Source organism: Flavobacterium glycines (assembly GCF_900100165.1).
GTDB lineage: Bacteria > Bacteroidota > Bacteroidia > Flavobacteriales > Flavobacteriaceae > Flavobacterium > Flavobacterium glycines.
Window position 1 is genome coordinate 807,403 of record NZ_FNEO01000001.1, and the last position, 57,671, is coordinate 865,073.

42 protein-coding genes and 2 tRNA genes (2 of these 44 only partly in view) are annotated in these 57,671 nt (G+C 34.7%); 25 read left to right on the forward strand and 19 right to left on the reverse strand.

Going from position 1 to position 57,671, the window contains the following annotated elements:
• From BLR17_RS03095 to BLR17_RS03105, 3 genes are all read right to left on the reverse strand, one after another.
• Positions 1-197, reverse strand: the beginning of a protein-coding gene (locus BLR17_RS03095; RefSeq protein WP_066327768.1) for a DNA cytosine methyltransferase. The gene continues 1,015 nt to the left of window position 1, outside the view; 197 of the gene's 1,212 nt are visible here — the first part of the coding sequence; its start codon is at positions 195-197; its stop codon lies beyond the left edge, outside the window.
• 41 nt (positions 198-238) lie between these two features.
• Complete coding sequence (locus BLR17_RS03100) at positions 239-1,441, reverse strand: DNA cytosine methyltransferase (protein ID WP_066327761.1); 1,203 nt, start codon at positions 1,439-1,441, stop codon at positions 239-241.
• A 63-nt stretch (positions 1,442-1,504) separates the two neighbouring features.
• Positions 1,505-1,792 carry a helix-turn-helix domain-containing protein gene (locus BLR17_RS03105; RefSeq protein ID WP_066327759.1) on the reverse strand — a complete coding sequence of 96 codons (288 nt, stop codon included), beginning with the start codon at positions 1,790-1,792 and terminating at the stop codon, positions 1,505-1,507.
• 683 nt (positions 1,793-2,475) lie between these two features.
• Between BLR17_RS03105 and BLR17_RS03110 the strand changes: the two genes are divergently transcribed.
• The gene (locus BLR17_RS03110; protein WP_066327757.1) at positions 2,476-4,032 is read left to right on the forward strand and encodes a sodium:solute symporter family protein; all 1,557 of its coding nucleotides are present in this window, start codon (positions 2,476-2,478) and stop codon (positions 4,030-4,032) included.
• A 34-nt stretch (positions 4,033-4,066) separates the two neighbouring features.
• Complete coding sequence (locus BLR17_RS03115) at positions 4,067-4,987, forward strand: dihydrodipicolinate synthase family protein (RefSeq protein WP_066327755.1); 921 nt, start codon at positions 4,067-4,069, stop codon at positions 4,985-4,987.
• A gap of 411 nt (positions 4,988-5,398) precedes the next feature.
• On the opposite strand, the gene BLR17_RS03120 is transcribed toward BLR17_RS03115, so the two are convergent.
• Positions 5,399-6,268, reverse strand: a complete 870-nt coding sequence (locus BLR17_RS03120) for an AraC family transcriptional regulator (RefSeq protein ID WP_066327747.1) — start codon at positions 6,266-6,268, stop codon at positions 5,399-5,401.
• A gap of 276 nt (positions 6,269-6,544) precedes the next feature.
• Here BLR17_RS03120 and BLR17_RS03125 point away from each other — a divergent pair, with 276 nt between their 5' ends.
• From BLR17_RS03125 to fucP, 8 genes are all read left to right on the forward strand, one after another.
• A complete protein-coding gene (locus BLR17_RS03125) occupies positions 6,545-8,143 on the forward strand; it encodes a fucose isomerase (protein WP_066327744.1) in 1,599 nt (532 codons plus the stop codon).
• A 326-nt stretch (positions 8,144-8,469) separates the two neighbouring features.
• A complete protein-coding gene (locus BLR17_RS03130; RefSeq protein WP_066328477.1) occupies positions 8,470-9,618 on the forward strand; it encodes an ABC transporter substrate-binding protein in 1,149 nt (382 codons plus the stop codon).
• A complete protein-coding gene (locus tag BLR17_RS03135; protein ID WP_066327743.1) occupies positions 9,615-10,751 on the forward strand; it encodes a CaiB/BaiF CoA transferase family protein in 1,137 nt (378 codons plus the stop codon). Before BLR17_RS03130 ends, BLR17_RS03135 begins: the two co-directional genes overlap by 4 nt.
• Positions 10,752-10,860: 109 nt before the next feature.
• On the forward strand, positions 10,861-12,000 hold the full coding sequence (locus BLR17_RS03140) for a CaiB/BaiF CoA transferase family protein (protein ID WP_066328476.1): 1,140 nt from the start codon (positions 10,861-10,863) through the stop codon (positions 11,998-12,000).
• Complete coding sequence (locus BLR17_RS03145; protein WP_066327741.1) at positions 12,000-13,229, forward strand: ABC transporter substrate-binding protein; 1,230 nt, start codon at positions 12,000-12,002, stop codon at positions 13,227-13,229. The genes BLR17_RS03140 and BLR17_RS03145 overlap by 1 nt, the downstream gene beginning before the upstream one ends.
• A 2-nt stretch (positions 13,230-13,231) precedes the next feature.
• Positions 13,232-14,299 carry a Gfo/Idh/MocA family protein gene (locus BLR17_RS03150; RefSeq protein WP_066327739.1) on the forward strand — a complete coding sequence of 356 codons (1,068 nt, stop codon included), beginning with the start codon at positions 13,232-13,234 and terminating at the stop codon, positions 14,297-14,299.
• An 84-nt stretch (positions 14,300-14,383) separates the two neighbouring features.
• The gene (locus BLR17_RS03155; RefSeq protein ID WP_066327737.1) at positions 14,384-14,827 is read left to right on the forward strand and encodes a MaoC/PaaZ C-terminal domain-containing protein; all 444 of its coding nucleotides are present in this window, start codon (positions 14,384-14,386) and stop codon (positions 14,825-14,827) included.
• A 20-nt stretch (positions 14,828-14,847) separates the two neighbouring features.
• Complete coding sequence (gene fucP / locus BLR17_RS03160) at positions 14,848-16,149, forward strand: L-fucose:H+ symporter permease (RefSeq protein ID WP_083189367.1); 1,302 nt, start codon at positions 14,848-14,850, stop codon at positions 16,147-16,149.
• Between the two features lie 34 nt (positions 16,150-16,183).
• Here fucP and BLR17_RS03165 read toward each other — a convergent pair whose 3' ends face one another.
• Positions 16,184-17,182 (reverse strand): energy transducer TonB, encoded by a 999-nt coding sequence (locus tag BLR17_RS03165; RefSeq protein ID WP_066327735.1) that lies wholly within the window; start codon positions 17,180-17,182, stop codon positions 16,184-16,186.
• 188 nt (positions 17,183-17,370) lie between these two features.
• Between BLR17_RS03165 and BLR17_RS03170 the strand changes: the two genes are divergently transcribed.
• Positions 17,371-19,056 carry a glycoside hydrolase family 28 protein gene (locus tag BLR17_RS03170; RefSeq protein WP_066327734.1) on the forward strand — a complete coding sequence of 562 codons (1,686 nt, stop codon included), beginning with the start codon at positions 17,371-17,373 and terminating at the stop codon, positions 19,054-19,056.
• Positions 19,057-19,180: 124 nt separating this feature from the next.
• Positions 19,181-20,368 (forward strand): pectate lyase, encoded by a 1,188-nt coding sequence (gene pelA, locus BLR17_RS03175; protein WP_066327733.1) that lies wholly within the window; start codon positions 19,181-19,183, stop codon positions 20,366-20,368.
• A gap of 120 nt (positions 20,369-20,488) precedes the next feature.
• On the opposite strand, the gene BLR17_RS03180 is transcribed toward pelA, so the two are convergent.
• From BLR17_RS03180 to BLR17_RS03205, 6 genes are all read right to left on the reverse strand, one after another.
• A complete protein-coding gene (locus tag BLR17_RS03180) occupies positions 20,489-22,609 on the reverse strand; it encodes a glycoside hydrolase family 97 protein (RefSeq protein ID WP_066327731.1) in 2,121 nt (706 codons plus the stop codon).
• A 26-nt stretch (positions 22,610-22,635) separates the two neighbouring features.
• Positions 22,636-24,390 (reverse strand): endo-dextranase, encoded by a 1,755-nt coding sequence (locus BLR17_RS03185; RefSeq protein ID WP_083189364.1) that lies wholly within the window; start codon positions 24,388-24,390, stop codon positions 22,636-22,638.
• 74 nt (positions 24,391-24,464) lie between these two features.
• Positions 24,465-25,913: a SusE domain-containing protein gene (locus BLR17_RS03190; RefSeq protein ID WP_083189361.1), complete on the reverse strand. Its 1,449-nt coding sequence runs from the start codon at positions 25,911-25,913 to the stop codon at positions 24,465-24,467.
• An 11-nt stretch (positions 25,914-25,924) separates the two neighbouring features.
• A complete protein-coding gene (locus tag BLR17_RS03195; RefSeq protein WP_066327723.1) occupies positions 25,925-27,406 on the reverse strand; it encodes a RagB/SusD family nutrient uptake outer membrane protein in 1,482 nt (493 codons plus the stop codon).
• 12 nt (positions 27,407-27,418) lie between these two features.
• Entirely contained in the window at positions 27,419-30,367 is a 2,949-nt protein-coding gene (locus tag BLR17_RS03200; protein ID WP_245683110.1) for a SusC/RagA family TonB-linked outer membrane protein, read from the reverse strand.
• A gap of 294 nt (positions 30,368-30,661) precedes the next feature.
• Positions 30,662-32,344, reverse strand: a complete 1,683-nt coding sequence (locus BLR17_RS03205; RefSeq protein WP_066327716.1) for a DUF6377 domain-containing protein — start codon at positions 32,342-32,344, stop codon at positions 30,662-30,664.
• Between the two features lie 237 nt (positions 32,345-32,581).
• Between BLR17_RS03205 and BLR17_RS03210 the strand changes: the two genes are divergently transcribed.
• Positions 32,582-34,564 carry a glycoside hydrolase family 97 protein gene (locus tag BLR17_RS03210; protein ID WP_083189358.1) on the forward strand — a complete coding sequence of 661 codons (1,983 nt, stop codon included), beginning with the start codon at positions 32,582-32,584 and terminating at the stop codon, positions 34,562-34,564.
• A 92-nt stretch (positions 34,565-34,656) separates the two neighbouring features.
• Here the strand turns inward: BLR17_RS03210 and BLR17_RS03215 are convergent, their stop codons facing one another.
• The 5 genes from BLR17_RS03215 to BLR17_RS03235 all read right to left on the reverse strand — a co-directional run bounded on the left by BLR17_RS03215 (position 34,657) and on the right by BLR17_RS03235 (position 38,460).
• The gene (locus tag BLR17_RS03215) at positions 34,657-35,529 is read right to left on the reverse strand and encodes a hypothetical protein (RefSeq protein ID WP_066327712.1); all 873 of its coding nucleotides are present in this window, start codon (positions 35,527-35,529) and stop codon (positions 34,657-34,659) included.
• Between the two features lie 76 nt (positions 35,530-35,605).
• Positions 35,606-36,025, reverse strand: a complete 420-nt coding sequence (locus BLR17_RS03220) for a hypothetical protein (RefSeq protein ID WP_066327710.1) — start codon at positions 36,023-36,025, stop codon at positions 35,606-35,608.
• Positions 36,026-36,098: 73 nt separating this feature from the next.
• On the reverse strand, positions 36,099-36,539 hold the full coding sequence (locus BLR17_RS03225) for a hypothetical protein (RefSeq protein ID WP_066327706.1): 441 nt from the start codon (positions 36,537-36,539) through the stop codon (positions 36,099-36,101).
• A 10-nt stretch (positions 36,540-36,549) separates the two neighbouring features.
• Positions 36,550-37,134, reverse strand: coding sequence for an RNA polymerase sigma factor (locus tag BLR17_RS03230; protein ID WP_066327704.1), 585 nt, complete (start codon positions 37,132-37,134; stop codon positions 36,550-36,552).
• 147 nt (positions 37,135-37,281) lie between these two features.
• Positions 37,282-38,460, reverse strand: a complete 1,179-nt coding sequence (locus tag BLR17_RS03235) for a PepSY-like domain-containing protein (protein WP_083189355.1) — start codon at positions 38,458-38,460, stop codon at positions 37,282-37,284.
• A gap of 448 nt (positions 38,461-38,908) precedes the next feature.
• Here BLR17_RS03235 and BLR17_RS03240 point away from each other — a divergent pair, with 448 nt between their 5' ends.
• From BLR17_RS03240 to BLR17_RS03280, 9 genes are all read left to right on the forward strand, one after another.
• Positions 38,909-40,183: a PAS domain-containing sensor histidine kinase gene (locus BLR17_RS03240; RefSeq protein ID WP_169817159.1), complete on the forward strand. Its 1,275-nt coding sequence runs from the start codon at positions 38,909-38,911 to the stop codon at positions 40,181-40,183.
• A gap of 5 nt (positions 40,184-40,188) precedes the next feature.
• Positions 40,189-40,620, forward strand: a complete 432-nt coding sequence (locus BLR17_RS03245) for a response regulator (RefSeq protein ID WP_066327698.1) — start codon at positions 40,189-40,191, stop codon at positions 40,618-40,620.
• Between the two features lie 213 nt (positions 40,621-40,833).
• Entirely contained in the window at positions 40,834-41,448 is a 615-nt protein-coding gene (locus tag BLR17_RS03250; protein ID WP_169817158.1) for an RNA polymerase sigma factor, read from the forward strand.
• Positions 41,449-41,508: 60 nt separating this feature from the next.
• Entirely contained in the window at positions 41,509-42,678 is a 1,170-nt protein-coding gene (locus tag BLR17_RS03255; RefSeq protein WP_066327693.1) for a FecR family protein, read from the forward strand.
• Between the two features lie 183 nt (positions 42,679-42,861).
• Positions 42,862-46,161, forward strand: coding sequence for a TonB-dependent receptor (locus BLR17_RS03260; protein WP_245683111.1), 3,300 nt, complete (start codon positions 42,862-42,864; stop codon positions 46,159-46,161).
• Between the two features lie 19 nt (positions 46,162-46,180).
• Positions 46,181-47,827: a RagB/SusD family nutrient uptake outer membrane protein gene (locus BLR17_RS03265; RefSeq protein WP_066328471.1), complete on the forward strand. Its 1,647-nt coding sequence runs from the start codon at positions 46,181-46,183 to the stop codon at positions 47,825-47,827.
• Between the two features lie 124 nt (positions 47,828-47,951).
• Positions 47,952-49,949, forward strand: a complete 1,998-nt coding sequence (locus tag BLR17_RS03270; RefSeq protein ID WP_083189349.1) for a glycoside hydrolase family 127 protein — start codon at positions 47,952-47,954, stop codon at positions 49,947-49,949.
• Entirely contained in the window at positions 49,928-51,610 is a 1,683-nt protein-coding gene (locus tag BLR17_RS03275) for an MGH1-like glycoside hydrolase domain-containing protein (protein ID WP_217635883.1), read from the forward strand. The genes BLR17_RS03270 and BLR17_RS03275 overlap by 22 nt, the downstream gene beginning before the upstream one ends.
• Positions 51,611-52,138: 528 nt before the next feature.
• Positions 52,139-52,966 (forward strand): SMP-30/gluconolactonase/LRE family protein, encoded by an 828-nt coding sequence (locus BLR17_RS03280; protein ID WP_066327688.1) that lies wholly within the window; start codon positions 52,139-52,141, stop codon positions 52,964-52,966.
• A 138-nt stretch (positions 52,967-53,104) separates the two neighbouring features.
• Here BLR17_RS03280 and BLR17_RS03285 read toward each other — a convergent pair.
• The 3 genes from BLR17_RS03285 to rseP form a co-directional block, all read right to left on the reverse strand.
• Positions 53,105-53,178: transfer RNA gene (locus tag BLR17_RS03285), tRNA-Asn, on the reverse strand.
• 192 nt (positions 53,179-53,370) lie between these two features.
• Positions 53,371-53,444, reverse strand: a tRNA-Asn gene (locus BLR17_RS03290).
• Positions 53,445-53,578: 134 nt separating this feature from the next.
• On the reverse strand, positions 53,579-54,925 hold the full coding sequence (gene rseP, locus BLR17_RS03295) for an RIP metalloprotease RseP (RefSeq protein WP_066327681.1): 1,347 nt from the start codon (positions 54,923-54,925) through the stop codon (positions 53,579-53,581).
• 152 nt (positions 54,926-55,077) lie between these two features.
• Between rseP and BLR17_RS03300 the strand changes: the two genes are divergently transcribed.
• The 3 genes from BLR17_RS03300 to BLR17_RS03310 all read left to right on the forward strand — a co-directional run.
• On the forward strand, positions 55,078-56,145 hold the full coding sequence (locus tag BLR17_RS03300) for an NADH:flavin oxidoreductase/NADH oxidase (RefSeq protein WP_066327679.1): 1,068 nt from the start codon (positions 55,078-55,080) through the stop codon (positions 56,143-56,145).
• A 90-nt stretch (positions 56,146-56,235) separates the two neighbouring features.
• Entirely contained in the window at positions 56,236-57,276 is a 1,041-nt protein-coding gene (locus tag BLR17_RS03305; protein WP_066327677.1) for a Gfo/Idh/MocA family protein, read from the forward strand.
• Between the two features lie 263 nt (positions 57,277-57,539).
• Positions 57,540-57,671: the 5' portion of an MFS transporter gene (locus tag BLR17_RS03310; protein WP_066327675.1), read on the forward strand. Its footprint extends 1,083 nt past the window's final position; the window shows 132 of its 1,215 coding nt (coding positions 1-132); the start codon lies at positions 57,540-57,542; its stop codon lies beyond the right edge, outside the window.

The following is a 57,671-nucleotide window of genomic DNA, read 5'->3' on the forward strand; positions in this document are numbered from 1 at the left end:
AGTAGTTTATTAAATTTTTCCGGTGGAACTTTACGAATATCTTCACAAATTGAAATGGAATCTTTAAAATTGTGTTTATGAGTTTCGATAGCTGATGGTTTATTGTCAATTCCACCAATGCATTTGAATTTACCTGTCATTTCAAATCCTTTAGCAAAACCACCCGCACCACAAAATAAATCTATAAAATTGTACATGTCTATTTTTAACTTTTTAGTAAAAACTATTTTTTAATTATTTATAAAAATTTTTTTATGGCCTTAGCTATTTGTTGCGCCATTAAAGGAGGAACAGCATTACCAACTTGTTTAAATTGATTTGTCCTAGAACCTTTGAAAACAAAATCGTCTGGAAAAGACTGAATTCTAGCAGCTTCACGAACCGTAAATGTTCTCTCTTGATTATAATCAGGGTGTATAAATAAATTACCATCTTTGTATAGATGAGCCACAACCGTTGTCCCAGGCAAATGCTTTTTTTGAACGGTATATCTATTACCAAAATGTTTAGGATCATGATGCACTAAATCTGGTCTAACTTCAGCAAGATGTTTTAACTGCCATTCGTTCTTACTTAATAAATTATATCTTTTTCTATCAGCTTCATTATGATTTCTAGCTTCATGATTATACAATTTGTCAAAATTCATTTCACGAATTTTCTTTAAATATGAATTAAATTTATTTGGCTTAAAGTCTAGTTCATTTTTACCTTCACCAGGATAAAGTTTAGGTAAATCTGAAATAGCATCTTTAACAGTAATATATTTAGACAAATTTCCAATATCGTTTTTAGATTCCATTTCTGGACTATAATGAGTTTTTATAATATTATTATAAATGTCTTTTGCTTTAAAATTTAAATCTTTTCTAACTCCTATAATTATAACTCGTTTTCTTATTTGTGGAACACCATAGTGAACTGAGTTAAGTAAAATTGTGTCTTTATCGTCACATACATCATAAAATTTCGACATTTCCGCAATGATTTCCGGAAAAAGAAGTTTACCATTTGGTTTGGCAGAAAGTAACCCTGAAACATTTTCAAATACAAAAACTTTAGGCATATACTTTTCTAATATATTTAAGTAATTTTGAAACAAATAGTTTCTTGGATCGTCTTTCATTGAATTGGGATCTTGAGCTCTTCCTACAGACGAGAAGCTTTGGCAGGGAGGACCTCCAACCAAAACATCTATTTTTTTATCTTCTAAAATATTATCAATTTTGATATTGGTTTCTTCTTTTGTTAAATCTCCACAAATAACTGATTGTTCAACAATTTCATTTGAATATTTATAAAAACGCATTCTTTCCTTTAATGTAAGGCAAGCTGCTTCATCAAAATCGACATGTACTATAGATTCAAAATTTTCTTTATAAAAGCCTTCACTAAATCCACCACATCCTGCGAATAAATCTATAAAAGTATGTTTACTCATTTTTTAACTTAATATTTTTTTATTTGACATTATTTTAAATAAAAATCTCAAATTTTTATTCTCTTAATTGGAATTTTTTATTTTTAATTCTGCTACTTTTAATATTTCACTTGGGTTATCTTCTTTTTGTACTAATTCACAAACTTGGTCAGCCAACCAAATTGTAAATAATTCTTTTTCATTCGTCTGAAATAACTTGGCTAGTGAGGGAATGTGTTCCCTTTTTGCCTTTCTTTCACCTCGTTCAATCTTACTTAGCATAGCGGTATCCATTTCCAAAATGCTAGCTATTTGTCTTTGTAAGAGCTGGTTTTGCTCTCGCAATTGCTTTATGTGTTCTCCAAAGTTCATACTACATTAATTGACTTGTCAAATTTTGTCTAATATAAAACGTTGCTAACAACAACCCAATAAGGACAAAGAATAGTTATTCACAAATTTTTGGAATGTTGAAAACAAGTATTTTTGGTTTAAGGAAAACCTAGCCCTGACCGCAGTGGTACTCCTGATGCAGGAGGCTTGTGATTTTTTCTTGTGCCAAAAGAGCGACCGCAGGAAGCTCCTTTTTGGCACTTAGAAAAATACAAGACTACAAATCAGAGTGTAGCGAAGGGCAGGAACAGCTTCTTAATACTATTTTAAACAATCAGTTTGTCATTGCGCGGGAGAGGAATCACATCTAGTATATCGATTCCAATTGTTCCGGACTTGTTTTAGTGCGATTGCTTCGTTCCGATAGTTATCGGAACTCGCAATGACGTTTGTGGTTATGTTCTGTTGTAAACCTTTGTGTAATTATAACTCGCTGTTAATGTTTTGTTTAGTTTTTTTAGCTTGAAAAAAAAATTGTTTTGAACAGTGATTTGGCACGTCATAAACGTATATCCAACACTTTATGGTAATATCCTATAATATTCTGAAAAAATCTCATAGGAAATCGTTGTAGTTTTGGGATAAATTTGTAAAATCATCAATAAGTTGTACGATATACTTATTGTTGAGGAGAATTGAATTTAAAATCCCATCTTTAATAAATGAAAAATTTACCATTATTAGATATCGCTATTATTGTACTCTATTTGATTGCAATGGTGGGCGTGGGAATTTATTTCTCCAGAAAAAACGAAAGTTCAGAGCAGTACACTAAAGCCTCCGGTAAGATTCCGGGCTGGGCAATTGGACTGTCTATTTATGCTACATTTTTAAGCAGTAATACTTTTTTAGGGGTTCCCGGAAAGGCGTTTGGAGGGAATTGGAATGCTTTTGTTTTTAGTATTTCGATGCCATTTGCAGCCTGGGTGGCGGCTAAATATTTTGTGCCGTTTTACCGCAGCACGGGAGAAGTTTCGGCTTATACTAATTTAGAAAAGCGTTTTGGTCCCTGGGCAAGAACCTATGCTGTGGTTTGTTTTCTGCTGACACAAATTACCAGAATGGGTTCGGTGTTTTTTGGAATTTCCCTTACACTGCAAGCCTTAACGGGTTTTAGTATGGAAACCATTATGTTGGTTACCGGTATTTGTATTGTGATTTATACGGTATTGGGTGGAATCGAAGCGGTGATTTGGACCGAAGTGGTTCAGGCTGTTTTGAAAACAGCGGGTGCTTTATTGATTTTGTATTTGATTGTTTCAAAAATGCCGGGTGGTGTTTCTAAGATAATTGAGATCGGTCAGCAAAGCGATAAGTTTAGTCTGGGTAGCTTTGCACCTGATTTTACCACTTCTACTTTTTGGGTGGTATTGTTATATGGGTTTTTTATCAACCTGAATAATTTTGGGATGGACCAGAATTATGTACAGCGTTATCATGCTTCGTCTTCGGCTAAAGAGGCTTCAAAGTCAATTTGGTTGTGTGTTTGGATGTTTGTTCCGGTTTCGTTGGTTTTCTTTGTGATTGGTTCTTGTTTGTTTGCTTACTATCAAACGACGCCTTCCTTAATCGAGCCAATTAAACTACAGGCAGCTGTAGAGCATCTTGGAGCAACGGCTTCTCAAATTGATATTGCCAATTATGCAAAAACATTACAACCATCAGATTATGGTGATAAGGTGATGCCTAATTTCATGGTCAACATGATTCCTACGGGTTTATTGGGACTAATAGTTTCGGCAATATTGTCGGCGGCTATGAGTACCATTAGTTCCGGAATGAATGCTTCGGCAACAGTGTTTTCAGAGGATATCTACAAGCGTTATTCGAAGAAAAAAATCAGCGACAAACAAAATATGCGTTTGCTGTATATCGGAACCGTTTTGTTTGGATTGGGCGGAATGGCCTGTGGTATCGCGATGATTGGGGTAAAAAGTATTCTGGATATCTGGTGGCAATTGTCAGGGATTTTTGCAGGAGGAATGCTGGGGCTTTTCCTTTTGGGTATTATCAGTAAAAAATCAGGAAATACCGAGGCTATGGCTGCAACGATTATAGGAATTATGGTGATTCTTTGGTTGTCGCTTTCGAGTCTGATTCCGGATCAATATGATTTTTTAAGAAGTCCGCTTCATGCGAATATGGTGATCGTGATAGGAACATTGTCGATTTATCTGACTGGAGCAACTATAGCAAAATTTAGAAGCGTAAAAGCTTAATTCATTATAATAAAAAAGAGAAAATAGAATAACGATGAACAATTCAAAAAAAGGATTTATTCCGGTAATGTTAACGCCATTTCATAATGATGGAAGCATTGATTACAAAACACTGACTGCTTTAACTGAAATGTACTTAAAGTCCGGTGTTACTGGTTTATTTGCCAATTGTTTGTCGAGTGAGATGTTTGAATTATCAGAAGCAGAACGTCTTCAGGTAACCAAACATGTGGTTGATGTAGTGGCTGGTCAGGTGCCCATTGTAGCTACAGGAACTTTTGAAGGAACAATTCAGCAACAGGCTGATTTTACCAATAAAATTTACGGAACAGGAATCGATGCTGTGATTTTAATTTCGGGTTTATTGGCTAAAGAAAATGATTCTGATGAAGTTTTTGTTAATAATGTACATCAGTTATTGGATTTGACTCCGGGAGTTCCAACAGGATTCTACGAATGTCCGGTGCCTTATAAAAGAGTATTGTCGGCTTCACAATTAGAGGATTTTGTCAATACAGGAAGAGTAATTTATCATAAAGACACCAGCTTAGATATCAATCAGATTAAGGCTAAACTGAGTGTGGTAAAAAATCCTGAATTCGGTTTGTATGATGCGTATATGGTACATGCCATCGAGTCGTTAAAAGCAGGTTCAGCAGGATTGTCGTGTATTCAGGGGAATTTCTTTCCTGAACTGATTGTCTGGATTTGCGATAATTATAATGATGCCTCTAAGGCTGATGAATTAGCGGCGGTGCAACAATTTTTAGTGACAAACATGGGTGTTATGCACGATGTGTATCCTATTGTGGCTAAATATACGTTACAACAAAGAGGTTTGTCTATTTCTAATTTTACACGCAGAGAAGTAGGTGATTTTACTCCAATTGTAAAAAATGCAGTGGATCAACTGCAAAAAGAGTACGATATTCTCCAGAATGAGTTGTCATTCTAGTTTATATATTTTGGTTAGTGTTAGTGATTATTAAGTCGTCTGTTCGATTGTTTTTGTGCAATGTCCTCTCCTCCCATTTTTTGGGCATTGCATAGGGATGTAAGAGTCTTTTTTGACCATAATTTGGGCTCTGAATACAATTTCTGTACAGAAGTTTTTCGGGCAGATGGGTTAATAATTGTTTTTGTTATGAATGCACTAATTGTTTTTTTATAATCTTTGTGTTGAAAATTAACGCAGATGCAGAGATTATTTTTGGAACACAGATTAGAGAAATAAAAGAAATTTAAAAAAATAACTTAGCGTTTCTTTGCAGTTTTCTCTGTGAATCTTTGTGAGAACAATTCCGGTTTCGTCTATTTTCTTTTATCTATTTTCTTGCCTCTTTTCTCTTGCTTCTTGTTTCTCCTTTCAATTCGACAAATACCTTTTCTTGTATTCCATAGGTGTAATTCCGGCTACTTTTTTAAAATGGCGGTAAAAATTGGAAACATTATTAAAACCGCATTCAAAACAAATCATTTCAGTAGGGATTTTGTTTTCAATCAGCAGCCTGCAGGCATGACTGATGCGGATTTCTATTAGAAAATCATAATAAGTTTTCTTGGTCATCAGTTTGAAGTAACGGCAAAAAGAGGTCACACTTAAGTTGCTGAATGCCGCAATTTCCTGCAGCGTGATTTCTTTTTTATAATTCGAAAGTGTATAACTGCATATTTTATTGAGTCTTATAGAGTCCGATTCGTTCGACTGATAAAAAGCGTGTGAAGAAGTAATTTCGGTATATTCTTCGGTTTCCGACAGAATTTTTAAGATATTCAGCAGGATAATTAACTTATCAATCTGATTTACATTAGGCGCTTTTTTCATTAACTCAATCAATTCTTCTTTGGCTTTTCCGTTGAAAATCATTCCTTTTTTCGCCTTATCGAATAGTTTCGGAAGCATAAATGATTCCGGCAGGTTTATAAAATCTTTGCCTAAACAATCGGGTAAAAAGTGAATTACGATGGCTTCCACATCAAGAGCGGAATTGTTTTGATAATACTCTTCATGACAACGCCAGGTATGAGGCAGGTTTTCGCCAAGCAAAATAACTTCTCCGGAGCTGAAATTACTGATGTTGTCACCAATAAAGCGCACTCCTTCACCCTTAGCAACAAAGTGCAATTCGAGTTCAGGGTGGTAATGCCACAGCTTTCCAAAATTAGGTTTCTTATCATGTCTGACTTCAAAGGAACTTTGGATGCTGGTGGGTACTTTATGGAATAACGGCTTCATATACAATAGGTTTGAAATGATTTGGCTAAATTAGTGTAATTTTTACAATTGCGAATGTTTTTATGATAATATCCTATAAATAGTTGCAAATAAATAATAAGATTGAAAAGCTAATTTTCAGCATATTTGAATATAGGCTGCAATCGTTTCAATTTTGAATTGGGGTTGCTGGTTTAAGGGAAATAAATAACTAATAATAATAGCGTATCACAAAACAGTTTGAATGTAAAGTTCAAATTGTCTTTGTGTTTTATTGCTTATAAATAACTTAAAAATATGAACATCTATTTAGTAGCAAGTGGCGATTTGCGTTTATCAGCCAATCAGGTATGTTGGGATGCACAAGCCCAAATGGAGCAATTATTATCAGAAGCTGTGGCTGAGGTTGGTGGAAAAATCATCAGAGCGCATGCTTATGATGAGCAAAAACAACATGGTTTTATTGATAGCCAGAAAATGGGAATGCAGGTTTTTAAAAATATTGACCCAACTGCGCCATTGATTGTTGCTGAAAGTGTTTGGCAATATTCACACCACGTTTTGGCAGGTTTGATTACGCATCAGGGACCAATTTTAACGGTGGCTAACTGGAGCGGAGAATGGCCTGGACTGGTTGGAATGTTGAACTTAAACGGTTCTTTGACTAAGGCAGGAGTAGAATACAGCACGCTTTGGAGTGTGGATTTTAGTGATGATTTTTTCAAAAGTAATTTGAAAAACTGGCTACAAACCGCTACCGTTCAACCGGATTTGAGTCACGTAAAAGCTTTTGATAAAGCACTAATTCCTGCTGACGAATTAGCAAAAGGAACTGCATTTGCAAAAGCATTCCGAAAAGAAAAAGCCATCATGGGTGTTTTCGACGAAGGTTGTATGGGAATGTTCAACGCTATTGTTCCTGACCATTTGTTGCATCCAACAGGAATTTATAAAGAAAGATTGTCTCAGTCGTCGCTTTACGCAAAAATGCTAACGGTGAAAGACGAGGAAGCCGAAGCGGTATTAACTTGGTTGTTGGATAAAGGAATGCAATTCGATTGGGGAACGGATGAAGCGACTCAGTTAACCAGAAACCAAACCTTGTTGCAGTGCAAAATGTACATTGCAGCGGTGCGTATTGCAGCCGAATTTGGTTGTGATACTATCGGAATCCAATACCAGCAAGGTTTGAAGGATTTAGTTCCTGCCAGTGATTTGGTGGAAGGATTATTAAACAATCAAAACCGCCCTCCGGTTTTTGACGAAGCAGGAAACGAATTGTTTGCCGGTGAAGCCTTACCGCATTTTAATGAAGTAGATGAATGTGCCGGAATTGATGCTTTGGTAACCTACAATTTGTGGCGTTCAATGGGATTGAAAGGCGAAAATACACTGCATGATTTACGCTATGGAGAGCACTATAAAAATGACAGCGTTGACGGATTTGTCTGGGTGTTTTTAATCAGTGGAGCAGCACCTCCGGAGCATTTTGTTGGTGGATATGAAGGAACTTCAAGTGAAAGACAACCGGAGATGTATTTCAGATTGGGTGGTGGTAGTGTGAAAGGAGTGAGTAAACCGGGAGCTATTGTTTGGAGTCGAATTTATGTAATGGATGATGCTTTGCATTGCGACTTAGGAATTGGAGAATGTGTTGATTTACCAAAAGAAGAATTAGACCGAAGATGGAATATGACTACACCACAATGGCCTATTATGAATGCGGTTTTAAAAGGAGTGAGTCGCGACCAGATGATGGGACGCCATAAGGCGAATCACATTCAGGTGGTATATGCTGAAAATGAAACGGAAGCTAACAAATTGTGCCGAATCAAAGCAGCTGCTTTACAGGAATTAGGAATTCAGGTGCATTTTTGTGGGGATGTAGCAGTGTAACATAAAACACCCCGGTCTTCGACCACCCCTCTAAAAGAGGGGAATTTCGAGCGTTATTCCCCTGCTGGGGAGAGCTTGTCCCGAGAATTCGGGAGGTGCCCAACGGGCGGGGTGGTTAAAAATTAATATGTCAATTCGAGTGTTTTTTGTTTCGTTATGCTACAAAAAAGCACTCGAATTGATGTTTTAATAACTATATTCACAGCTGTTTTGCAGATAAAAAACAGATAAAACCTAAATAATAACGGATAAAAACGGTTAGATTAGTTTTCTTAATTTTAACTTTGGAAAACTGCGTTCCGATAAAAAATAGAAAAGTAAAAAAAATGAAGAAATTGAAAGGGATTACATGGAACCATACAAGAGGTCTTTTGCCTATGGTTGCTACTGCTCAGCGTTTTACTGAGCTGTATCCAGATGTAGAAATTAGTTGGGAAAAAAGAAGTTTACAGGAATTTGCCGATGCTTCGATTGAAGATTTGGCTAAAAGATTTGATTTATTGGTCATCGATCATCCATGGACCGGTTTTGGTGCTGCTACCAATACGATTGTTCCTTTGTCGGATCATTTTTCAAGCGAATATATTAAAGATCAGGAAGTAAATACCGTAGGGAAATCATACGAAAGTTATGTTTTTCACAACAAACTTTGGGCTTTGCCTATTGATGCTGCTACTCCGGTAGCCGCTGCCCGTTTGGATATTTTAGAAAAAAACGGTTTAAAAGTTCCTGAAACTTACGAAGATTTATTGGCTTTGGCCAAAAAAGGATTGGTTGCTTTTGCCGGGATTCCGGTAGATTCATTAATGACTTTTTATTCTTATTGTTGTAGTTTGGGTGAAGCGCCGTTTTTATCTCAGGAAACTGTGATTTCAAAAGAGACAGGAATTAAAGCTTTGCAAATGCACCGCGAATTAGCCCAATTGATGGATCCGGCTAATTTTAACAGAAACCCAATTCAGGTTTATGAAGCCATGGTAAACACAGATGCAATTGCGTATTGCCCGTTTGCTTATGGTTATTCTAATTATTCAAGAATTGGTTACAGTAAACATTTACTTCATTTTTACGACTTAGTAAAGTTGAACGATCAGCCTATGATTAGTTCGTTAGGAGGAACAGGTTTAGCGGTTTCTTCTTTTAGCGAAAATCTTCCGGAAGCGTTGAAATATGCTGAATTTACAGGTTCTTCTCAAGTGCAACAAAATATTTTTGCCGATAATGGCGGACAACCGGGACATTTACAAGCCTGGAAAAGCGAAAGAATTAACGGAATCACTCATGATTATTTCAAAAATACGCTGCCTGCTTTAGAGCGTGCTTTCCTTCGTCCGAGATATGCAGGACACATGTATTTCCAGGATCATGCCGGTGATGTAGTACGTGATTATTTAATGAATGGTGGCGATGAAGTGGCTGTGCTTGAAGCAATGGATGCTTTGTATGTAAAATCACTTAACGAGGCAACAGTATGAGACCTTTAGAAGGTGTTGTTGTTTTAGAGTTTTGCCAGTTTTTGGCAGGACCTTCAGCAGGATTGAAGTTAGCCGACTTAGGTGCCAGAGTCATTAAAATCGAAAGACCTGTAAAAGGAGAGGCTTGTCGTCAATTGAGTATTAAAGATTTATTTGTTGACGAAAGCAGTTTGTTGTTTCATACGATTAATCGAAATAAAGATTCTTTTGCAGCCGACCTTAAAAATCCGGACGATTTAGAATTAGTCAAAAAATTGATTGCCAAGGCTGATATTATGACGCATAATTTCAGACCGGGTGTTATGGATAAAATTGGTTTGGCTTTCGCCGATGCTATTGCTATCAATCCTAAAATTATTTACGGAGTGGTTTCAGGTTATGGAGAAGAAGGACCCTGGGCTAAAAAACCGGGACAGGATTTATTGGTACAATCGTTATCAGGATTGACATGGTTGAGCGGACGAGATAGCCAGGGGCCGGTTCCTTTTGGTTTATCTACTGCCGATATCATGTGTGGCAATCATTTAGTACAGGGGATTTTGGCGGCTTTATTAAAAAGAGCTAAAACCAATAAAGGGGTTTTGGTTGAGGTTTCATTAATCGAATCAATACTCGATGTTCAATTTGAAGCTATCACATCTTATTTAAATGATGGCGGAAAATTGCAGCAAAGAGGTGATGTTGCCGGAAGTGCCCATGCTTTTTTGAGTGCGCCTTATGGTGTCTATAAAACTCAGGATGGCTATCTTTCACTGGCTATGGGCGATTTAATGTTCATTAGCGAATTGCTTGAAGTGAATTTGGAAAAATACAGAGAAAAACAGCTGTGGTTTGAATTCCGTGATGAAATCAGAACGCTTTTAAGCGAAAGAATCATTCAAAAATCAACAGATCATTGGTTGGATTTATTGATTGGAAAAGGCGTTTGGTGTGGAAAAGTGTTGAATTATCAGGATTTGGATGCTATTGATTTTGGCATGCCGATGAAGCAGACTATTGAAAATGCCGAGCATAGAAAGATCGTTACTACCCGAAGTCCGATTCAGTTGGATGGCCAAATTTTGACCAGCACTAAAGCTGCGCCAAAGGTAGGAGAGCAAAATGTCATTATAAAGAAAGAGTTTATTCGCTAGATTGTTAAATCGTTTATTCGTATTGAAATGTTTAACAAATAATCACGCTTAACAGTTAGAAATGAAACAAACGATTCAACGAATAAACTATAAAACGGTTAAACAAAAAATGAAGCCATTAGAAGATTATTTAATAATAGATTTCAGCCAGTTTCTTTCGGGACCTTCAGCCAGTTTACGTCTGGCCGATATGGGTGCCCGTGTCATTAAAATTGAGAAACCGGGAACAGGCGATATTTGCCGAACTTTATATACTTCGGATTTGATTATGAACGGAGAATCCTCTGTTTTTCATACGATAAACCGAAACAAAGAATCCTTTGCGATTGATTTCAAACAGCCGGAGGAATTAGCAAAACTGAAGAAACTATTGGCTAAGGCCGATGTAGTGATGCATAATTTCAGACCGGGTGTTATGGAACGCATCGGATTGAGTTATGAAGAAGTACAAAAGATAAATCCTAATGTGGTTTATGCTTCGATAAGCGGCTACGGCTCCAAAGGTGCTTTTAAAGATTTGCCGGGACAGGATTTGTTGTTACAATCTTTAACCGCTTTGACCTGGTTAACAGGAAACGAAGGTGATGGACCGGTTCCTATGGGATTGTCTATTGTAGATATGCTGGCGGGAGCACATTTAGCTCAGGGAATTTTGGCAGCCTTGTATCGAAAAGTGACTCAAAATGTGGGTGCTTTAATTGAAGTGAGTATGCTAGAATCGGCATTCGATTTTCAGTTTGAAACCATCACGACTTTCTTTAATGACGGTGGTGAATTGCCTGTTAGAACCAAAACTAACAATGCTAATGCTTATTTAGGAGCGCCTTACGGAATTTACCAGACTAAAAATGGCTACATGAGTTTAGCTATGGGATCGATTCCGGTTTTAGCAGAATTGCTTAGCTGTGAAGAATTGAAGCAATTCCCTGAAAATAAATTTACATTAAGAGACGATATCAAATCGGTTTTAGCGGCACATTTACAAACTCAGGATTCTGAATATTGGTTGAATATTTTAGAGCCTGCTGATATTTGGTGTGCCAATGTATTGAATTATGAGCAGCTTTTTGCTCAGGAGGGATTTCAGGTTTTAGACTTTGTTCAGGAAGTTGAAATGACAGACGGTTATCGTTATAAAACAACTCGTTGCCCTATTCGAATTGACGGAGAATTATTTACATTTGGTAAAGCTTCGCCTAAATTAGGTCAGGATAACGAAAAAATTATTAAAGAATTTAATCTTTGCTAATGGAAAATTCAACATTTAGAATTGCGGTTAGAAAATTTGGTCCTTTTGAGACTGCCATGCAGCAACTTTGGGATGCCTTTTGCTTAAAAAACGATATCAGTATTGCTGTGGAAATGGTTCCTATGGAATTGCATGATTTGTATGAACAAACTATTAGTGAAGGTGGTTTGAAAAAAGGCGATTGGGATATAGCCCACATCAATACCGATTGGATTTTTGATGCAGCAAAAGCGAATGCTGTTCAGGATTTAACTTCTTTTATTGCTAAAAAAGCTCCGCAGGATTTTCCTCAGGGTTGGCATAATTCGTTGTTGCATTTGCAGGAAATAGAAGGAGGTATTTACGGATTACCGTTTCATGATGGCCCGGAATGTTTGATTTACAGAAAGGATTTATTCGAAAATCCAATTGAAAAAGAAAATTTTAAAAAGCAGTATGGCTATGAATTAGCGCCACCTAAAACATGGACTGAATTCGAGCAAATAGCTACTTTTTTTAATCGTCCAGGCGAAAATTTATACGGTTGTGTTTTTGCCAATTATCCTGATGGGCATAACATGGTTTTTGATTTTTGTCTGCATTTATGGACTCGCGGAGGTTCTTTGATCAACAATGAAAATCGTGTAAACGTTAACACTTCGGCAGCTATTGATACATTGGATTATTACCGTTATATCGTTAAGAAAACCGATGCAGTTCATCCGGGATCTATTGATTTTGGATCGGTAGAAGCGGGAATTGCTTTTTCAAAAGGAGAAGCTGCTATGACTATCAATTGGTTTGGTTTTGCCTCGATGTCGGATGTTATTGCCGAATCCAAAGTGAAAGGAAAAGTAGATGTTACCACTTTGCCATTTGCCGAAGGCGGAAAAACAGCTTCATTGAATGTTTATTGGTTATATACTATTGGAACAGGAAGTAAAAACAAACAATTAGCCTATGATTTTTTACGGTTTGCCACTACAGCCGAAAGTGATAAATTATTAACGAATGAAGGCGGAATTGGTTGTAGAAAATCAACCTGGAAAGATCCGGAAATAAATGCTACGATTCCTTATTATCATAAATTAGAAAGTTTGCATGAAAATGCACTGACTTTGCCACAAATTGCCGTTTGGCCGGATATTGCCATTTTGATTGATCAAATGGTTTTAACCGCTTTAAAAACAGATATCCCATCAGCGGATTTATTAAAAAACACACAAATTGAAATTGAAAAAATATTATAATTATGCAAATTCCCTATAAGCCTGAATTACCCAAAACCAAACAACCTATAGTAATTATTGGTGCCAGCGGAATTGTAAAAGATGCCCATTTGCCTGCTTATAAAATGGCAGGATTTGAGGTTTTCGGGATAACCAACAGAACTTTTGCCAAGGCTCAGGCTATGGCTGCGGAATTTGGAATTCCTCATGTTTTTGAAACAGTGGCTGATGCCGTAAAAAGTGCTCCGGCCAATGCTGTTTACGATATTACGGTAATGCCGGAACAATACATTGAAATTTTAGAGCAATTGCCTGATGGCGCTGCCGTTTTAATTCAAAAACCAATGGGAAATGATTTGGTTGAAGCCAAAGAAATTCTTGCCGTTTGTGAAAGAAAAAATCTGGTAGGTGCAATTAATTTCCAATTGCGTTTTGCTCCATTTGTTGCTGCAGCCCGTTATTTGATTAATGAAGGAATCATTGGTGAACTGTATGATTTGGAGTTCAAAGTAACGGTAAATACACCTTGGGAATTGTTTCCATTGGTTAAAGTACATCCAAGATTGGAGATTTTATTCCACAGTGTACATTATATAGATTGCATTCGTTCGTTTGTAGGAGATCCAAAAAGTGTTTTGGCGAAAACCTGGAGACATCCGTCAAAAGATTTATCCTCTTCACGTTCTACGATTATTTTAGATTATGGTGATACGATGCGTGCGGTTATCAATACCAATCACGATCATCATTTTGGACCGGAGCATGAAGAAAGTTACATCAAATGGGAAGGTACTAAAGGAGCTGTCAAAGCTAAAATGGGCTTGTTGATGAATTATCCTGCCGGACTGGAAGATGTTTTCGAATATTCAGTACAAAATGCTGAAGGAAAATACGAGTGGAAAAAAGTACAACTGGAAGGTTCCTGGTTTCCGGAAGCTTTTGTGGGAACAATGGCTAACCTGATGCGTTACAAGGAAGGTTCGGATAGCGAATTGTTTGCCAGTGTTGAAAATGTACTGGGAACTATGAAAGTGGTAGAAGCCTGTTATATCAGCAATAAAAACGGTGGCGTTCCACAAATGGATTTATAAAATTATGTCAAAAGTCGAAAGTTATAAAGTCATAAATGGATTTGACTTTATGACTTTCGACTTTATAACTTTAAACTAAAATATATGTATTTTAAGTCAACATTTTTTGAAGATTACCAATTAGGAGATAAACGTGTAACATTGGGAAGAACCATCACCGAGACTGATTTTGTGGTGCATGCAGGACACACAGGCGATTTTTTTCCGCACCATATGGATGAAGAATGGTGTAAAACCCAGCCTTTTGGACAACGTATTGCGCATGGAACTATGGTATTGGCTATTGGAGTTGGACTCACGGCATCGGAGATTAATCCGGAAGCTTTTTCTAAGGGTTATGACAGAATGCGTTTTGTAAAACCAGTACACATTGGTGATACGATTCACTCAGAAATTACCATTTCAGAGAAAGGCGATGCTAAAAGACCGGAGATGGGAACAGTAACGGAGCACTTGGAAATCATCAATCAAAGAGGTGAAGTAGTAATGGTGTGCGACCATTTGTTATTAGTAAAAAGAAAAAATTAACCAACCAATAAATATAAAACATGCAAGTAACCAATCAGTTGGGAGACCAACACTCTGTTCCAACAGAAAAGGGGCAAGGACCAAATTATGTATTGCCTTTTATTTTAATAACGAGTTTGTTTTTCCTTTGGGGAATGGCTCATAATTTGGATTCAATTTTGATTCCGCACCTTAAAAAAGCCTGTCAGTTAAACAACCGTCAATCGACATTGATTGATACTTCGGTGTTTTTGGCTTATTTCCTGATGGCGATTCCTGCGGGAATGATTATCAAAAAAGTAGGTTATAAAAACAGTATTATTATCGGACTTTTGGTTTTTGCAACTGGGGCATTTTTGTTTGTTCCGGCAGCGAATACTCAGGCTTACGAATTGTTTTTAGTTGCCTTATTCATCATTGGTTGCGGATTAACTATTCTGGAAACCAGTGCTAATCCGTATGCTGCTATTTTAGGGCCGCCGGAATCTTCGTCTAAACGATTGAATTTGGCTGCTTCATTCAACGGTTTGGCTGCGATGGTGGCACCAATTGTAGGTTCGATGTTTATTCTTTCCGGAAAAAGTTTTACTCCTGAGCAAATGGCAGCTATGCCGGAAGCGGAAAGATTAACTTATTTAGCAGGTGAAGCGGCAGCAGTAAAATTACCTTACATCATTCTGGGAACTATATTGGTTTTAGTGGCAGTTTTATTTTATTTCATGCACTTGCCATCTATGAAACCGGAACATACAGAAGTTGAGGTAAAACCAGGATTTTTCTCTGTTTTAAAACACCGTCATTTGAGCTGGGCAGTAGTGGCACAATTTTTCTATGTTGGGGCACAGGTTTGTGTGACGAGTTTCTTTATCAGAATGGCAGAGCAAGGCGCTAATATGGACGAAATTACAGCGGCGTACTACTTAGGACTTTATGGAGTGCTGTTCATGGCGGGAAGATTCATTGGAACTTTCTTTTTGAAATATGTAAAAGATTATGTGTTACTTTCTATCTATGCGGTTTTGAGTGCGATTCTTTGTGCTGTGGCAATTTACGGAAGCGGTATTTATGTTATCTATGCTTTGGGTGCTATCGGATTTTTTATGTCGATTATGTTCCCAACCATTTTCTCTTTAGGTTTAGTGGGATTAAAAAGCAATACCGAAACAGGTTCCTCATGGTTAGTAATGTCTATTGTAGGAGGAGCGATTTTACCTTACGGAATGGGAACTTTGATTGATATGAATCATGATGATATTCAATCAGGTTATTTGATTCCGTTAGTGTGTTTCTTAATCATTCTTTATTTTGGAGTGTTTGGACACAAGGTGAAAAAAGTAGCTTAAATTCCTTTTTTTATAGAATAGCAAACCCCTCTTTTCAGGAATGAAAAGAGGGGTTTTGTAATTTTGAATAGTATATGCGTACTTCAGAATTTACAGGAGTTCCATATACTTTAGCTGGTATCCATTTAGTGTTTTTCAATTCATTTCTTATAATTTCTTCATCTTTATTAATATCTCTGGATATTTTTAAATCCTCTATTCTTCCAAGCTTATTGACAGTGAATAATAAGCTACAGCTGAAGTAGTTCCCTTTTATAAGTTTTGGTAAAACGGTATGGAAATATTTTTTAGTATTTTTATTTCCTCCAATAAAGTTAGGATATTGAAATGATTTTAGCTTTTTTTCATCTTTATTTTTATTCCATATTGTATCTAATGAAAAAACAGAAATTGGGACTATTAATTTATATTCATCTGGGATTTTATGTTGAAAGTCTTTGTCATTTTTAACGATATTTTCTATAGATTTTATTTTATAATATCGTTTTGTACTTCCTAGAATTTTCATTTCATATTCTAATGCTGTTTCGTTATCAAAAGTCAGAGGAGTATTTGGAAAAACTATTCCAGTTTTTATTTTGTCAGTTGTCCAAAGACTAATTTTGACTTGTTCCCCTAAATTCATGATTATCTCTCTACATTTGTAACCTAGAATATTTTTGTAATTATTAGTTTTTGTAATTATAGTATCACCATAAGCTGACCCCATTTGTAATAATTCCATTTGTTTAATTGACGAATAGAAAAAATGACTTTCTTTTAATTTTTGATTTAAAGCAAATCGGCTATTTAAATGTAGAACTTCAGAAATTTTTTTGTTTACGATTGTTATCTTAGAAGTAGTAAATAATAGGTCTTCATAAATCCTCACATTTTGATCATCAAACTTGACATCAAAATCAAATGGAATTCCTAAAATTTTACTTGTATAAATTAAATGTCCACTATTTAACTCCTTATTTTCTATATGAAAATTGTCTCTTTTACACGAAATACTTATTAAAATCAGAGTTAGTAATATTGTTTTTTTCAAAGTTCTTCTTGTTTAAATTTTCCACCAAGATACTATTATTTCATTAAGAAAGACAATACTTACTTTCTGAGGTTTGAAATAAATGGTTTAAATTAATTAAAGACTTTAATAAAATTTTAAATAAATTTACAGGATAATCGATTACATTTATTGTTATAATCAAAAAATAATTCTAAAAAAAAAGAAGAATGAAAAATAAATCAAGAAATTTTTTGTTTGCTGCTTTTGTTGTCATGCTATCGGGCTGGGCGCAAAACAGCGTCGCTCAAAATGCAAATCCTGTGAAAAATATAGAGGGAATTAGCATGTTGAATACACTTCAGGTAAAAGAGCCTGTTATTCCTAATAACTCAGTAAACATCAAAGATTTTGGTGCTGTGAATGGGGGCTATGTTTTAAATACCAAAGCTTTTGCCGATGCTATTGATGCTGTTTCCCAAAAAGGAGGAGGAAAAGTAATTATTCCTGCCGGGATTTGGTTAACAGGTCCGATTATTTTGAAAAGCAATTTGGAATTACATGCCGAAAGAGGTGCTTTAATCAAGTTTTCACCGGATAAAAGTTTGTATCCATTAGTTGAAACCAGTTTTGAAGGATTAAATACCTGGCGTTGTATCTCGCCTATATATGGTAAAAATTTAGAAAATGTTGCCTTTACCGGAAGCGGAGTTTGGGATGGTTCAGGCGAAGTGTGGAGGCAGGTTAAAAAAGCGAAACTTACCGAAAGTCAATGGAAAAAATTTGTTGCTTCAGGCGGAGTTGTAAATAAAGCACAAACAAGCTGGTATCCATCAGAAGTTTTTATGAATGCATCTGAAGGTGCTGATCAAAATGTTCGTTTGGATTTGAAAACTAAAGAAGATTTTGAAAAAATTCATGATTTTCTTCGTCCGGTGTTGGTAAGTATCCAAAACAGTAAAAATGTTCTTTTTGACGGGCCGGTGTTTCAAAATTCGCCAGCATGGAATATTCATCCTTTGATGATTGAAAATTTGATTGTTCGTAATGTAACCGTTCGTAATCCATGGTTTTCTCAAAACGGGGACGGATTGGACGTAGAATCCTGTAAAAATGTATTGGTAGAAAATTCCAGTTTTGATGTGGGAGACGATGCCATTTGTATTAAATCAGGAAAAGATAAAGACGGTCGTGATCGTGGTATTCCTTGTGAAAATATTATTGTCAGAAACAATATTGTGTATCATGGTCATGGTGGTGTGACTGTGGGAAGTGAAATGTCCGGAGGAGTGAAGAATTTACAAGTTTATAATTGTTCATTTATGGGAACTGATGTGGGATTGCGTTTTAAAAGTAACCGTGGACGTGGCGGAGTTGTTGAAAATATCTTTATTTCGGATATTTATATGACCGATATTCCATCACAGGCTATTTCTTTCGACTTGTATTATGGAGGAAAATCAATAGCTGAACAGTTGGAAGAAGGCGGAAACAAGGTGAGTAATAAAGCGCTTCCTGTTGACGAAAAAACACCACAGTTTAAGAATATTTCGATGAATAACATCACTATTGCCGGAGCGCAACAAGCGGTATTTTTACAAGGTTTACCTGAGATGAATCTTGAAAATATTTCTATTTCTAATTTAATTGCAAAAGCCGATAAAGGTGTTACCATTATTGACGGAAACGGAATCAAAATTAGCGATGCAAAATTTGATATTAAAGACAGCAATGTATTTACCATTTATAATGTAAAAAACAGCGCTTTGAAAAATGTTGAAATCAATTCGACTTCTCCAAAAGCTGTTACGATCAATGGGGAAGCTTGCCAAAATATTGATTTAACTTCTTCTTCAAGTTTATCTAAGAAAACATTCATTGGGGAAACAGTTCCTAAAAAAGCAGTGAAATTGTAATAGAAAATAAAATTACTAAAATCTCCAAAGTCGTCTGATTTTGGAGATTTTTTTATCCAATGCATTTAAACCAAATGTTTTTTTGATACTCTAAATAAAACCAACCCTCAAAAAATTATAAACTATGAACCGAACAAAAAGAAATTATCTGGCATTGCTAACGGTATTTGCCTTATCGGGTACTTTTGTAAATGCTCAATCGGATAAAAAAGAAGCCGAAATGATTACGACCAAACCATTTGGTGATAGCGAAAGACATTGGTACGGAATTAAAGATGAAAGTAACTTAATAAATCCGGTTCCTAATCAACCTAAATATTCGGATTCCGATTATACTAAAATTGCTGATAATATGATTCTTTTTCAACGTGCTAACGGTGGCTGGCCAAAGAATTATGATATGAAGGCAATACTAACGCCTGAACAAGTAGAGAAAGTAGCTTCTACCAAAGCGATTTTGCATACTACTTTTGACAACGAAACGACTTATACCCATATTTATTATTTAGCACAGGTTTATACCGTTACGCAAATTGAAAAATACAAAGAAGCCTGTTTAAAAGGAATTCAGTTTGTTATGGATGCGCAATATGCTAATGGCGGATGGCCTCAATATTTTCCGTTAGAAAAAGGCTACAGTCGTCACATTACTTTTAACGATGGTGCTTATATGGGCATTATCAATTTATTGGATAAGATAGTCAATAATAATCCTAATTTTTCTTTTGTAGATGAAGGAACGAAAGCGAAAGTTACTCTGGCTTACAATAAAGGAATTGATTGTATTTTAAATATGCAAATCAAGGATAACGGAAGATTAACCGCCTGGTGTCAACAACATGATGAGGAAACGTTGTTGCCTGCCTGGGCACGAAAATTTGAACCGCCAAGTATTTGTAATGCTGAAAGTGTTGGTGTTGTTTTGTTTTTGATGAAAATAAAAAATCCAAATGACAGAATCATTCAGGCGATACAAAGTGCTGTAAAATGGTTTGCCGATTCCAGAATTTACAACACCAGAACGGAGTCTTTTGAAATACAGGGATTCGAATCCAAATACAAAACCGTGAAACGCGATGTTAGAGTGGTAACCGATCTAACAGCTCCGCCTATTTGGACCCGTTATTATGAGTTAGGAAGCCATAAACCTTTGTTCTCTGACCGAAATAGTGAGTTTTTGTATTCCTTGGCTGAGGTGAGTGTAGAGCGCCGCAGTGGTTATTCCTGGTATACTTATGAGCCTCAGAAAGCACTGGATAAATATGCCGACTGGCAAAAAAAATATGCTGCAACTAATGATGTTTTGAAATGAAAATGATTTGAATTTAAAACTGACATGTAAGTCTACATATGAAAAAAAACCAGTGAGGTATTCTTCACTGGTTTTAACTAATTTATTGTAAATCTGTTTTTGTTTTAGGACTAATTACAATTATTTACGTTCAATAATACTAATTGCATAACCGCCGCCTGATACTGAAACCTGAGATAATGTAGATTTATTATTTACGGTTATTTTACGAATTGTATAGGCTTGCGGATTGGTTTTGTAATTAGCATCTTTAGCATCTTTAGCATCAGCATAAATAGTGGCTTCGTATTTCTTTCCTTTTTCTAAGAAATCAAATTTTATATTAGAAGCACGTGCTTTATAACCATTGACATTTCCAATAAACCAATTATTGGTTCCTTTGGCTTTTCTGGCTACTGTAACGTATTGTCCAGGTTCTGCTTCCAGATACTTACTATCCTCCCAATCAATGGCTACATCTTTAATAAATTGGAAAGCATCTGCAAAACGGTTGTAATTTTCAGGTAAATCGGCAGCCATTTGTAAAGGACTGTACATGGTTACATATAAAGCCAATTGATTAGCCAGTGTGCTGTTTACATGAGAATGATTGTTGGGATTTATTTTACTGATATCCATTTCAAAAATACCTGGAGTATAGTCCATTGGTCCGCCAATTAAACGTGTAAAAGGCAATACTGTAACGTGATTTGGTTTTGATCCGCCAAACGCCTGATATTCGGTTCCTCTTGCTGCTTCATTACCTATTAAATTAGGATAAGTTCTGCAGATTCCGGTAGGTCGAACGGCTTCATGGGCATTCACCATAATTTTATATTCGGCTGCTTTTTCTATTGCATACTGATAATGGTTTACAGTCCATTGACTGTAGTGATTATCCCCTTGAGGAACTATATTCCCAACATAACCACTTTTTACAGCATCATATCCGTTATCTTTCATGAATTGGTAAGCTTTGTCTATATGACGCTCGTAATTACGGATAGCTCCTGAAGTTTCATGGTGCATAATCATCTTAATGTCTTTTGATTTTGCATATTCATGAATGCCTTTTACATCAAAATCAGGATAAGGAGTAACAAAATCAAAAACATAATCTTTTGAATGTCCAAACCAATCTTCCCATCCTTCGTTCCAACCTTCTACTAAAACGGCACCAAAGCCATTTTCAGCTGCAAAATCAATATATTTTTTCACATTTGCGGTTGTAGCACCATGAGTTCCGTTTGGTTTTGCTTTAGCAAAATCAGTAACACCAAGTTGTACAGCAGGAAATTCATTGGTAAACGACCAGGAACTTTTTCCTGTGATCATTTCCCACCAAACGCCAACATACTTTACCGGTTTTATCCAGGAAGTATCTTCGATTTTACATGGTTCATTTAAATTTAAGGTCATCTTCGAAGCCAAAATCTCCCGCGCATCATCACTAACAATTATTGTTCTCCATGGTGACTGACAAGGAGCCTGCATATTTCCTTTGTCTCCATTGGTATTTGGTGTTAGCCAGGATTCAAAAATCATATTTTTATCATCTAAATTCAAATGCATGCAGGCATAGTTGATTAATGCTGCTTCATGAAGATTGATGTACAATCCCTCGTCTGTTTTCATCATTAAAGACGTTTGAACTCCAGTTGGAGAAAAAGCAGTTTGGGATACATTTTCGGTTCTGGATTTTTCATTTAGGTTTCTAATTTCAGATAATCTGGAGCTTGTGTAATCATATTCCTGGGTGTCATAATCTCCCGGTATCCAAAAAACAGTATGATTGCCGGTCATGGCAAATTGTGTTCTTTCTTCTTTTATCGTGAAATAAACCAGATTTTTTTGCGAAGGAAATTCATAGCGAAATCCAAGTCCGTCATTAAATAAACGAAAACGAATTATTATTTGTCTGTCTGTTCCTTTTTGATTTAAAGTTACAGCTAACTCATTATAGTTATTACGAATTGATGCTACTTCCCCCCATACTGGTTTCCAGGTTTCATCAAAAGCAGTCATTTTGGTATCGATAATAGTGAAATCATTGACTAAATATTTTGCATCATTTTTAAGATAAAGACCCAGTTTACTTGGTTTTATTACTACTTTGTCTTTGTAATTCAGACTATAAGATGGAGTGCCGTCATTTTGCAATGAAAACTCCATTTGTAATTTCTGATTTGGTGATTTTAATTTTTGAGCATTTACTGTGTTAAAAAGTAACACAGCTAAAGCTATAAAAAAAGATTGTTTCATTTTGTATTCAATTATAGTTTTGATTATTAATATTCGACAACTATCATTCCCCAGTATTGAATAAGCGGCACCTTAAATACCAAATTACCGCCTACCTGATTGAAAATTAATTCTTTTGAAGCACCTCCATCTAAATCAGGTGAAGCATACCATACTTTAGACACGGTATTGCTATTAGCTAAACTTAAAGTAAAATTCTTTTTTACTGTTGGTGTTGTTTGTTCCCCATTAGTATCACGCCAGTTTAGATTTGATGTATTCGAAAAATTAATCAAATGAAGAATTTGTTTGTTTGCCAAAGATTTACCAATTACTGAAACGGTAGAGGCCACTGGAGGCCAATTTTTTAAATTGAGTTGTCCATCACCCGAATTCAATACTGGGGAATTGAACGTTCCACCTTCTCTTAAAATATTTTCATAAGCAACCATAAAGTCGTAATATTTTTGAAGACGTGTTTTTAGCTCCCCACTCATCTGCAGGTTATTGTTAGGAAAATATTCTTTTGCCAGCATATGCTCTCCTAATTCTAAATGAGAACCTCCAAAAGCAAAGATTACCGCATCAGTAAATAATACTCCTGGAGTATTAAAAAATCCTGCCGAATTCGCTTTGTCATAATTCATATAAGCAGCTAAAACAGTATTAACCTGATTACTAGAAAGGGAATTGTTATCCTTAATGATATCTGCCAGGCTTTTATAGGTGTTATTTGGATCCCAAACTTCAGTATAGGCTATATCAACACCAGCACTTAAAATATTGGATTGACCGTATTGGTTAACCGCATTTAAAACCATTTTTTTATTAGGAAATTTGGTTTTTAAATTTTGAAGAAAAGGAGTAAAGGTTTGATTAATTTGAACAGTATTCCCATTATAATCATACACCGTTCCTCTGTCGCCTAATTGATCTAAATGCCAACCGTCAAAGTTTAAGTTATTATAAACTAATGTAGTTTTGTCAAAAATATAATTCTGCCAATTTGTGTTTCCCGGATTAGTAACATATATATCACTTAGCCAACCTGGTAAAGGATGCTTGTTTGCATTAGTGTGACTGTTATTGTTATAAATAAGCCATTCAGGAGATACTCCGTCTGTGGCATAATCATTCCATGCACCATACAAAAGGTTATAAAACATTGAAGCAATATTTTTGTTATGCCCTTTGTCGATATACGTTTTAACGGTATTGAAAGAAATATTTCTGTTGGCAATATCAACCCATGAAGTTGCAGGAACATTTCCATTCATTTTCAATGGAGCATGGTGTTTGTGTTGCCAGTCGTAAAATTGAATCGCATTAATGTGGAAATCTTTGAGCATATCAATATTTGCCGAAATCTGAGTATTAGAAAGCGTATTAAAATTACTTAAGAAACCATATCTCGGGAACTTAGTCCAATCAGAAGAAACGTCAACAGCTATTGTTCCGGCTATAGTTTCTACTCCATCGGTAATTTTATATATTTCTACCATGTAGCCCTTATAATCGTTTGTCGGTGGTGTCCACGTCCAGCTTGTACTGCTCATGGATTCCTCCTTGATTACAGTGTTTAGGTGTTTGTATCTTATGGTAAAACCAGATAATACTTTATTGGCAGTAAAAGAAATGACGTCTCCGGGAGCATATTTTGCTTTATCGGTTTTTAAAATTACTTCGGTAAGAAGCTGGTTTTCTTCAGGAATGTAATTGAAAGTGTCTTCCGCCTTTGTGCAGTGCAAAAAGAGCAGTGCCATTAATAAGAAAAAGCAATTATTTGTCTTTATCAGTTTCATAAAAAATAAGATTTGGAATTAAAATAACAGTGCCATCGCTTTAATGGCACTGTTGAAAATTTGAAATATGGCTATTAATTGATAGTCATCACATGGGTATCTAAGTTTATCGAAATAGTATGAGCTCCTCCAGAAAGTACTTTCCATTTATTGTCCGGACCATTACAGCCATGAGTAATAATATAAGTACCATCTGAAATGGATTGATTAGCTGTAGCAGGATTAATCCAATCTCCATCACACCAGTCTCCTTTGAATTTTGAAATTTTAAATTCTCCCGCATTCAACTGACCACTAAAAGTATAAACCCCATTTGAATAAGTCATAGGAGAGGGACTTCCTATATTCCAACCGTTAGGGCCTCCATCACCAATAATATATAAATTGACTTTTTGAATACTGATGGTATTGTTAGAGGTGTTTAATGTGATTTTATATCTTCCAGCCTCTGAAGACGAAACATTCCATTTGTTGTCCGGGTTGCAACCTGAACTTTGAGCAACTGAAGTGCCTGATAAAGCCTGACCATCAGTTAAAGGACGATACCATTCTCCACACCAGTTTCCCGTTGAACCGGCTAAAATTTTAAAACTTCCTGCTGTCAAATTAGCTTCATAAGTGAATATAAACGGATTAGCCGTACTTTGAGTAAACGCTTGTGGAGAATCTATATTCCAGCCACTTGGCGAAGCATCACCCACAATCCAAATTTGAGAAAATGGCGGAGCTGTCAAACGTTCCATGCTGATGGTTAAATTCAATAAATCTACTGTTACTTTATATTGTCCTGCTTGTGTAATTTCCCATTTTAAATCATCCCCGCTTCCATTTTGATTGTAGACTATTTTTGTTGCGTCAGTTGCATTTTTAGTGTAAAAATCCTGACACCAGCAACCGTCCTTGTTTACCGGTAATTTAAAAGCTCCCACGCTTAATGATCCCTGATAAACAAATGTTCCCGAAGTTGTTGAAGGAGTCATTTCTACCGCATTTGAAATATTCCATCCGGCTGGAGTAGCATCCCCAACCATAAATAATGTTGTAGAAACGGGTTTGTAAGCTGTTAATGAAAAAGTAACCATTGAAACCTGAGGCTCTGTTTCTAAACCTGCAACTGTTGCAATAATTTTGGCTTCAAAGTTTTGAGCTATTCCCGGGTTAATTCCAAAAGTATTTAACAAAATAAAATTTAAGTTTTTAATACTGATCGACTGGGAAAATTTATTGACACCTAAATCATATTCAAGAGCATTGGCAAAATTATTATTCGCTTTATCGATTTGTAATTTATAGCTAATCGAAGCGCTTGTTCCCTGATTGCTTCCAGTAGTCCAATTAAAAGTGATATTCTCATTTTGTTTTGACTCTAGTAGCACTAAATCCGGGTTGGAAATAGTCAGTTTTAACTCATTGTTGTAATTAACAACTGAATCTGTTAAGGTCTCTTCACATGAAGTATTCAGTAATGCCATAAATAAGACACTAAGAAAGTAAACTGTTTTTATAAAAATATTTTTTTTCATAATATCTAATGTTAATAACCAGGATTCTGGGTTAATTTTGAATTTCTGTCTCTTTCTATCTGAGGTATTGGAAATAATAAATGCTTTTGCGTAGCATTTGTTTTTCCAATAGAATGAAGAAAATCGAGAGCATATTGACCATTGTTTACACGTATCAGGTCAAACCATCTTTGACCTTCAAAAGCCAATTCTATTCTTCTTTCATGCAATACTTTTTCTCTGAACTGATCTTTACTCAAACCTGTAGCAATGTTTGGAAGTCCGGCCCGATTTCTAACTTTATTTAATGGAATTTCAGCTTGCGAGGTTTGTCCCAATTCGTTGAGTGCTTCTGCTTTCATCAAAAGAATACTTGAAAATCGCAATACAGGAAAGTTCATTGGGCTGTTGTCATAGGAAGAAGAAATACTCAATGGTACTAAAAACTTTCTCACATTATAACCCGTACTTGAATAGGAAGCCTGGTATGATTTTCCGTCAAATTGAGGAGCTCCTTCATACAAAACGGTTATATTTTTTCTTTTGTCATTAGCTTCATAATCATTGATGAATTCCGTTGTTGGTTGGTTCCATCCAAATCCCCCTCCAACAAAATTGGCACCTCTTGGTCCCATAAAAGGACTGGTCCATGAAGCCTGATTTTCATTGCTCCAAAAACTATAACCGCCATCGCTTGCATATTGCACTTCAAAAAGAGACTCAACAGAATTTTCAGCAGCAGTATTAAAATTATCACCATAGTTGGTATTCAATGCAAAGCCTAAACCTTCAACCTGAGTAGTCAAATCAACCACTTTTTGCCAATTATTTCCCAGAGTAAGATAAACTTCTGCCAATTCTCCCAAAGCAGCTCCTTTATTGGCTCTGCCAATATCACTTCCTGAGTACTCACTTTTATTTGGCAACAATTCGGCAGCCTTTTCTAAATCGGAAATAATTTGCTGATAAACTAAATCTTTAGAGACTCTGGCAGGATATAAATCGGTATCAGAACTTCCTGGTTCTGTAATTAAAGGGACATCTCCAAAGAAACGCACCAAGATGAAATAATAATGTGCTCTCAGGAAATAAGCTTCGCCCATAGAACGTTTTTTGATATTTTCGTCAATGTTTAAATTTGGAGCTACTTTCAAAACAGTATTAGCCATCAATATTCCTGGCCAAGGGCCTCTCCAGATATCCAAAACACCTTGATTATCGGTAGCTGTTGTAAAATTAGACATATCCTGAGTTTCAATACCATCAGATCCGCCGCCAGCACCTACAATACTATTACCTGCCATAATATCTGAAGTCCACATTCTCAAATTATATAACTTTGGCCATTGCAAAGGTTGATATGCTCCATTTACTATTGTAATCAATTCAGCCGCATTTTTTGGATAATTAGAGGTATTAATAGTATCCAAAGGGGCTTTGTCTAAGAAATCACTGGAACATTGTGTACAAGCAATAATTGCTGTTACAAAAACTATTTTCTTTATAAATTTCATTTTTTTATTTTTTTAAAATCCAACATTTAAACCAAGAGAAAGTGTTCTCGTTACTGGATATATATTATTATCAATTCCATTAGATGAAACCTCTGGATCAAAACCAGTATATTTTGTGAATGTGAACAAGTTCTGTCCTGACACATAAATTTTTGCATAGTCGAAAATCTTTTTACTTAAAAGATTAACAGGAATATTATAAGACAATGTCACGTTTTTAATTCTCATATAGGATCCATCTTCTATATAGCGGGAAGAGCCTCTGTTATTATTATTTGGATCTCCGTATACAGCTCTGGGAATAGTGTTGCTTGTTCCCGGAGCAGTCCACCTATTTAAAACGGCAGCCGATTGATTTGTGGTGATTGACATTGATTCCGTATAAAGTCTATTAGCGTTAAAAATATCATTACCGTTAACGCCTTGTAAATACACGCTTAAACTAAGATTTCCATAGGTTATCGTATTATTTAAAGAAGCTGTAAAATTCGGATTTGGATTGCCTATAAAAGTTCTGTCAGCATCTGTAATTAATCCATCATTATTCAAATCTTTAAATCTAATGTCTCCGGGTGAAGTACTGTTGCTAGATGAAGTTCCCTGTACTTGAACAGCATGATTGTTAACTTCAGTTTGTGTTTGAAAAATCCCGTCTTGAACAAAACCATAAAAAACATTTATTGGGTAACCTTCCTGAATTCTAGATACATTATAATTCAATCCTAATCCACCAGTAATCAATGGTGCATCACCATTTAAGTCAATTACTTTATTTCTATTCATCGAAAAAACAAAGTCAGTTGTCCACGAAAATTTATCTTTCTTGATGTTTTTAGTATTGATTACCAATTCAATCCCTTTGTTTTGGATTTTACCCGCATTGATATAAGGAACATATATATCTGAATACCCTGAAGTAACCGGCACCGATTGAGGAACTAACATGTCATTGGTGTTTTTTACGTAAGCATCTAATGTAACATTGATTCGATCATCAAAAAGAGTAGCATCTAAACCGATATTGTATTGTTCCTGTGCTTCCCATTTTACGTTAGAGTTAGGTAAAACTGTTGGAATGGCAGCACTGACAAATGCGCCATTGAAATTATACAGATAGGTATTGTAGTTTGATGAAAATGAATAATTCCCAATTTCCTGATTTCCGGTAATACCATATCCGAATCTTAGTTTTAAATAATTGACTACTTTTGATTTAAAAAAATCTTCATTTGAAACTCTCCATGCTAACGATCCAGAAGGGAAAGTTCCATATTTATTTCCTTGTCCAAATCGGGAAGAACCATCTCTTCTTACTGTGGCGGTTAAATAATATTTGTTCTTATAATCGAAATTACCTCTGGCAAATGTGGAGAAAATTGCCCATTCTGAACCACTTCCGTGCAATGTAGCCTGATTAATCCCATTATTTAACGTTTGAGTATTTTCACTGGCAAATTTTTGAATAGAACCGCTGATGTATTCAAATTTATTTTCCTGGGCACTTGTTCCCACTACGGCAGTTAAATTAATACCGTTGTCAAATTTCTTCTGAAAAGTCAAGGTGTTGTCCCAAAGCAAAGTAATAGCCTGATTGGAACTTTCACTCAAAAAAGCATTTGGTCCTATATTAGTATCCCATGCATAAGAAGGAACCCAGGTTCTGGTTTTCCAAAAATTAGCTTCTGCTCCTAAGATCGTTTTGAACTTGAAATTTTTTAAAAAAGTAAGTTCGCTAAATATATTTCCCTGAATATTATATCCTTTGGTGGTATTATCAACGATGGTTGCTTTTCCAATTGGATTATCTTGATTCCCCGAGTAAAGTGGTTGACCAATCGGTCCTGAAAAATTACCATTGTCTCTGTATATTGGCTGTGTAGGTAGTGACAGCAATGCATTTCCAATATTTACATCTCCCTGTGTCTTTACATCATGATTTAATTTTAAGCTGTTTCCAAATTTTAAATTATCAGATATTTTAGTATCACTATTGAATTGTAGAACATATCTTTTATAATCCGTATTCAGAATGATCCCTTTCTGGTCAAAAACGTTTACAGAGGTGTATACTTTAGATTTTTCATTACCGGTAGTATAAGCCAGCGTATAATTATTTTGATGTCCGGTATTGAAATAGGCATTCACCCAATCGGTTCCTTTACCTAAGCTTGCGGGATTTTGAAAATCCGGATTAGGAGTTAAACCTGCATTATTCAAAATGTCGTTATGAAGGCTCGCAAATTGAGAAGCATTTAAAACTTCTAACATATCAGTTGCTTCTGAAACTCCTGTAGAAAAATCAAAAGTCAAAGATGATTTCCCAACACTCCCTCTTTTAGTGGAAATAATTACAACTCCATTAGCTCCTCTCGCTCCATAAATAGCGGTTGATGAAGCATCCTTAAGAATTTGCATGCTTTCAACATCATTCATGTTTATTTGATTGAGACCTCCTGTCAAAGGCATACCATCAACAACAATCAATGGATCGTTATTACCGATGGTTCCTGTTCCTCTAATTCTAAATGTTGGGTTATCTCCAGGTTTTCCGGATGTAATAACCTGAACTCCGGCGGCACGACCCTGAATGGCATCTCCGACATTAGCAACAGGTTGTTTACTTAAATCAGTCAGTTTTATTGTAGATATTGAACCTGTTAAATCTTTTGATTTCACTTGTCCATAACCGATAACCACAACATCACTAAGTGTGTTTGACTCTTGTTGCAGTTTAATTTCCAAAAACTCTTTTCCGGATGTTTCTACTTCTTTTGGTTTATAACCCATGTAGGAAATAACCAATACGTTTTTTTTGTCAGACACCATTAAATTGAAAGTGCCATCGAAATCTGTAATTGTACTTGAATTGGTGTTTTTGATTAAAACAGTCGCTCCCGGCAAAGGTTTGTTGGTTTCATCCAAAACTTTTCCTGATAATTTAATTTTTCCTGTTTGTGCCATTATTAGAAATGGTGTGACAAGAAATGTTAGCAGTAATAAGGATTTTTTTACCCTATTAAATGAAACAATTTTCATAATGAATAATTTAGTTGGTTAGTTTATTTAGTTTTTGATAGTATTCGAATTGAATATCATCAAAGCAAATTTGCATAAATAAGCTACCGACATTACTTCATAAAAAAATCGTATAGAAAAAAGGAGTTAATTTTAAGTTAATTAAATATGTAAACCGCTATACTGTATGGGTTTGTGTTTTTTTTATGTTCAAAAACCGTATAGAAAAAAGACTGTTTTTTATAGTTTTAAAGTAGTGTTTTTAAGTAGTTTTTGATCAAAATCGTCTTTATTTACGATTGAATTATTACGGATTTTAGTTTTATAGGCATAAATAGAGTTGACAGAATAGCCTAAAATTTGGGCTATAATTTCGTTATGTGTAATTCCCAATCGAATTAATGCGTAAATCCGTAATTCCTTTGTAAGGATTTGTTCCTTGTTTAGTTTGATTTTATGTTCGTCTTTCATTAAAGTGTTAAATTCATTAATGAAATTTGGAAAAAGATTGATAAAGGCGGTATCAAAATTCTCCAACAGTTTTTCTTTTTCTCGTTTTAGATTATAACCCGAAATAGTTTGTTCTGCTTTTTCATAATTTTTTTCTTCAAGATGTTTTTTGATTTTAGTATTTAAAGAAGTGAATTTTTCAAAAACCTGTTCATTTTGGGTAAAAAATAATCCTAAGTATTCTTCTTTAATTTTATTTGCCTCAAATAGTTGTGAATTGGCTTCTTTAATTTCAATGCTTTTAGATTTTATTTTTTCATTAACTTTTTTCAATTGTTTGTTAATGGTTTTTAAGTTTTGATGAGCATCTGCAATTGTTTTCTTTGCTTTATTTAATTTTCTATATTGAAAATAAATAGTGATAACGAAACAAATAGCCAGGATTAAAAAGAAGCTTACAATAATGTATTGCCAATAAATACGCTGTTTTTCTTTTTCAACATTATGAAGAATTTCATCTGCAATAAGTGGTAAAATGGCTCCCACTTGTAATTTACGCTGTTGAGCACCATAAAAAAAGGCATCGTCATTTGCTTTTTGAATCAGTAGTGAAGCATTTCCAACATCCCCTTTTTTAAATAAAAGTTCAGAAAGTTTTATGATGGCCAGAGATTCTTTAGTGGAGGTTTTAACATCATTAATAACAGCATCTGTAAAATGAGTAATAGCTTCATCGTTTCTGCCTAATTGCTGGTATAATTCTCCTAGCATATAATGTACTAAAGCCTGATCATGAGGGGGATTATTTTTTTTCAGAAGAATGTTGAAATCAGTAAGTGCTTGCTGTAATTGTCCGTCCTTAGATTTATTAAACGCTGCTAAAAATTCATTAAAAAATTGTCCTTTTTCGGTCAAAGAAAGGGCTTTTGCTCTGTATTTATGAGCCAATTCCAAATATTGTTTGTAAAAATGAGGCGTATTAGAGTATTCAGCCATATCTCCATAACAACGTCCTAATATGCCATAATAAAAAGCATTGTAGTCTTTATTGTTTTCGTCAATCTTTGAAGGTTCTAAAAAATCTAAAGCTTCTTTATACATTCCGGATGAAACACAGATATCGGCCAGATTCATATTGGCATTAGCAATCAAGGATTTGTCTTTTAATTCATAAGCTAAATTTTTAGCCTTAATTCCGTAATAAAAAGCAGAATCCCGTTTGAAAAATTTGAATTGATAAAACATTTGTTCGCTCAAATGGTATTGGGCTAAAAAGTCATTTTTAGGATTTTTTCTTAAAAGGGTTCGAATACTGTCAATTTCAATTGTTTTCTTCTTGTTGTACTTCGAAGAATTTTCAATAATCTGAATTAATGTGTCTAATTTGTTTTTTTGTCCTACAACAGAACTGGTAGTCAATAAAAAAACAGCAATTATAAGGGTAAGATTTTTAAAAGGAAGTAATGTTATCATTGCCTATATAAACTATTTAAGTTCAATCAGTAGTTTTTTGAATAATTAAGGATAGGGTATATAAAGTTGATGAAATAACAACTCTAAATGTAAATATAGGTAATATTGAGTATAAGTAGTGATTGTGGATTTTAATTTAAGTCCTGATTAAATAGTGTTAAATTCACACTTTATTCGTGTGAAACGAATAAATATTTGATATTTTTGGCTTTACTAACCTAAAATATAAATTTTAAAATGACTATTTCTGTTTTTAACCATTTGAAATTAACCCATTTCAAATTCTTTTTAAGCCTCTTTTTATTCGGTTTTTTTGTTACCAATTTGCAGGCGCAGCAAGCTGTAGCCAGTCCGGACGGGAAACTTACTGTAAACTTAGTTGTAAATAATGGAACGCCAACTTACAGTGTTTCTTACAATGGGAAATTGTTTTTAGAACCATCTCCTTTGGGATTGAAAACAAATGTTGGTGATTTTAGCTCGGGATTAGCTTTAAGCGATAAAGTGATCCAAAATAAAATTGATGAAATTTATGAGTTGCCAAATATCAAACAAAGTAAGGTGCATTATGTAGCTAATGAAGCGGTTTATTCTTTTACCAAAGACAATAAAGCAGCAATTGATATTGTGTTCAGGGTAAGTAATAATGATGTGGCATTTAAATATAAAGTGTATCCACAAAAAGAAGCACTTACCACTGTTGTAAAAGAGGAAGCTTCGGGATTTTTATTTCCTGAGGGAACGACAAGTTTTCTTTCGGCTCAAAGCAAAGCGATGGCAGGCTGGAAAAGAACCATGCCTAGTTACGAAATCCCATATACTGTAGATGAAGCTGTTGGTAAAAACGGTACAGGAGAAGGTTATACTTTTCCCTGTCTTTTCAAAGTTAATAAAAATGCCTGGGTTTTGATTTCAGAAACCGGAGTGGATAGTCAGTATTGTGCCAGCAGATTAATGGGTCATGAAAAAGGTTTGTATACCATTGGTTTTCCAATGGAAGGCGAAAATAATGGAAACGGAACATCGGCTCCAGCAATTGCACTTCCTGGTGAAACGCCTTGGCGTACCATTACTGTAGGCGAAACTTTAGCGCCTATTGTAGAAACTACAGTACCATTTGATTTGGTAAAACCGCTTTATAAAGCTTCTCAAAAATACCAATATACTAAGGGAACCTGGAGTTGGATCATTGGTATGGAAAAAAGTATGAACTACGATGAGCAAAAAAGATATATTGATTTTAGTGCTGATTTGGGTTATCAAACGCTTTTAGTGGATGCGCTTTGGGACACTCAGGTAGGGCGTGATAAAATTGAAGAATTAGCTAAGTATGCCGCAACAAAAGGAGTTAGTTTCTACTTGTGGTATAATTCTAACGGACATTGGAATGATGCGCCACAAACGCCTAGAGGAATCATGAATAATGCTATTCTTCGTCGTAAAGAAATGGCTTGGATGAAAAGCATAGGTGTGACCGGAATTAAAGTCGATTTCTTTGGTGGAGACAAGCAGGAAACGATGAAGCTGTATGAAGATATTTTATTTGATGCCAATGATTACGGAATTGCAGTTATTTTTCATGGTACCACTTTGCCTCGTGGTTGGGAAAGAATGTTTCCTAACTATGTTTCCAGCGAAGCAGTGTTAGCAAGTGAGAATCTTTATTTTGGTCAAAAATATTGCGATGCAGAAGCATTCAACGCTTGCTTGCATACTTTTATACGTAATACGGTAGGAAGTATGGATTTTGGCGGAAGTGCTTTGAATAAATTTTATAATGAAAACAATACGCCAAACAAAGGTTCAAAACGTATGACTTCTGACGTTTATGCTTTGGCAACGGCAGTTTTGTTTCAAAGTAGCGTACAGCATTTTGCATTAGCACCAAATAATTTAACCGATGCTCCAAAATGGGCAATCGATTTTATGAAAACAGTGCCTACCACTTGGGACGAAGTTAAATTTATTGATGGTTATCCTGGCAAATATGCCGTATTAGCCCGTCGTCATGGGGATAAATGGTATGTGGCCGGAATAAATGCTCAGAAAGAAACACTGAAAACTAAAATAAAACTTCCGATGATTAAGGCAGGAACCGAATTGAAACAATACAGTGATGATGCACAATTGAATGGCAAAGTAACAACAACAAAACTGAAAAAGAATCAGGAAATGGAAGTGACAATTCCTTGTAATGGAGCTGTGGTATTGCTGAATTAATTGTCAACAAATTTCCTTAAATAAATTAGGCTTATAGGAAATGAGGTTTTACTCATTCTTATAAGCTTTTTTCTTTATGAGAATTTATTACTTTATAAATTAATCAAATAAGCTACAGAAAAATTAAAATAGCTGGTGTTTTTTACATCAGTTTCTCCTTTTAGTGCATTAGGAAAATTGAAATTGTAACCTAATTCAAAGTCAAAGGATTTGTAATTGAAATCTAATGGAAAGTTGATTTGGGTATTGATTAAATCAAAGGTAGAATTAGTGGTGTACACGGTTACCGGATGGCCATTAAAAAAATAGTTTCGGGCTAATTCAATAGTTTGATTTCCTGCTACAATGCTTAATTGAGGTTTAAGGGAAAGTTGAGCTTTTGCAGTTTTAATGAGGTTAATTAAAAGATAATTCGTTGAGGCAATCTGAAGCCCGTCCTGGTTTCCAAATAAGTAGGATAAGGATAGTTGCGAGCTGAAATTTCTTTTTTTGTTTCTAAATGCTAAGCCTGCATTAATTACATTGTTATACGCATTATCCAAACTGTTGTTGTAAAAATATCGGGAATAGGAACCATTATATCGGAGTTTTTTTTGTTTGCCGAAATCTTTTCCAAAACCGATAGAAGCAGTTGTTAAGTCCCAATTAGGGTCAAATTCACTATAATAAATTCCGGATAGGCTGGCATAAATTCCTGAGGAATGCATATAGCTAATTTTTGGAGTCAGATTGTATTGATTTACGCCTATATCACGACCTGAAAAATAGGTTTTGTTGTTGTAATTCATCGAGAGGTAGAGAAACTGAAGTTTTGATATTGATTTTAAGAGTGCATCAATGTTTTGATTTTTTTCTAAAAGTCCATCAATAATTTCATCTGTTTCCTGTTCTTTTGGACTTGTATCCTGGGCATGAGTCTTTACGGCAAATGTAAAAAGTATAGCAAGTAAAAAGAGTTTTTTCATTTAGATATATAATTAAAAAAAGTAAGTGATTAAAAATTTCAATCACTTACTTTGAATAATATAAAAATAGTATAATTTATCGATGTTTCACATCACGCAATCTGGAATCTTTAATTGTTTCGCGAATCCTGTTACTGTTATGTTCTTGAATTTGTTGTCTTTGTTCAGTAGTCAGGCTGTTTTTAAAATCTCTCCTTAAATCTTTAATATTTTCTTTGCTCTCGTTGAGTAAGTTTTTTTGTGCGGTAGTAAAGGTTAAGACTAATGCGGCTTGTTTTTGTTCTTTACTTAGGCTGGCGTCTTTTAAAATGGCCAGTTGTTCAGCGGTAAGAGAGGCTTTGAAAGCTTCTCGATTGGCTTTTATTAAATCACGTTGTTGCTGAACTAGTTTTTGTTGTTCCGTTGTGAAATTATCAACCACAGTGCTCTTTTGTGCCCTTCCTGAATGCAATCCCATAAAAAAGAGAAATACTGTTATTGTGATTATAGATTTCATTTTAATTATTTTTTGGTAATACTAAGTTAAGTGTTTTTCAATTAGACCCCAAATTAGTCTGAAAGTTTAAATGTTACATGTCTTCTAAAAGGCGATTGGTAATGTACTCGTCGATTTCTTTTTCTTCCACAAATAACGACGAAACGATAATGTCGTTTTCGGGAACTAAATTGTGGCCTTGTGTTGTATTGTTAGCATTATTTGTTGTGGTAGTATTGTCAATTTGAACAATGCTGTCTGTAAGTTGATTTGTAATGTTTTCCTGGTTTTGAGAATTGTAGGTTCTAAAAATACTTAATCCCAAAAGCAATGTTACAGAGGCAGCAGCTAACCAGCTTGTTCTTTTTTTGTAAAAAGGAATGACTTTAGTTTCTTTTTCAGCTAATACCTTATTTAAAATTTCGTTTTTCGAGTTTGAAAAATAATTTTCAGGAATTGTAAGACCTAAAGTATCTGAATGAATTTTATTTAATTCATCTTCTTTTATCTGATTCATTTTATCTTTTGCATTCATAATATATGTCTTAGCTGTTTTCGATATTTTGAATTAAAGTTTTCTTTTTTAAAGTTAGAGTTTCAATATTACTTTCGATAAATTTTACGGCATTGTAATACAATGTTTTTATCGTTCCTTCTTTCATTTCTAAAATACTGGCAATTTCATGAAATTTCAAATCATCGTAATACTTCATGTTGAAAATTTGCCTTTGTTTATAGTTTAGCTCCGAAACTACAGTTTGTAATTTTAACTGCAGAACATCAGCTTCAAAAAAAGTATCCTCTAATAAACTATTCAAATATTTGGTGCTCACATCCTCTATTGATATGGAATGTTTGTTTTTGTTTAGTTCTAAAAAACGAATGGATTCGTTATAGGCAATTTTATACATCCAGGTATAAAGAGAGCTTTGTCGGGAGAATTTGCTTATTCCTTTGTAAACTCTTATAAATGTATTTTGTAAAACATCATCGGCGTTTTCATGTGTAATAACTAATTTTCTGATATGCCAATAAAGTCTAACCTGATACAAATCAATGAGCTTGTTAAAAGCCTTGTCTCTATCAGTCTCGCTAATCAATTGCTCAATAAAGTCGGATTCGTTTACCAATAGTTACATTAATTTATTTATTCAAAATTACAATTTAAAGCTTAAATTAGTAATACAAAAGATTTTATAATCTTAGAGCTTACGTAATTGGAACCCATACAAGAAAAAAAACAAACTCTTGTATGGGTTTTTATATATAGAGTGAAATTACTTGGTTTCTACACTTAGGAATGTTCCTGTAGATGAAAACTCAAGTTCTAAATGAGCGGCATCAGTTGTAGTGATGTACACTTCAATATGGCCGTCTCTTTCTTTATGAGCTCCATTAATTACTGCGCCAGGATAATTGGTTTCAATATACGTTTTAATTGCAGTAATTAAATCCGTTAATGGAATCGAAGCGTGGTCTCCAAAATCAGAGTTTGTTTCTTCAGAAACAAATTCATAAGTAGCCGTGAAAGTTAATTTAAGTTTTACAGCTGCAGAAGTTGTAATGTAAACTTCATAAGTTCCATCAGGTTCAATATGACCAATGTTTATGGTAGCGCCGGCATAATTAGTACTGATATAGGTTTTGATTTCAGTAGGTAAATTTGCCGCAGTTACAATGGTGTGCTCTCTTAGATGGAATGGATCAATAGTGCTTACAGATACAAATGTTCCATCGGATGTGAAATTCAAATTGAGTTTAGCATCATCAGCAGTAACTACAAATACATCAATACTACCATCAGTTTCTTTAAAAGCAGCAACTGTTTTTGATCCAGGATAATTATCAGTAATGTAAGTAGTAATGCTGCTGGCTAAATCGGCAACGGCTATACGCGTATGTCTTTCTGAATGTTGGTGTCTGTGATTACCATTGGCTTTCAGTTCAAGAGCCGAAACAAATTCGCCTGTACTGCTGAAATTCAATTTGATTTTTACCTTGTCAGCAGTTGTGATTAAAACATCAAAACTTCCGTCAGATTCTGTATGAGCCGAATTGATGGTTGCACCAGCATAGTTAGTGTTGATGTAAGTTACAATAGCAGCTTGTAAATCGCTAATGGCTACAGGAGTAATAGAACTAGAGCTGGATAAAAGACCTTTGGCAGTAAAATTCAATTTAAAAATAGCATTCACATTAGTAACACTTTTAGATGTTGTTCCTGTGTTTACATATACAGTATACGTTCCGTCTGAATTTAAATTTACTTCTGAAATGGTAGCTCCTGCATAGTTCTTAGCTACGTAGCTGCTGATAGATGTAGGCAAAGTAGCAGCACTGGTCGTTTCATAGGTCATAGCAGCAGTAGTGCTGTTATCGGTAGAACCCATATCTTCATTTGAACAACTGTACAATGCGCAAGATAAAGCGATTGCAAATAGAGAGATTTTTTTCATTTTTTTGAAATTTAATTGTTAATAGTAGGTAGAGTTATTTCATAAATGCATTTATCTGGAATTACTTCTATAAACCTATAGACCCTGTTTTTTTTAAAAAGTTTTAGCGAATTGAAAAAAAAATAAAAAAAAAATTAAAGTTGTTGAATGCTAAGGTCTTGCATGCAGGAAAGTTCAGAATAAAAAAGGCCGAGGTTTCTTTCTCGCTTTTGGTTTTTTTAATGTGCAGCTAAATTAAATAATCTGTTGTTTTTAAAAATTAGTAATTAATTTATAAAAAAAGTCTTATATTAGCATGAAGCATTATCAAATGCTCCTAAGCTTAACAGAAGCCACCGTTTTTTTGTATTTGTATTTCAATGTCAAGAGATTGCACTACATGGCAGAAATTGTTTGTAATAACGATTTTAAGTATTGTAGGGCAAAAAGCACTAATAATAAACAGGTTATGAAAACGCATACAGTTGATTTCCAAAAAGTATTTTTATCAGCTCCCAGCTTATTTTTGATTTTATCGACCGATTTTACCATTTTAGACCTTAATGATTCCTACGAAAAAGCAACAATGAAAAAAAGGGAGGAAATGATTGGTCGTAATTTATTCGAGGTTTTTCCTGATAATCCTGATGATAAGTTGGCAGACGGAGTCTCTAATTTATCCCGATCACTTCATGCTGTATTAAAAGAAAAAAAACGACATGTTATGGCGGTACAGCGCTATGATGTACAAGGACCTGACGGAATTTTTGAAGAGCGGTATTGGAGTCCGATAAACATTCCGATATTAAATGCTAACAATGAAATGGATTGTATTGTGCATCGTGTGGAAGATGTAACGGAATTTATGACCTTAAAGAATGAAAAATTCAAAAATGAAAATATTAATTTGGACTTGCAAAAAAAAGTAGATGAGATGGAGGTTGAAATTATCAAGCGTTCCAGAGAAATTCAAAAATTGAATTTTGAATTGGAACAAAAGGTAAAAGAACGAACAGAAACTTTGTTAAAAAGAGAAGCCTTGCTTGCCGAACAAAATAAAAAACTAAAAGAGCAAAATAAAGAACTGGAACAATTTACCTATATCACTTCCCATGATTTACAGGAACCTTTGCGTTCGTTGGTAAGTTTTACTGAGTTGCTTGAAAAAGAATTTGGCGGAACATTAAATGGAAACGGTAACCTCTATATTGATTTCATTTCCCAATCATCCAAACGCATGCAGGCATTAGTTAAAGGGCTGTTAGATTATTCCAGAATAGGTCGAAAAAAACAATTGGTTGAGGTAGACTGCAATCAAATTGTGAATGAGGTGCTTTCAGATATTACTCTGACTATTGCGGAAAGTAAGGCCAAAATAACCGTTGACGAATTGCCTAAGTTAAAAGCTTATTCTACTGAATTAAGACAGCTTTTTCAGAATCTTATAAGTAATGCTATAAAATTCAGAAAAAAAGAGGTGTTGTCCGAAATCCAAATTTTTGCAAGTGAGCGAGAAAAAGATTGGCTTTTTTCGATTCAGGATAATTCTATAGGTATTGATCAAAAAGACATGCATAAGTTGTTTGTTATCTTTAAAAGATTGCATGATCGGGATGAATATGATGGGACAGGTATTGGTTTAGCGCATTGTAAAAAAATAATGGATTTGCATTGTGGGACTATTTGGGTTGATTCAAAGTTGGGCGAAGGAAGTACATTTAAATTTACAATTCCAAAATTTTAAATATTATGAAAAAGAAACTCAATTGCGTATTATTAGTTGATGATGATAAAGGGACTAATTTTATTAATGAGATGATTATAAAAAAATCAGGTATTGCAGAACGTATTCAAACCGTCTTAAATGGAAAGGAAGCTCTTGATTTTATTACTAATAAAGGGAAGTATGAATCGGCAGGGGATGTGTATCCACAACCAATGTTGACTTTACTTGATATCAATATGCCGGTAATGGACGGTTGGGAATTTCTTGAAGCTTACCATGCATTGGAGGAACATCAAAAAGGAAAAATCATTATTGTTATGCTTACTACTTCATTAAATCCGGATGATAAAACCAGAGCCGAAGGCATTTCTGAAGTTTCCGATTTTAAAAATAAGCCGCTTTCTAGGGAAGCTTTTGAAGATATTATCAAAACGCATTTTCCGGATTATCTTTAGACTTTAAATAAAATTTGCAATTTATTTTTAGTTGCTGTTTTTGATATTTGAGAAGAGTTATTTTAAACTTTTCAAATAAATTTCGCCAAAATCTACCGATGTGCAAACTGTAAAATTTTTATCCTGATAATTTATTTTTGTGTAAGCTAAGGTATTTTAATTATGTTTGCTTCAATCTTATTTACACCAAAATTAATTGCCAATCATATAAAAATGAACCCTTCAAATGAATCTGCGCTTTTATTGTGTATTGCATCTGGCGATGAACTGTCCTATACCCGACTGGTTGAAAGATACTGGCAAAAGGTGCTACAGCATGCTTTGAGTTTTGTGAAATCATATCCGGTTGCTGAGGAATTAACACAGGATGTTTTTATTCAGATTTGGGAGAAACGAAACAAATTAGCTGAAGTAAATAGTTTTGAAAACTACCTTTTTATAGTGAGTCGCAATTTAATTATTAGTCATATTAGAAAAAAATTGATAGAAACAGATTCGTTGAAAGATCAAAAACTACAAGAGTTATTTTTTAAACCGGATGAACAATATGAGTTTGAGGAATTAGTCAAAATTTTAAACGAAGGAGCTGCACTTTTGCCCGAACCCAGACGCTCTGTTTTCCTGTTAAGCCGCATGGAAGGAAGGGATGCCGACTACATCAGTAAAAAATTAGGTATAGCAACAAGAACTGTTCGCTGGCATTTACTACAGGCTTTAAATTTTCTTAGGAGTTACTTACACAATCATTATATCATCAGTCTTTTAGCCCTAATTTTATTAGGGTTATTTTTTTTTAATAATTTTTTTCATTTTTCATTGCCACTTTAGTAAACAAATCTCGTCTTTATAATTGAACGGCTTTTTAATGCTGTTCTAAAACTTGTATTTATGTATCAAAAAGAAGTATTTAAAGAACTTATGGAGCAATTTATTTCAGGAGAAATCACTCCTGAAGGTAAAACAATGCTACTCTCGATGTTGGATAATCCCCAATATTCAGAGGAAGTGAATGCGATTCTTCGAGAAAATTATGACGCTGTAGAAATTCCTGTTGTTAGTCCTGAATTGACTAAAAGATTCATGGACGAACTTAAGGGTAAAATGAATTCTTCAAAAGCAAAAGAGCCGTCTGTTATAAGTTTATTCAATTGGAGAAAAATAGCTGTGGCTGCGAGTATTTTAGTAGCTATTGGTATTGGAACTCTTGTTCTTTTTCAAAAAAAGGATCAATCCCCAGTTACTGTTGCATTAAAAACAACTGATGATAAAGATCCCGGGAAATCGGGAGCGATATTGACGCTTTCTAATGGTTCCAAAATTGTTTTGGATAGCGTAGGGAATGGATTGCTTGCTAATCAAAACAATACGACTGTTTCAAAAAAGAATGGCGGATTGGTATATAAAGCAGGCAGGAATGCTCGAGTAGCATACAATACTATGACTACTCCCAGAGCAAGACAATATAATTTGGAATTATCAGACGGAACAAAAGTATGGCTGAACGCATCTTCGTCAATTATTTTTCCAACTTCTTTTGCTCCTAATGAGAGGAAAGTAATCCTAACCGGTGAAGCTTATTTTGAAGTAGCCAAAGATAAAAAGAGACCCTTTAGGGTTGCTGTCAATGGTATGCAGGTAAATGTATTGGGAACTCATTTTAATATAAATGCTTATGATGACGAGGCCAGTGTAAACACCACCCTTTTGGAAGGAAGTGTGTTAATTACTGAGAAAGCCAAAAAAGTACTGTTGAAACCCGGACAGCAAGCGCAAAAACAAAAATCGGGTGCTATTACTGTAAACGATAATGTGAATTTAGAAGAAGTGATGGGTTGGAAAAACGGTGTGTTCTATTTTGAAAATGCTAATCTTCAAACGGTTTTGAGACAACTAAGTCGCTGGTATGATGTAGATGTAGTATTTGAAAAAGGAATACCTGCAAGAACTTTTGAAGGAGAAATACAAAGGAATTTACAATTATCACAAGTATTAAAAATTCTGGAAAAGAATAAGGTTCATTTTAAAATTGATGGAAATGTTTTAAGAGTGATGCCATAATTTAGATTAAAACGGGGAAACCCATTTTTATAAAATATGTATTTGTTATCCATAAAAAAGCCAGCAGATGTTGGTAGCATTTGCTGGCTTGTTCCTAAAATTAAAAAGGAACAGTTGATGGAAAACAGATAGATAAACCAAGCAAGGAGAATTTATTATTAACCAAAAACCATTACCAAAAGTATGAAATTATTGCCAAAAACCAAGCCAAAAAACCATTGGCCAATTATTAACGCCTGGAAAGTTATGAAGTTAACCTCCATTTTAGTTGTTGCCCTAACTTTTCAAGTTTCAGCAGCAGTGTCCTCACAAACCATTACTTTTTCAGGAAAGAATGTTCCGTTTAAAAAAGTAATATCGGTCATAAAAAATCAGACCGATTATGTTTTTTTCTATGACATGGCTATCTTAAAAGATGTTAAGCCGATTTCTATTAATGTTGTAGGTGCACCTATTGAGAAGGTGTTGGAACAAGCTGTTGCAGAAACCCCAATTACCTGGATTATTGAAGGAAAGACAATTTCGTTCATTCCTAAAACTGAAAAGTTGAAAGGATTCACTTTTTTAGCACTACAACAAAATATTGTTAAAGGTAAAATTACTGATGAACAGGGCGCTCCTTTACCTGGAGCTACTGTACTTGTAAAGAAAACCAATAAAAGTGCTACTACAGATTTTGACGGAAATTATACTATCGCCGCTTCTGAAATGGATATTTTGTTATTCTCTTATATTGGATACACTACAAAAGAAATAGCAGTTTCAAACCAAAAAACAATTAATGTAAGTTTGAAAGAAGATATCTCTGATCTAAAAGAAGTAGTGGTTGTGGGCTATGGAACCCAGAAAAAAGAGCAACTAACCAGTGCGGTAGCCAAAGTGTCATCCAAAGATTTTAACACAGGTAGTGTTAGCGATGCCGGACAGCTTATTCAGGGAAAAGTTGCAGGATTAAGTATTTCATTACCAAGTGGAGACCCAACAGCCGGGACTCAGGTTTTGTTAAGAGGAAGTAGTACACTTATTGGAGGGAATGCCAATCCTTTAGTTTTGATTGATGGTGTGCCTGGAGATTTTGGGACAGTACCACCTCAGGACATAGAATCAATTAGTGTTCTTAAAGATGGTTCGGCTGCAGCAATGTATGGGACAAGAGGAACAAATGGTGTTATATTGATAACTACTAAAAGAGCATCTGGTTCTTATAAAAGTTCAATCAGCTACTCTGCTATTTTAAGTACGCAGCAAATAAGCAGAAGTTTGGACATGCTTAGCGCTCAGGATTATAGAAATCAAATTGCCGCCGGAAAGAGAAATGCAAATAATGATTTTGGAGATGATACGAATTGGCTTAATGCTATAACACAAACTCCAATTAGCCACACACATAATCTTACTTTTAGAGGAGGGGATTCTAAAACAAATTACTTAGCTACTTTCAATGTTAGAAAACTAGAGGGGATTTTCCTAAAATCAGATAACAATCTTTATACAGGACGTGTAGATATTAATCATTCGATGTTTGATGATAAACTTCGTTTTAATTTAGGGTATCAAAACAGAAGTGGAAATTATACAACAACCGGAGATGGTTACAGTTTTAACGGCTACACTTACAGACAAGCTTTGATAAGAAATCCTACTTCACCTACCAGATATGAAGACGGATCATGGGATTCAGCCAGTGATATTGGGAATTTTAATTATGACAATCCACTAGGTAGAATTTATGAATCCAGTGGTCAAAACAGAAATAATTTTAGCAGGCTTAATAGTAGAATTGATTTCTTACCGATTGAAGGATTGAAGCTTTCATCTTTAATTTCTTATTCAAGATACAATGAGACAAGAGGATATGCTGAGTCTAAGAATCATATTTCAAACACCAGAGGAGGTGTAAATGGATTTGCTTCTAATGGAACCAGAGAAACTCAGGACAGATTGGTGGAATTGACGGCTCAATATGCTAAGAAAATTGATAATCATGATTTTACCGTATTAGGAGGTTATAGTTACCAGGATAATTTTTTTAGAGATTATTGGATGACTAATAATGATTTTCAAACCGACATTTTTGGCTATAACAATATTGGTTTAGGATTGGGAATTAAAAACGGAACTGCTTTTGCTAATATTGGAGGTAGTACTGCAAAAACAAATCTTATAAGTTTCTTTGGAAGGCTTAACTATGCTTTTAATAATCGGTACTTATTGCAATTAAGTGTTCGACACGAAGCGGCAAGCCAGCTTTATAAAACTGATAAGCCGTGGGGAACATTTCCTGCTGTTTCTGCCGGATGGAGAATTTCTCAGGAGGATTTTATGAAAAATGTAAAGTTTGTTGACGAACTTAAGTTAAGAGCAGGTTATGGTGTTACGGGTACACCTAATCCTAATCAATTTGGAGCTGTTGCGTTGTTAGGATATGGATCAAGTTTCTATTACAATGGTACGTGGATAAAAACTTTGATTCCTATACAAAATCCGAATTCACATTTAAAATGGGAAGAAAAACACGAAACCAATTTAGGTTTGGATTTTGAACTTTTTAAAAGTTTTGTAACCGGTTCTGTTGATTATTATAAACGTAATATTAAAGACCTTTTGTATGATTATTCAGTTCCAACGCCTCCAAATTTATATGATAAAACCCGTGCTAATGTGGGGGAACTTTCAAATCAGGGACTTGAGGTTTTAGTTAATTTAAATGCAGTAAGAACAAAGGATTTTGACTGGACATCGAGTGTGAATTTTTCTACCAATACTAGTAAATTGAAAAGTTTAACTAATGATGTCTATACTTTAAGTTCTGATTATTTCTATACAGGTTCCACAGGAGAACCAATTCAGACTTTTACTCACAAAGTACAGGTGGGACAATCTATAGGTAACTTCTATGGCTTTAAAGTTGTTGACATTGATGATCAGGGAAAATGGATTTATGAAACTCCTGGTGGAGAAAGACAATCATCAGCTGATTTTGCCCGTAGTACTGAGAACAAACAATTGTTAGGTAACGGTTTGCCAAAATTCTATGCCGGATGGAATAATAATTTCAGATACAAAAACTGGGATTTAAGTATTACTATGAGAGGAGCTTTTGATTATCAGATACTAAATTATGACCGTATGTATTTTGAAAACCCAACAATTCAGTATTATAACAGATTGAAGTCTTCTGAAGATAAAGTTTTTGGCAAAACCCAGTTGACAGAGACGGCTTTAGAATTTAATAGTTATTATATAGAAAAGGGTGATTTCTGGAAGGTGGATAATATCACCTTAGGATACAATTTTAAAAAATTAGGGAAAGCCATAAGTTCAGCAAGAATTTATGCTTCTGTTTTAAATGCTTTTCTTATTACAGGTTATAAAGGGATTGATCCGGAAGTAGATAGAGGAGGTCTTACTCCGGGTAATGACGGCAGGGATAAGTATCCAACTGCCCGTACTTTTAATTTTGGAATTGATGTGTCGTTTTAAACCATTTAAAAAAGATAAAATGAAAATAAATATATATCGCAATATTGCCAGAGGTATAACTTTGGTTTTTATATTAATTTTAAGTTCCTGTACCACATTAGAAAATGAGAATTTTAGCACTATAGTTGCTGAAGATTTTCATCCTACAAATGATGATGTTGCAGCATTAGTTGGATCTGGTTATACCGGATGGAGAGAGACTTTATTGTTGTGGAACGGGATATGGAGAACTCAGGAAGTAACTGCTGATGAAATCATCATACCTGCAAGGCCTAATGGTTGGGTTGACGGAGGTATTTTTAAAAGAATACATCAGCACGACTGGTACAAAGAAGATGATAATGTATTGCAGGGTTGGAACAGAACGTATTCTGGTATAACAAAATGCAATAGGCTTATTTATCAGGTAGAAACTGATTTTATTCCTTTGAATTCAGCAGCAAAAACAAAAATGCTTGCTGAATTAAAAGTATTAAGAGCATCTTATTATTATATCTTATTGGATTTGTATGGCAATGTTGCTTTAAGTACCGATTTTAATGTGCCTGAAGGCTATTTGCCTCCACAAGCTTCAAGACAGGAGATTTATAATTTTGTTGTTAGTGAAATTTTAAATAACATTAATGATCTGGACGATTTAAGTGTTTCTACAAAACAGGAGTATTATGGGAGATTCAATAAATGGGCAGCTTATACACTTTTGGCTAAAGTGTATCTAAATGCTCAGGTATATACAGGAACAGCTCGCTGGACAGAATGTATGGCTGCCTGTCAGGCGGTTATAGATTCAGGAAAATATTCTTTAGAAGCAAACCAGAAAAATGTGTTTATTACTGAGAATCAAAATTCTTCTGAAATTATTTTTGGGCTTGCTATTGATGGGAAATACACAACAGAGTTTAATCAGTTTGATATTCATATGCAAACTTTGCAGCCTGCTAATCAGGCTACTTATAATCTTAAATCGACTCCTTGGGGAGGGATGTGTGCAACTCCTCAGTTTATTGAGAGTTTTGATCCTGATGATAGCCGTTTAAAAGCCAACTTTATTTACGGGCCTCAGTATAGTTCAACCGGAGCTCCTTTAAAATGTACAATGGGGGCTTATGCTGGTCAGCCGTTGAGTTTTATTAATGTAGTGCCTAGCATCGATGCTTCTGAGGAAATTCACGGTTATCGTTTTGGTAAATTTGAAATAGCTAAAGGATCCAATAATATTTTGAGTAATGATTTTCCTTTATTTCGTTATGCAGATATTCTTATGATGAAAGCGGAATGCTTGTTGAGAACTAATAAAGCAGATGAGGCAGCCCAAATAGTAACACAAATAAGACAAAGAGCGTTTCTTGCCAATCCGGCGAAAGCTGTTGTTACCGGAGCGCAATTATTAGCAGGAAGCGCCTATGATTATGGGCGTAGAGATACTTATCAAACTACACACGAAGGTGGGGCCAATATCCAATACGGACGTTTTCTGGATGAATTGGCGTGGGAATTTAATCAGGAAGGAAGACGAAGACAGGATATGATACGTTTTGGTGTATTTACTACTAAGTCATGGTTTTCGCATAATGCAAGTGCCGATTATAGAAAATTATATCCAATACCACAGGCAGCAATGTTAACAAATGGAAATCTTAAACAAAATCCAGGTTATATAAATTAAATATCAAATGGCGGGCTTTTGTCCGCCATAATTATTAATTAACTCATTTTGAAATTAGAAGTAGAATTCAATATGCTATCACATTATTAGATAGAAATTGTACTATTTAATAAACACAACAATAATGATAAATTATAAATATATAGGAATTACGGTCATTGTTACGCTTATAATAGCCTGTTCGCAGACAAGAAAAACAACCGAAGCTCAGACTAAAGAAGTAACAGATAAAACTTTATTGATTTCAGGATATCCCATTGCTCCTGTAGCAATCAGTAAAGTGAAAATTACAGATGATTTTTGGCTGCCAATTATAAAAAGAGTACAGGAAAAAACCATAGAGTATGCTATTCAGAAATGTACAGAAGAAGGTCGTTTTGAAAACTTTCTGATAGCAGGTGGTGTAAAGAAAGGAACAGTAAAAGGTAAGATGCCATTTGATGATTCAGATGTTTATAAAATTATTGAGGGAGCATCAAATTCATTAATAAGTTCCCCGGATCCAAAACTCGAAGTATTATTGGATTCCCTTATAGGTATTATAAAAACAGGTCAGGAAAAAGACGGTTATCTTACTACCTGGCGCACCATAAATCCTGCTAAACCACCTGCTGACTGGGTTAAGGTTGATAAGGGGGTACGTTGGGAATATATGAATATGAGCCATGAAGAATATAATGCGGGACATATGTATGAAGCGGCTGCGGTACATTTCAAGGCAACAGGAAAGCGTAATTTTTTAGATATTGCCCTTAAAAATGCGGATCTTTTTGTAAAAACTTTTGGAGAAGGTAACGGACAGATTTTAGCAGTACCGGGACACCAAATTATTGAAACCGGTTTGGTAAAATTATACGAAATTACCGGAAAGAAAGACTATTTAAAATTAGCCAAATTCTTTTTAGACCATAGAGGGGATCCTAACAAAAAGGAAAACTATAAAGAATATGCACAGGATCACAAGCCTGTAATCCAGCAAGACGAGGTGGTTGGTCATGCTGTGAGAGCCGTATATATGTATGCAGGTATGACTGATATTGTGGCTATATATAAAGACAAAAGTTATCGTGAAGCAGTAGATAAGCTTTGGAATAATATGGTGGAGAAAAAGATATATGTTACCGGAGGTATTGGAGCCAAACACGATGGTGAAGCTTTTGGTGCAAATTATGAATTACCCAACCTTACCGCTTACAATGAAACTTGTGCAGCCATTGGAAGTGTGTATTGGAATAACCGTCTTTTTAATCTTACCGGAGATGTAAAATACAATGATTTACTGGAACGCATTATGTACAATGCAGTAATATCGGGTATGTCGTTAAAAGGTACTGAGTTTTTCTATCCAAATCCTCTTGAATCTGATGGGAAATACAATTTTAACATGGGGGCATGTACGCGCTCTGGCTGGTTTGATTGCTCATGCTGTCCAACTAATTTAATCCGTTTTATACCTGCTATACCGGGTCTTATTTATGCACAGGAAAAAGAAACGCTTTTTGTAAATCTGTATATGAGTAACAATGCGGACATAACTCTTGCTAATCATAGATTGAAAATAAATCAGAAAACAAATTACCCTTGGGACGGAAAGGTAAAACTGGATGTAAATCCTGAAAAGGAAGCTGTGTTTACTATAAAACTGCGAGTTCCCGGATGGGCCAGAAATGAGGTGATGCCAGGAGGTTTATACAGTTATAAAGACAAATCTTCTGCCTTGCCAACATTGGTAATCAATGGGAAAAAGCAGGATGTCAAAATTACGGATGGTTATTTTGTAATTAACCGTAAATGGAATAAGGAAGATAAGGTTGAGGTTAATTTTCCAATGAATATTCGTGAAGTGGTAGCGAGTGACAAAATTGTCGAAGATCAAAATAAAATAGCTTTAGAATATGGTCCACTTGTTTATGCGGTTGAAGAGGCTGATAATGTTAATGTCGACGCTATAGTATTAAATAGCAAAACTTCGTTAGAAGTTAAGGCACAGCCTAATTTATTAAAGGGAATTTATGTAATTCAGGGAGCTAACGGAAAAGATAAATTTACTGCAATTCCATATTATACCTGGAGTAACAGGGGTATTGGAAAAATGAAAGTTTGGCTTCCGAAAAAGGAGTAGATTTCTTAGGCAAGCAGAATGCTAATTTTTTTAAATTAAAAAACATAACATTAATGAGGAGATTAAATAGACTTGTGTTTATTATGCTATTAACTTTTACTATGGGGTTAAAAAGTTATTCGCAAAAAAATAATGTTTTAAATCCTTCAGATTTTAAACATTATATAGATGATTTTAATAGAAACGATAATGAACTTTATAAGCAATTTATAACAAATGATTCAGTTTGGAAATTTTTAAAATCGAATATTCCTTTTTTTGAATGTCCTGACAAAAATATTGAGTTGACTTATTATTTTAGATGGTGGACCTATAGAAAACATATTCAAAAAACACCTACAGGATACGTTATAACCGAATTTTTACCTAAAGTAAGTTGGTCTGAAAAATATAATACTATTGCCAGTGCGTCAGCACTTCATTTTTATGAAGGTAGATGGTTAAAGTCAAAAGAATATCTAAATGGTTATGCTAATTTTTGGTTTACAGAAGGTAATCCAAGAATGTATAGTTTTTGGGTTGCAAATTCATTATTAGAATACTATAAAGTAACAAATGATTTATCTATAATTGGTCTTCTGCCTCAATTAGTTAAGAATTATAAAGTTTGGGAAATAGGATGGGTTAAAAAAGGACATTTTATAGGTAAAAATAAAGATGGATTATTTAGTACATTCGATGATAGAGACGGTATGGAAATGCAAATAGGTGGGAGTGGAGAAAGACCTACAATTAATTCCTATATGTATGCAGAAGCCAAAGCTATTTCAGAGTTTGCAATGTTAGTTGGAAATAAAAAGCTTGTAAAAGAATTTGTAGCAAAAGCTGACAGTTTAAAAGTACTTGTTAATACTCAATTGTGGGATGAAAAGGCAAAATTTTACAAAACCCGATCAGAAAAAGATGGTCAATTTGTAGATGTAAGAGAATTACAAGGTTATACTCCATGGTACGTGAACTTGCCACCTGAAAATAAAGGCTATGAAAAAGCTTGGGAATTAATTACGACTAATAATGGGTTTAATGCTCCTTATGGATTAACAACGGCAGAACAAATTCATCCAAAATTTACAATTTCTTATGCAGGACACGAATGTCAGTGGAATGGGCCGGTTTGGCCAATGGCTACATCTATTACCCTTAAAGCTCTTTCAAATGTTATTAATAATTATAATCAAAATACAGTTACCAAACATGATTATTATGATCAATTTATAAAGTATAGCAATTCTCATCGAATTGTACTTGACAAGGGCAAAATATTACCTTGGATTGATGAAGATATGAATCCATACACCGGTGACTGGATTTCTCGCACCCGACTTAAAAATTGGGAAAACGGAACTTGGTCTGAGGAAAAAGGAGGTGTTGAAAGGGGAAAGGATTATAATCATTCTTCTTACTGTGACTTACTTATTTCTGATTTAATAGGACTAAAACCTCAAATAAATAATTCAGTTATAATTAATCCTCTTTTGCCTGAAGCTTCATGGGATTGGTTTTGTTTGGATAATGTTTATTACAAAGGCAAAACGCTAACAATTCTATTTGATAGATATGGAACAAAATATAATAAAGGGGTTGGATTAATGCTTTATGTTGATGGAGTATTAATGGGGCAAAAAGATAAAATAGAAAAGATGAAAGTGGAGTTGGATTAGAAAAAAACTAACTACTCAGGTATTGCTAAAGTAATTTTAATTATAAAAAGTTGGTTAGATCGTGTTAAACAGCAGATTCGTTTGGTTAGAATTGAATGTTTACACATAATGCCTGTCGGTGTGGTTTCCGACAGGCTTTTTTTATGGAAGTAATTGAATGTGATATGAAGACAGTTTGTGTTATAGTACCTTCACTTCTAAAATGATATTGTTTTTTTTAAAATAAGTAGCATAGTTTTTAACTGAACTATGCTACTTATTGCTAATCTAGATTCACATTTTCAGGGTTTTTTTGGTATAGCAGAAAACGACTCAAAAGTTTGATTATACAAAATACAACATAACTGCCTTTTTTATCTATTTGTATGAAATGTCAAAAATGCCGATAATAATTTATTTTTTCAATTATAAATACAATTATCGTTTTGTTTGTTACCTATATTTAGTAAATAAAAATCATCAGGTCTATTGCTAATAATTTTACTTTTGTTATAAGTTATAATAGAGAATCAAATCATTTAAAAAATCATGAAATACAAATTTTTAACTCTATCCGCTTTTATAGCGTTAAGTTTTACCACAAAAGCCCAAAAGCTCTCAAAGCCGCTCTGGGAGAGTCAAAATCTGGCTGTACCAGAATCGGTGTTGTATAGTGCAACTGAAAAAAGTCTGTACGTAAGTCTGATTGACGGAGCGGGGAATGTAAAAGATGGAAAAGGAGGTATTGTTGTTCTTAATACAGATGGTAGTGTGAAAAAAGCCAACTGGGTTGAAGGTTTGAACGCTCCTAAAGGTTTGGCTCTTTATAAAAAAACGCTCTTTGTGGCAGATATTGACGCTGTGGTAAGTATTGATATTGCGACTGGAAAAATCATTAATAAACTGGAAATTGAAAATGCTGTTTTCCTGAACGATGTAACGGTAGATGATAAAGGAGTGGTTTATGTATCCGATACGCGTACCAATAAAATATATCGCATAAACAATGGTAAAAGCGAACTTTATTTAGAAAACGTTACCAATGTTAATGGTTTAAAATGGATTAATAAAAATCTATACGTTTTGGCCGGTACAGAGCTTTGGAAAATTGATGAAAAGAAAAATAGAAGCGTTCTGGCTAAAGGTTTTGAAAAACCGGGAGATGGTGTGGAGCAACTTAAAAACGGCGATTTTATAGTGAGCTGCTGGGCAGGTTTGGTTTATTATGTAAAAGCCAATGGCGAAATAAAGAAATTACAGGATGTACAAGGGCAAATGAACACCGCTGATTTGGGTTATAATGCAAAGGAAAATGTATTATATATCCCAACTTTTAATCATAATAGTGTGATTGCCTATAAATTGTTGGAAAACTAAAAATAATTAAGTTAACGTTCTCAGGACAAGACTTAAAAATAGAAAAGCCTTTACAGCAATGTAAAGGCTTTTCTGTGTAAAAAAGTTTAGTGCAAAAAAAAAGCCACTCAATTTCTTGAATGGCTTCCTAAAAAAAAGCTCCCCCTCTTGGGCTCGAACCAAGGACCCTCTGATTAACAGTCAGATGCTCTAACCAACTGAGCTAAGGAGGAAACTGTATATTTAATATGCGTAAGGAACGTATTTGTTTGCTAAATTTTAGCTGTAGTAGCTTGTGCTTAGCGGTTGCAAATATAAGATGTTTTTTGAATGTGGCAAATAAAAGAGTTGTTAATTCATAATGGATTTAAAAAGTTTAGCGCAAAAAAAAAGACTATCATTGCTGATAGTCTTTTCTAAAAAAGCTCCCCCTCTTGGGCTCGAACCAAGGACCCTCTGATTAACAGTCAGATGCTCTAACCAACTGAGCTAAGGAGGAAACTGTATATTTAATATGCGTAAGGAACGTGTTTGTTTGCTAAATTTTAGCTGTGTGAGCTTGTTCTTAGCGGATGCAAATATAAGACGTTTTTTGAATGTGGCAAACAAAAAATGAAATTTTTTCCATTTTTTTTACTTCCCAATAATTGCCTTGTAAATGTCATTCCCATTAGCAAATAGTAGTAGTGAGATAAGTAAAACAAAACCAACCATTTGAGCATTTTCCAGGAATTTATCGCTAGGTTTTTTACCTGAAACCATTTCGTATAATAAAAACATAACATGACCACCATCAAGTGCCGGAATAGGTAATAAGTTCATAACGCCAAGCATGATTGATAACAAAGCAGTAATGTTCCAAAACACTTCCCAGCTCCAAGAATCAGGAAATACATTGTAAATCGCATGAAAACCACCCACACCTTTATACGCTCCCGTACTCGGATTGAAAATCATTTTCAATTGCTTGCCATAACCTACTAATTGGTCTTTACCTCTTTCGATTCCTATTGGAATTGATTCCAAGAAACTATAACTTTCTTTGCTAAATTTGTAGTAGCCTAATTTTTCTAGATTATCTTCTTTTAAAGATCCTGGATAAATCCCTAGTTTACCTTCCTTGTCCACTTCAAACGTAACAGGAGTTTCTTTTAGGTCTCTTAAAACAATTCCGTTGATTTTCTTTCCTTTATTGGCTTCTGAAATAGCTATGGCTTGGTCAAAATATTTTACAGCAACTCCATTAAGAGAAACGATAATGTCTTTTGGTTTCACGGCTTCTTTGTTTTTAGAAGTATCCGTAAAACTTCCCACTACAAATGGCATTCTCAAGACAATTACTCCTTTTTTATCGGTGTCTAAAAAATTACCAATAAAATTTACTGGCAAGGTTATGGTTTTTTCTTTACCATTTCTTTCTATCAAAACCTCTTTGGCTGTCAAAATATTCATGCTAACAACTGGTTCAAAACGTTCTATTTTTTCTCCGTCTATAGCAATGATTTTGTCTCCTGTTTTAATTCCAGCTTTTTCAACCACAGGATTGGTTACCCAAATACCGTCTTTTAAAGAGTCGTTTTTGATGTAATAATCGCCATAAGCAAAAGCCATCCCAATATAAATAATAAAAGCCAAAATAAAGTTGACTGTAACTCCGCCCAACATAATAATCAAACGTTGCCAGGCCGGTTTAGAACGAAATTCCCAAGGCTGTGGAGGTAAAGCCATTTGCTCTTTGTCCATGCTTTCGTCAATCATACCGGAAATTTTTACGTAACCGCCTAGTGGTAACCATCCAATTCCGTATTCGGTTTCGCCAATTTTCTTTTTTAGCAACGAATATTTTACGTCAAAAAACAAATAGAATTTTTCGACTCTGGTTTTAAATAATTTAGCAGGAATAAAATGTCCTAACTCGTGTAATATAATTAATAATGATAAACTCAATAAAAATTGAGAAAGCTTGATAATTATTTCCATTTTTTAATTTCGGTTCTTAATATATTCGGCTAAAGTAACATTTTCTGTTTTAGTGGCAAAAATTTAAAATTAGCTTGGGTAATAAATGTTTGTTAATAATTTTCATTTTGCTTTGCGAAGCGTAACTTTACGTTTCTCTAAAAATAAATAGTATGGCATCTTTATTATTTTCTCCACTGTCGATAAAAAGTATTACGCTAAAAAACAGAGTTGTGATTTCTCCAATGTGCCAATATTCATCAATTGATGGTTTTGCTAACGATTGGCATTTGGTGCATTTAGGCAGCCGAGCCAGCGGCGGAGCGGGGTTAGTTATTCAGGAAGCAACGGCTGTTGCTCCCGAAGGACGGATTTCACCTGAAGATTTAGGAATTTGGAAGGACGAACATATAGAAAAATTGAAAGCCATTACCGCTTTTATCAAAAGTCAAAATGCTGTTCCGGGCATTCAATTAGCGCATGCCGGACGAAAAGCCAGTGTTTCGTCGCCCTGGAAAGGCAATAAAAAACTCCAGTCTTCAGAAGGTGGTTGGCAAACTGTAGCTCCATCTGCTATTCCGTATCATGAAACCGAACCTTTTCTTCCGAAATCTTTAGATAAACAAGGAATACAAAAATTAATTTCCGATTTTAAATCAGCAACCCAAAGAGCGGTGCAGGCCGGTTATGAAGTATTGGAAATTCATGCCGCTCATGGTTATTTAAATCATCAGTTTTTATCGCCTTTATCGAATCAAAGAACCGATGAATACGGAGGTAGTTTTGAAAACCGAATCCGTTTTACAATGGAAGTTCTCGAAGCAGTACAATCCGAATGGCCGAAAGATTTACCTTTGTTTGTTCGAATCTCAGCTACCGATTGGGCAGAAGGAGGCTGGAATATCGAAGAATCAATTCAGTTTTCTGAAATTCTAAAAGAAAAAGGAGTCGATTTAATCGATGTTTCTTCGGGAGGTTTGGTTTCGTATCAAAAAATTCCGTTAGAGCCGGGCTATCAGGTTCCTTTTGCTGAAAAAATAAAAAGTGAAACAGGGATTTTAACCGGAGCCGTTGGTTTAATTACCGAAGCAAATCAGGCTGAAGAAATTATTAAAAGTGGAAAAGCTGATTTGGTTTTATTTGCCAGAGAATCGTTGCGCAATCCTAATTTGGGATTGGATTTTGCGAGAGCATTAGGAGATGATGTGGCTTGGCCAAAACAATACGAAAGAGCGAAATAATTTTAGATTGCTGATTTTAGAGTTTAGAATTCTGAAATCAATATTCTAATAAATCTAAAATTTACATTCTAAAATCTAAAATAAAAAAACATGAAAAAAATAAAAGCAGCCATACTTTCTTATGGAATGTCGGGAAAAGTATTTCAGGCTCCATTTTTAGAATTGCATCCCGGTTTTGAATTATTAGGTTCCTGGGAAAGAAGTAAAAAATTAATTCAGGAAGATTATCCTGAGGTAAAAAGCTATGCGTCTATTGACGAAATATTGGCTTCTGATGCTGATTTGGTGGTTGTCAATACGCCAATAGACACGCATTTTGAATATGCTAAAAGAGTTTTGGAAGCAGGAAAACATGCAATTGTTGAAAAAGCATTTACGACAACAGTTGCCGAAGCCCTGGAATTAGATGCTTTGGCCAAAGCAAAAGGATTAAAGTTAGCCGTTTTCCAAAACAGAAGATGGGACAGCGATTTGAAAACCGTACGCCAAATTTTATTAGATGGCGTTCTGGGCGAAATTGTGGAAGCCGAATTTCATTTTGACCGTTACAATCCACTTTTGAGTCCTAAAGCACATAAGGAAACCGTGAATTCAGGTTCCGGAATTCTGAAAGATTTGGGGCCGCATTTAATTGATCAGGCCTTGTATTTATTTGGTTTTCCAAAATCCGTTTTTGCCGATATCAGAACTACCCGTGAAAATTCGGTGGTAGATGACTGGGTGGATTTATTATTGTATTATGATGATTTGAGAGTGCGTTTGAAAGCGAGTTTCTTTGTGCGCGAACCTAATCCTGCCTATGTGATTCATGGTAAAAAAGGTTCGTTCTTAAAACCGCGTGGCGATGTGCAGGAAGATGATTTGAAAGTAATGAAAAAACCAAATTTGGATTCCTGGGGAACAGAACCTTTGGACAAAGAAGGTTTTTTACACACTGAAATTGACGGCAGAATCATGCACGGAAAAATTCCAACACTTCAGGGGAATTATTATGATTTTTTTGACGGGGTTTACAATTCGATTGTTAATGATACAGCCGAGCCAGTAACCGCTGAAGACGGAGCAAAAGTGATGCAAATTATTGAAGCTGCAATCCTGAGCAAGAACGAAAAAAGAGTAGTCGATTTATAAAATATTTCAGCTACAATCTATAACCGCAGATTTGCAGATTAAATACAATCTGTGGCTCAAGCGATAGCGAACTGGCGAAGCAATCTGCGGTTTTTGTTTTAATTAAATCTGTGCTAATTTGCTAAAATCCGTTTCATCTGCGTTCCGTCTAAGCATAAACTTATAAACGATAACGATGTATTATTGCCTGCTTCAATTAAATTAACAGGCGGTGAAAATTCCTTTTTGTATTTTTGCATATTCAATCCCTAAACACTACGCCTTTGTTACGATTAAATTTATTAGGAAGCTTCAGAGCACAAGGAAAAATCAAAAAGAGTTTTAGAAATGCTAAACTTTCTTATTTGAACAGAGTACGTTTTGCTGTGGCTTCTTTTTATTTTGGTATGGGATTG

Bases quoted from the DNA above. Each gene is read 5' to 3' on its own strand.
- BLR17_RS03180 (WP_066327731.1), bottom strand. From the start codon at position 22,609: ATGAAACAATCTTTTTTTATAGCTTTAGCTGTGTTACTTTTTAACACA.
- BLR17_RS03110 (WP_066327757.1), top strand. From the start codon at position 2,476: ATGAAAAATTTACCATTATTAGATATCGCTATTATTGTACTCTATTTG.
- BLR17_RS03170 (WP_066327734.1), top strand. From the start codon at position 17,371: ATGAAAAATAAATCAAGAAATTTTTTGTTTGCTGCTTTTGTTGTCATG.
- BLR17_RS03280 (WP_066327688.1), top strand. From the start codon at position 52,139: ATGAAATACAAATTTTTAACTCTATCCGCTTTTATAGCGTTAAGTTTT.
- BLR17_RS03195 (WP_066327723.1), bottom strand. From the start codon at position 27,406: ATGAAATTTATAAAGAAAATAGTTTTTGTAACAGCAATTATTGCTTGT.
- BLR17_RS03265 (WP_066328471.1), top strand. From the start codon at position 46,181: ATGAAAATAAATATATATCGCAATATTGCCAGAGGTATAACTTTGGTT.
- rseP (WP_066327681.1), bottom strand. From the start codon at position 54,925: ATGGAAATAATTATCAAGCTTTCTCAATTTTTATTGAGTTTATCATTA.
- BLR17_RS03120 (WP_066327747.1), bottom strand. From the start codon at position 6,268: ATGAAGCCGTTATTCCATAAAGTACCCACCAGCATCCAAAGTTCCTTT.
- BLR17_RS03200 (WP_245683110.1), bottom strand. From the start codon at position 30,367: ATGGCACAAACAGGAAAAATTAAATTATCAGGAAAAGTTTTGGATGAA.
- BLR17_RS03115 (WP_066327755.1), top strand. From the start codon at position 4,067: ATGAACAATTCAAAAAAAGGATTTATTCCGGTAATGTTAACGCCATTT.
- BLR17_RS03225 (WP_066327706.1), bottom strand. From the start codon at position 36,539: ATGAATGCAAAAGATAAAATGAATCAGATAAAAGAAGATGAATTAAAT.
- BLR17_RS03250 (WP_169817158.1), top strand. From the start codon at position 40,834: ATGAACCCTTCAAATGAATCTGCGCTTTTATTGTGTATTGCATCTGGC.
- BLR17_RS03105 (WP_066327759.1), bottom strand. From the start codon at position 1,792: ATGAACTTTGGAGAACACATAAAGCAATTGCGAGAGCAAAACCAGCTC.
- BLR17_RS03260 (WP_245683111.1), top strand. From the start codon at position 42,862: ATGAAATTATTGCCAAAAACCAAGCCAAAAAACCATTGGCCAATTATT.
- BLR17_RS03300 (WP_066327679.1), top strand. From the start codon at position 55,078: ATGGCATCTTTATTATTTTCTCCACTGTCGATAAAAAGTATTACGCTA.
- BLR17_RS03145 (WP_066327741.1), top strand. From the start codon at position 12,000: ATGGAAAATTCAACATTTAGAATTGCGGTTAGAAAATTTGGTCCTTTT.
- BLR17_RS03155 (WP_066327737.1), top strand. From the start codon at position 14,384: ATGTATTTTAAGTCAACATTTTTTGAAGATTACCAATTAGGAGATAAA.
- BLR17_RS03235 (WP_083189355.1), bottom strand. From the start codon at position 38,460: ATGAAAAAAATCTCTCTATTTGCAATCGCTTTATCTTGCGCATTGTAC.
- BLR17_RS03210 (WP_083189358.1), top strand. From the start codon at position 32,582: ATGACTATTTCTGTTTTTAACCATTTGAAATTAACCCATTTCAAATTC.
- BLR17_RS03220 (WP_066327710.1), bottom strand. From the start codon at position 36,025: ATGAAATCTATAATCACAATAACAGTATTTCTCTTTTTTATGGGATTG.
- BLR17_RS03215 (WP_066327712.1), bottom strand. From the start codon at position 35,529: ATGAAAAAACTCTTTTTACTTGCTATACTTTTTACATTTGCCGTAAAG.
- BLR17_RS03255 (WP_066327693.1), top strand. From the start codon at position 41,509: ATGTATCAAAAAGAAGTATTTAAAGAACTTATGGAGCAATTTATTTCA.
- BLR17_RS03185 (WP_083189364.1), bottom strand. From the start codon at position 24,390: ATGAAACTGATAAAGACAAATAATTGCTTTTTCTTATTAATGGCACTG.
- BLR17_RS03305 (WP_066327677.1), top strand. From the start codon at position 56,236: ATGAAAAAAATAAAAGCAGCCATACTTTCTTATGGAATGTCGGGAAAA.
- BLR17_RS03240 (WP_169817159.1), top strand. From the start codon at position 38,909: ATGAAAACGCATACAGTTGATTTCCAAAAAGTATTTTTATCAGCTCCC.
- BLR17_RS03245 (WP_066327698.1), top strand. From the start codon at position 40,189: ATGAAAAAGAAACTCAATTGCGTATTATTAGTTGATGATGATAAAGGG.
- fucP (WP_083189367.1), top strand. From the start codon at position 14,848: ATGCAAGTAACCAATCAGTTGGGAGACCAACACTCTGTTCCAACAGAA.
- BLR17_RS03140 (WP_066328476.1), top strand. From the start codon at position 10,861: ATGAAGCCATTAGAAGATTATTTAATAATAGATTTCAGCCAGTTTCTT.
- BLR17_RS03125 (WP_066327744.1), top strand. From the start codon at position 6,545: ATGAACATCTATTTAGTAGCAAGTGGCGATTTGCGTTTATCAGCCAAT.
- BLR17_RS03205 (WP_066327716.1), bottom strand. From the start codon at position 32,344: ATGATAACATTACTTCCTTTTAAAAATCTTACCCTTATAATTGCTGTT.
- BLR17_RS03150 (WP_066327739.1), top strand. From the start codon at position 13,232: ATGCAAATTCCCTATAAGCCTGAATTACCCAAAACCAAACAACCTATA.
- BLR17_RS03270 (WP_083189349.1), top strand. From the start codon at position 47,952: ATGATAAATTATAAATATATAGGAATTACGGTCATTGTTACGCTTATA.
- BLR17_RS03130 (WP_066328477.1), top strand. From the start codon at position 8,470: ATGAAGAAATTGAAAGGGATTACATGGAACCATACAAGAGGTCTTTTG.
- pelA (WP_066327733.1), top strand. From the start codon at position 19,181: ATGAACCGAACAAAAAGAAATTATCTGGCATTGCTAACGGTATTTGCC.
- BLR17_RS03135 (WP_066327743.1), top strand. From the start codon at position 9,615: ATGAGACCTTTAGAAGGTGTTGTTGTTTTAGAGTTTTGCCAGTTTTTG.
- BLR17_RS03190 (WP_083189361.1), bottom strand. From the start codon at position 25,913: ATGAAAAAAAATATTTTTATAAAAACAGTTTACTTTCTTAGTGTCTTA.
- BLR17_RS03100 (WP_066327761.1), bottom strand. From the start codon at position 1,441: ATGAGTAAACATACTTTTATAGATTTATTCGCAGGATGTGGTGGATTT.